Annotated in this window: 48 protein-coding genes and 1 pseudogene; 21 read left to right on the top strand and 28 right to left on the bottom strand. The window is 67.0% G+C overall.

The window, feature by feature from the left end:
- On the top strand, positions 1 to 1,940 hold a 1,940-nt coding region (metE, locus tag A5711_RS20655), incomplete at its 5' end, for a 5-methyltetrahydropteroyltriglutamate--homocysteine S-methyltransferase (protein WP_067949791.1).
- 68 nt (positions 1,941 to 2,008) lie between these two features.
- Here the strand turns inward: metE and A5711_RS20650 are convergent.
- Entirely contained in the window at positions 2,009 to 3,733 is a 1,725-nt protein-coding gene (locus A5711_RS20650) for a DUF3556 domain-containing protein (RefSeq protein ID WP_067949790.1), read from the bottom strand.
- Between the two features lie 123 nt (positions 3,734 to 3,856).
- On the opposite strand from A5711_RS20650, the gene A5711_RS20645 reads away from it, so the two are divergent.
- Positions 3,857 to 4,075: a hypothetical protein gene (locus A5711_RS20645; protein ID WP_067949788.1), complete on the top strand. Its 219-nt coding sequence runs from the start codon at positions 3,857 to 3,859 to the stop codon at positions 4,073 to 4,075.
- Between the two features lie 92 nt (positions 4,076 to 4,167).
- Here the strand turns inward: A5711_RS20645 and prpD are convergent, their stop codons facing one another.
- Positions 4,168 to 5,676 (bottom strand): 2-methylcitrate dehydratase PrpD, encoded by a 1,509-nt coding sequence (prpD, locus tag A5711_RS20640; protein WP_082975792.1) that lies wholly within the window; start codon positions 5,674 to 5,676, stop codon positions 4,168 to 4,170.
- Positions 5,677 to 5,793: 117 nt separating this feature from the next.
- On the opposite strand from prpD, the gene A5711_RS20635 reads away from it, so the two are divergent.
- The 3 genes from A5711_RS20635 (at position 5,794) to A5711_RS20625 (ending at position 8,126) form a co-directional block, all read left to right on the top strand.
- Complete coding sequence (locus A5711_RS20635; protein WP_067949784.1) at positions 5,794 to 7,158, top strand: flavin monoamine oxidase family protein; 1,365 nt, start codon at positions 5,794 to 5,796, stop codon at positions 7,156 to 7,158.
- Between the two features lie 83 nt (positions 7,159 to 7,241).
- On the top strand, positions 7,242 to 7,568 hold the full coding sequence (locus A5711_RS20630; RefSeq protein WP_067949782.1) for a hypothetical protein: 327 nt from the start codon (positions 7,242 to 7,244) through the stop codon (positions 7,566 to 7,568).
- 69 nt (positions 7,569 to 7,637) lie between these two features.
- Complete coding sequence (locus A5711_RS20625; RefSeq protein ID WP_231987512.1) at positions 7,638 to 8,126, top strand: hypothetical protein; 489 nt, start codon at positions 7,638 to 7,640, stop codon at positions 8,124 to 8,126.
- A gap of 208 nt (positions 8,127 to 8,334) precedes the next feature.
- Here the strand turns inward: A5711_RS20625 and A5711_RS20620 are convergent, their stop codons facing one another.
- Positions 8,335 to 8,844 (bottom strand): DoxX family protein, encoded by a 510-nt coding sequence (locus tag A5711_RS20620; RefSeq protein ID WP_067949778.1) that lies wholly within the window; start codon positions 8,842 to 8,844, stop codon positions 8,335 to 8,337.
- 140 nt (positions 8,845 to 8,984) lie between these two features.
- Between A5711_RS20620 and A5711_RS20615 the strand changes: the two genes are divergently transcribed.
- Both A5711_RS20615 and A5711_RS20610 read left to right on the top strand, forming a co-directional pair.
- Positions 8,985 to 10,625, top strand: coding sequence for a pyruvate, phosphate dikinase (locus A5711_RS20615; RefSeq protein ID WP_231987513.1), 1,641 nt, complete (start codon positions 8,985 to 8,987; stop codon positions 10,623 to 10,625).
- Positions 10,622 to 11,236 (top strand): hypothetical protein, encoded by a 615-nt coding sequence (locus A5711_RS20610; protein ID WP_067949775.1) that lies wholly within the window; start codon positions 10,622 to 10,624, stop codon positions 11,234 to 11,236. The genes A5711_RS20615 and A5711_RS20610 overlap by 4 nt, the downstream gene beginning before the upstream one ends.
- On the opposite strand, the gene A5711_RS20605 is transcribed toward A5711_RS20610, so the two are convergent.
- The 3 genes from A5711_RS20605 to A5711_RS20595 all read right to left on the bottom strand — a co-directional run bounded on the left by A5711_RS20605 (position 11,237) and on the right by A5711_RS20595 (position 13,969).
- Entirely contained in the window at positions 11,237 to 12,478 is a 1,242-nt protein-coding gene (locus tag A5711_RS20605; RefSeq protein ID WP_067949773.1) for a DUF1298 domain-containing protein, read from the bottom strand. It lies immediately after the preceding gene.
- A complete protein-coding gene (locus A5711_RS20600) occupies positions 12,479 to 13,384 on the bottom strand; it encodes an alpha/beta fold hydrolase (RefSeq protein WP_067949770.1) in 906 nt (301 codons plus the stop codon).
- Between the two features lie 111 nt (positions 13,385 to 13,495).
- Positions 13,496 to 13,969 carry a VOC family protein gene (locus A5711_RS20595; protein WP_067949768.1) on the bottom strand — a complete coding sequence of 158 codons (474 nt, stop codon included), beginning with the start codon at positions 13,967 to 13,969 and terminating at the stop codon, positions 13,496 to 13,498.
- Positions 13,970 to 14,091: 122 nt separating this feature from the next.
- Between A5711_RS20595 and A5711_RS20590 the strand changes: the two genes are divergently transcribed.
- Positions 14,092 to 14,958, top strand: a complete 867-nt coding sequence (locus A5711_RS20590; RefSeq protein WP_067949766.1) for an alpha/beta fold hydrolase — start codon at positions 14,092 to 14,094, stop codon at positions 14,956 to 14,958.
- Positions 14,959 to 15,026: 68 nt separating this feature from the next.
- On the opposite strand, the gene gnd is transcribed toward A5711_RS20590, so the two are convergent.
- On the bottom strand, positions 15,027 to 16,049 hold the full coding sequence (gene gnd / locus A5711_RS20585; RefSeq protein WP_067949764.1) for a phosphogluconate dehydrogenase (NAD(+)-dependent, decarboxylating): 1,023 nt from the start codon (positions 16,047 to 16,049) through the stop codon (positions 15,027 to 15,029).
- A gap of 15 nt (positions 16,050 to 16,064) precedes the next feature.
- Complete coding sequence (locus tag A5711_RS20580) at positions 16,065 to 17,468, bottom strand: glucose-6-phosphate dehydrogenase (protein WP_067949802.1); 1,404 nt, start codon at positions 17,466 to 17,468, stop codon at positions 16,065 to 16,067.
- Positions 17,469 to 17,592: 124 nt separating this feature from the next.
- Here A5711_RS20580 and A5711_RS20575 point away from each other — a divergent pair, with 124 nt between their 5' ends.
- Positions 17,593 to 18,417, top strand: coding sequence for an adenylate/guanylate cyclase domain-containing protein (locus A5711_RS20575; protein WP_067949762.1), 825 nt, complete (start codon positions 17,593 to 17,595; stop codon positions 18,415 to 18,417).
- On the opposite strand, the gene A5711_RS20570 is transcribed toward A5711_RS20575, so the two are convergent.
- A complete protein-coding gene (locus tag A5711_RS20570; protein ID WP_067949760.1) occupies positions 18,369 to 18,578 on the bottom strand; it encodes a hypothetical protein in 210 nt (69 codons plus the stop codon). The genes A5711_RS20575 and A5711_RS20570 overlap by 49 nt on opposite strands.
- Positions 18,579 to 18,678: 100 nt before the next feature.
- Here A5711_RS20570 and A5711_RS20565 point away from each other — a divergent pair, with 100 nt between their 5' ends.
- The gene (locus A5711_RS20565) at positions 18,679 to 19,368 is read left to right on the top strand and encodes a guanylate cyclase (RefSeq protein ID WP_067949758.1); all 690 of its coding nucleotides are present in this window, start codon (positions 18,679 to 18,681) and stop codon (positions 19,366 to 19,368) included.
- On the opposite strand, the gene A5711_RS20560 is transcribed toward A5711_RS20565, so the two are convergent.
- The 7 genes from A5711_RS20560 to A5711_RS20535 all read right to left on the bottom strand — a co-directional run bounded on the left by A5711_RS20560 (position 19,365) and on the right by A5711_RS20535 (position 23,958).
- Positions 19,365 to 19,688, bottom strand: coding sequence for a putative quinol monooxygenase (locus tag A5711_RS20560; RefSeq protein WP_067949756.1), 324 nt, complete (start codon positions 19,686 to 19,688; stop codon positions 19,365 to 19,367). The genes A5711_RS20565 and A5711_RS20560 overlap by 4 nt on opposite strands.
- A gap of 324 nt (positions 19,689 to 20,012) precedes the next feature.
- The gene (locus tag A5711_RS20555; RefSeq protein WP_082975791.1) at positions 20,013 to 20,567 is read right to left on the bottom strand and encodes a glycoside hydrolase; all 555 of its coding nucleotides are present in this window, start codon (positions 20,565 to 20,567) and stop codon (positions 20,013 to 20,015) included.
- Positions 20,568 to 20,712: 145 nt separating this feature from the next.
- The gene (locus tag A5711_RS20550; RefSeq protein WP_067949754.1) at positions 20,713 to 21,072 is read right to left on the bottom strand and encodes a hypothetical protein; all 360 of its coding nucleotides are present in this window, start codon (positions 21,070 to 21,072) and stop codon (positions 20,713 to 20,715) included.
- A gap of 175 nt (positions 21,073 to 21,247) precedes the next feature.
- Positions 21,248 to 21,904: a DUF998 domain-containing protein gene (locus A5711_RS20545; protein WP_067949753.1), complete on the bottom strand. Its 657-nt coding sequence runs from the start codon at positions 21,902 to 21,904 to the stop codon at positions 21,248 to 21,250.
- Positions 21,905 to 21,989: 85 nt separating this feature from the next.
- Positions 21,990 to 22,388 (bottom strand): VOC family protein, encoded by a 399-nt coding sequence (locus A5711_RS20540; RefSeq protein ID WP_067949800.1) that lies wholly within the window; start codon positions 22,386 to 22,388, stop codon positions 21,990 to 21,992.
- A gap of 107 nt (positions 22,389 to 22,495) precedes the next feature.
- Complete coding sequence (locus tag A5711_RS26510; RefSeq protein ID WP_197500872.1) at positions 22,496 to 22,879, bottom strand: hypothetical protein; 384 nt, start codon at positions 22,877 to 22,879, stop codon at positions 22,496 to 22,498.
- A 62-nt stretch (positions 22,880 to 22,941) separates the two neighbouring features.
- On the bottom strand, positions 22,942 to 23,958 hold the full coding sequence (locus A5711_RS20535; protein WP_067949750.1) for a hypothetical protein: 1,017 nt from the start codon (positions 23,956 to 23,958) through the stop codon (positions 22,942 to 22,944).
- A 152-nt stretch (positions 23,959 to 24,110) separates the two neighbouring features.
- Here A5711_RS20535 and A5711_RS20530 point away from each other — a divergent pair, with 152 nt between their 5' ends.
- Both A5711_RS20530 and A5711_RS20525 read left to right on the top strand, forming a co-directional pair.
- Positions 24,111 to 25,046 (top strand): metal-dependent hydrolase, encoded by a 936-nt coding sequence (locus A5711_RS20530; protein ID WP_067949798.1) that lies wholly within the window; start codon positions 24,111 to 24,113, stop codon positions 25,044 to 25,046.
- 68 nt (positions 25,047 to 25,114) lie between these two features.
- On the top strand, positions 25,115 to 25,768 hold the full coding sequence (locus tag A5711_RS20525) for a TetR/AcrR family transcriptional regulator (protein WP_067949748.1): 654 nt from the start codon (positions 25,115 to 25,117) through the stop codon (positions 25,766 to 25,768).
- 170 nt (positions 25,769 to 25,938) lie between these two features.
- On the opposite strand, the gene A5711_RS20520 is transcribed toward A5711_RS20525, so the two are convergent.
- The 3 genes from A5711_RS20520 to ychF form a co-directional block, all read right to left on the bottom strand.
- A complete protein-coding gene (locus tag A5711_RS20520; RefSeq protein WP_067949746.1) occupies positions 25,939 to 26,493 on the bottom strand; it encodes a VOC family protein in 555 nt (184 codons plus the stop codon).
- A 123-nt stretch (positions 26,494 to 26,616) separates the two neighbouring features.
- Entirely contained in the window at positions 26,617 to 27,192 is a 576-nt protein-coding gene (locus A5711_RS20515; RefSeq protein ID WP_067949743.1) for a dihydrofolate reductase family protein, read from the bottom strand.
- Between the two features lie 39 nt (positions 27,193 to 27,231).
- Positions 27,232 to 28,305: a redox-regulated ATPase YchF gene (gene ychF, locus A5711_RS20510; protein ID WP_067949741.1), complete on the bottom strand. Its 1,074-nt coding sequence runs from the start codon at positions 28,303 to 28,305 to the stop codon at positions 27,232 to 27,234.
- Between the two features lie 131 nt (positions 28,306 to 28,436).
- Between ychF and A5711_RS20505 the strand changes: the two genes are divergently transcribed.
- Complete coding sequence (locus A5711_RS20505; RefSeq protein ID WP_197520838.1) at positions 28,437 to 29,591, top strand: DUF6542 domain-containing protein; 1,155 nt, start codon at positions 28,437 to 28,439, stop codon at positions 29,589 to 29,591.
- 22 nt (positions 29,592 to 29,613) lie between these two features.
- Here A5711_RS20505 and A5711_RS20500 read toward each other — a convergent pair whose 3' ends face one another.
- Complete coding sequence (locus tag A5711_RS20500) at positions 29,614 to 30,612, bottom strand: 4-hydroxy-3-methylbut-2-enyl diphosphate reductase (RefSeq protein ID WP_067210529.1); 999 nt, start codon at positions 30,610 to 30,612, stop codon at positions 29,614 to 29,616.
- A gap of 89 nt (positions 30,613 to 30,701) precedes the next feature.
- Between A5711_RS20500 and A5711_RS20495 the strand changes: the two genes are divergently transcribed.
- The 5 genes from A5711_RS20495 to A5711_RS20475 all read left to right on the top strand — a co-directional run bounded on the left by A5711_RS20495 (position 30,702) and on the right by A5711_RS20475 (position 34,335).
- The gene (locus tag A5711_RS20495; RefSeq protein WP_067949739.1) at positions 30,702 to 31,283 is read left to right on the top strand and encodes a lipid droplet-associated protein; all 582 of its coding nucleotides are present in this window, start codon (positions 30,702 to 30,704) and stop codon (positions 31,281 to 31,283) included.
- The gene (gene xseA / locus A5711_RS20490; protein ID WP_082975788.1) at positions 31,280 to 32,530 is read left to right on the top strand and encodes an exodeoxyribonuclease VII large subunit; all 1,251 of its coding nucleotides are present in this window, start codon (positions 31,280 to 31,282) and stop codon (positions 32,528 to 32,530) included. The genes A5711_RS20495 and xseA overlap by 4 nt, the downstream gene beginning before the upstream one ends.
- Positions 32,520 to 32,756, top strand: a complete 237-nt coding sequence (locus A5711_RS20485; protein WP_067949737.1) for an exodeoxyribonuclease VII small subunit — start codon at positions 32,520 to 32,522, stop codon at positions 32,754 to 32,756. The genes xseA and A5711_RS20485 overlap by 11 nt, the downstream gene beginning before the upstream one ends.
- 61 nt (positions 32,757 to 32,817) lie before the next feature.
- Complete coding sequence (locus tag A5711_RS20480; RefSeq protein WP_067949735.1) at positions 32,818 to 33,918, top strand: NAD-dependent epimerase/dehydratase family protein; 1,101 nt, start codon at positions 32,818 to 32,820, stop codon at positions 33,916 to 33,918.
- A gap of 54 nt (positions 33,919 to 33,972) precedes the next feature.
- Positions 33,973 to 34,335, top strand: a complete 363-nt coding sequence (locus A5711_RS20475; RefSeq protein ID WP_067949733.1) for a VOC family protein — start codon at positions 33,973 to 33,975, stop codon at positions 34,333 to 34,335.
- A 16-nt stretch (positions 34,336 to 34,351) separates the two neighbouring features.
- On the opposite strand, the gene A5711_RS20470 is transcribed toward A5711_RS20475, so the two are convergent.
- The 3 genes from A5711_RS20470 to A5711_RS20460 are packed head-to-tail and all read right to left on the bottom strand — an operon-like array spanning position 34,352 to position 37,430.
- Positions 34,352 to 35,905 (bottom strand): carboxylesterase/lipase family protein, encoded by a 1,554-nt coding sequence (locus tag A5711_RS20470; RefSeq protein WP_067949731.1) that lies wholly within the window; start codon positions 35,903 to 35,905, stop codon positions 34,352 to 34,354.
- Between the two features lie 15 nt (positions 35,906 to 35,920).
- Complete coding sequence (locus A5711_RS20465) at positions 35,921 to 36,718, bottom strand: dienelactone hydrolase family protein (protein ID WP_067949729.1); 798 nt, start codon at positions 36,716 to 36,718, stop codon at positions 35,921 to 35,923.
- A gap of 13 nt (positions 36,719 to 36,731) precedes the next feature.
- Positions 36,732 to 37,430: a DUF4245 domain-containing protein gene (locus A5711_RS20460; protein WP_067949727.1), complete on the bottom strand. Its 699-nt coding sequence runs from the start codon at positions 37,428 to 37,430 to the stop codon at positions 36,732 to 36,734.
- A gap of 55 nt (positions 37,431 to 37,485) precedes the next feature.
- On the opposite strand from A5711_RS20460, the gene glpX reads away from it, so the two are divergent.
- Genes glpX through A5711_RS20445 form a run of 3 tightly spaced genes read left to right on the top strand, consistent with a single transcriptional unit; the run spans position 37,486 to position 40,931 of the window.
- Positions 37,486 to 38,538, top strand: coding sequence for a class II fructose-bisphosphatase (gene glpX / locus A5711_RS20455; RefSeq protein ID WP_067949725.1), 1,053 nt, complete (start codon positions 37,486 to 37,488; stop codon positions 38,536 to 38,538).
- A gap of 38 nt (positions 38,539 to 38,576) precedes the next feature.
- Positions 38,577 to 39,989 (top strand): class II fumarate hydratase, encoded by a 1,413-nt coding sequence (locus A5711_RS20450; RefSeq protein ID WP_067949720.1) that lies wholly within the window; start codon positions 38,577 to 38,579, stop codon positions 39,987 to 39,989.
- Positions 39,990 to 40,004: 15 nt separating this feature from the next.
- Positions 40,005 to 40,931, top strand: coding sequence for a hypothetical protein (locus tag A5711_RS20445; RefSeq protein ID WP_067949718.1), 927 nt, complete (start codon positions 40,005 to 40,007; stop codon positions 40,929 to 40,931).
- A 10-nt stretch (positions 40,932 to 40,941) separates the two neighbouring features.
- On the opposite strand, the gene A5711_RS20440 is transcribed toward A5711_RS20445, so the two are convergent.
- From A5711_RS20440 to A5711_RS20420, 5 genes and pseudogenes are all read right to left on the bottom strand, one after another.
- On the bottom strand, positions 40,942 to 42,396 hold the full coding sequence (locus A5711_RS20440; protein ID WP_067949716.1) for an adenylate/guanylate cyclase domain-containing protein: 1,455 nt from the start codon (positions 42,394 to 42,396) through the stop codon (positions 40,942 to 40,944).
- A gap of 85 nt (positions 42,397 to 42,481) precedes the next feature.
- On the bottom strand, positions 42,482 to 43,357 hold the full coding sequence (locus A5711_RS20435; RefSeq protein WP_067949713.1) for a polysaccharide deacetylase family protein: 876 nt from the start codon (positions 43,355 to 43,357) through the stop codon (positions 42,482 to 42,484).
- Between the two features lie 173 nt (positions 43,358 to 43,530).
- Positions 43,531 to 44,832, bottom strand: a complete 1,302-nt coding sequence (locus A5711_RS20430; protein WP_067949711.1) for a PhoH family protein — start codon at positions 44,830 to 44,832, stop codon at positions 43,531 to 43,533.
- Positions 44,833 to 45,049: 217 nt separating this feature from the next.
- Positions 45,050 to 45,877 carry an acyl-ACP desaturase gene (locus tag A5711_RS20425; protein WP_067949792.1) on the bottom strand — a complete coding sequence of 276 codons (828 nt, stop codon included), beginning with the start codon at positions 45,875 to 45,877 and terminating at the stop codon, positions 45,050 to 45,052.
- Between the two features lie 97 nt (positions 45,878 to 45,974).
- A pseudogene (locus tag A5711_RS20420) lies at positions 45,975 to 46,426 on the bottom strand (serine hydroxymethyltransferase); the annotation flags it as partial.

Below are 46,426 nucleotides of genomic sequence, written 5' to 3'. Positions count from 1 at the left end.
AGATGACCAAGTGGTTCGACACCAATTACCACTACCTGGTTCCCGAGATCGAGCCCGCGACCACGTTCTCGCTCAACCCCGACAAGGTGCTCTCCGAGCTGAAAGAAGCTCTCGGGCAAGGGATTCCCGCCCGCCCGGTCGTCATCGGACCGATCACCTTCCTGCTGTTGAGCAAGGCGGTCAACGGCGGCGGTGCGCCGATCGAGCGGTTGCAGGAGTTGGTGGGAATCTACTCGGAGTTGTTGTCCGTACTCGCGGACAACGGCGCGCGGTGGGTGCAATTCGACGAGCCGGCGCTGGTGACCGACATCTCCCCCGATGCCCCGGCACTGGCCGAGGCCACGTACAGCGCGCTGGGCGAGGCGGGCAACCGCCCCGCCATCTACGTCGCCACCTATTTCGGCGACCCCGGCGCCGCCCTGGCCGGGCTGGCCCGCACCCCGGTCGAGGCGATCGGCGTCGACCTGGTGTACGGCCCCGACACGGCGGTGGCGGGCATCCCGGAATTGGCCGGCAAGACCCTGGTGGCCGGCGTCGTCGACGGGCGCAACGTCTGGCGCACCGACCTGGAGTCGGCGCTCGTCAAATTGGCCACGCTGCGGGATTGCGCTGCGACAGTGGCGGTCTCGACCTCCTGCTCGACGATGCACGTGCCGTACTCGCTCGAACCGGAAACCGATCTGGACGACGCGCTGCGCAGCTGGCTGGCGTTCGGCCAGGAGAAGGTCGCCGAGGTGGTGACGCTCGCGCGCGCACTGCGGGACGGACGCGATGCCGTCGCCGATGCGATCGCGGCGTCCAATGCCGCGGTGGCCTCCCGCACGAGCGATCCGCGGCTGCACAACGACCGGCTACGCGAACGCATCGACTCGATCGTCGCGTCGGGCACCCACCGTGGCGACGCCGCGGGGCGGCGGGCCAGCCAGGACGAGCGGCTGCACCTGCCGCCGCTGCCGACCACGACCATCGGCTCCTACCCGCAGACCTCCGCTATCCGCAAGGCGCGCGCCGCGCTGCGCTCCGGCGAGATCGACCAGGCGGAATACGAGAAGCGGATGAAGAAGGAAATCGCCGACGTCATCAAGCTGCAGGAGGAACTCGGGCTCGACGTGCTGGTGCACGGCGAGCCGGAGCGCAACGACATGGTGCAGTACTTCGCCGAGCAGCTGGAGGGCTTTTTCGCCACGCAGAACGGGTGGGTGCAGTCGTACGGCAGCCGCTGCGTGCGGCCGCCGATCCTGTACGGCGACGTGATTCGCACCCACCCGATGACAGTCGAGTGGATCAAGTACGCGCAGTCGTTGACCGACAAGCCGGTGAAGGGCATGCTGACCGGCCCGGTCACCATCCTCGCGTGGTCGTTCGTCCGCGACGATCAGCCGCTGGCCGACACCGCCAACCAGGTTGCGCTGGCCATCCGGGACGAGACCGTGGACCTGGAGTCGGCGGGCATCGCGGTCATCCAGGTCGACGAGCCGGCGCTGCGCGAGCTGCTGCCGCTGCGCCGCGCCGATCAGGAGGACTACTTGCGTTGGGCCGTAGGGTCTTTCCGGTTGGCCACCTCCGGCGTCGCCGACGCCACGCAGATCCACACGCACCTGTGCTACTCGGAGTTCGGTGAGGTGATCGGGGCGATCGCCGACCTGGACGCCGACGTGACGTCGATCGAGGCGGCACGTTCACACATGGAGGTGCTGGACGACCTCAACTCGATCGGCTTCTCCAACAGCGTCGGCCCCGGCGTCTACGACATCCACTCGCCGCGGGTGCCGAGCACGGCCGAGATGGCGGAGTCCTTGCGCGCGGCGCTGAGAGCCGTTCCGGCGGAACGGCTCTGGGTCAACCCCGACTGCGGGCTGAAGACGCGCAACTCCGACGAGGTCACCGCGTCGCTGAAGAACATGGTCGCCGCCGCGCGGGAGGTGCGTTCGGGGGCTTAGCGTTCCGCGAGCGTAACCGCACCGCGCTTTTCACGCGGTTATTTCGCAGTGCGGTTACGCTCGCGAACCTATCCCGACAGCACCTCGACGGGGACGTCGTCGGCCCACGGTTGCCGGGTCACCATGTCGGCGACCCGGACGATGCCGCGCTCGAACTCGCCCGTCGCCGCGTCCACCAGCCGATAGGCCTGGGTCTGCTTGTGGATGGGCTGCGCGTCGAGCAGGACCACTCGCACCTCGCCCGGCGCGAAGTGGCAGCGCTCCTGCAGGGCGGCGATCAGCTGTTCGTTGTGCATGTGGCCGTCGCCGAAATTCCAGCCGATGGCGGTGCTGCAGATGCGCTCGCCGTCGGTCAGGACGTAGTCGTCCTCGTTCTGGCCCGCCATCGCGCGGTGCGCGAGCGTGAACAAGGCACGGCCGTGAGTGTTGAACCCGCGGAAGGCATATCCCATATAGAGCGGGATTTGCGCGGCCTCCGGGCTGCCGTAGAACCGCTCCAGCTGGGCCTGCGGCATGCTCGCGATCGCCACGATGCCGCGGGTGATCTTGTCGGTGGCCGAGGGCTTGATGCACCACAGCGTGGTGTCCCAGTTGCCGGCGTAATACCGCATCCCCGGCAGGAACGAGATCTTGCGCGGAAACATGTTGCCCAGCAGGACGATTCCTGCGATGACGACGAACAATATCGCCACCACCACCGGGTGCCTCAGGTCGCGCAGTCCGAGGCGGGCGTGCGCGACGAACAACGACAGCACCCCGAAGATCATGAAGACGTTCCACTCCAGCGGGACGCCCATGGGGATCGACACCAGGATGCCCAGGTGGAAACAGACCATGACTATGGCGGCAACCGTGATGGGCCAGCCGCCGTGGCAGAAGAACAGCGGCAGCGGCACCAGCATTTCGATCGCCGTGCTGAGGTGCGCCACCCACCGCGACAGCCGCCCCGGCCGCAGATCGTCCGGGAACTTCTCGAAGAACTGCCGCTTCAGCCACCGGGGCCGCACCAGCGGGTTGTTGGACATCATCGTGGAGATCACGAACGGGAAGTGCTTGTTGAGCTTCGACGTCGCGGCGCCCATCCAGATGACCAGGAACACCACCTTGGACCCGATGATCATGTCGGGCGCACCGAAGAGGAAGGTGACCGCCATCGTCGCGTACACCTCGCCGCGGGCGGCCAGGAAGATCACCTTGTCGCGCAGCCCGAGCACGCCGAGCAGCAGCAGGATGAGGACGATCTTCCAGGCGGGCAGCAGCCCGATCGTGGTGCCCAACTCGGGCATCGGTCCGGTACCGTCGGCGAACAGCGCCGCGAAAGTCACCAGCAGGAACAGCGCGTACAGCGCGACATCGACCGGCTTGCGCTTGGTGCCCGCGGTAAGCGGGACCCGGCCCGGCCAGGGTGGCAGCCGGATGGTGCCGAACCGCATCCAGTACAGGATCGAGCCCATCGGCGGGAAGAACCGGTTGTTCAGCGGCCCGAAGCCGCAACCGAGCCCGATCACTTCGAACAACATCGTGTAGAGCACGACCTTCTCGAACACGATCGGCTCCGACCACCACGACGCGACGTGGGTGAACCCACCGAGCCCCCTGGTGGCCGAGGCGAACAGCCACGCGAAGAGGATGTAGAGCAGGATTTTGACGACGTAGAACAGGTGCAGCGCGACCGGCGTGCCGAAGCCGACCTCGGCCCAGTGCCTGGCCATCGGGCGGATCTTTTCGCTACGGGTGCCCTTGTTCCACTCGGCCATGTCGAGCTGCGGCAGCTCGGGCTTGAGAAATCCCATGGTGGTCAGATTAGAACGTGTTCTAGGCGCGCGTGACCCAAGCCCGGCAAGAAGGCTTTGCCTGCGACGACGCCCCCGGATAGCGTGAAACCGGGTCGGCGCGGCCCCTAGGAGGCGTCCACCATGACCAGGTTTCAAATTCTCATATCGGCCGCAGCGCTGGCGGCGTTCGTCAGTGCCGTGCCCGTCGCCCGGGCCGACGCGCCCGCGCCCGGTGATGCCTGCACGGTCCTGCATGCGACCACCCAGGATGCCAACAACAGGACGATGTGGTGCAACCCCACGATGACGGGCACCCACGACCTGGTGTGGCAGTACGGCGGGCCCGCCCCCAGCCCCTAGCTCACCCGCGCTTTCCGGGTGAGTCGAGGGCGGGAACCACGTGAAATTACCGCGCTGGACGCACACTGAAAACGGTGTGCGCACACGCGATTTCACTCACGAAAGAGTCCCGGCGGAATCACCGGCGCCCGCCCGAGCGCCCGCGGATCAACCGTCACGTTGAGCGCATCGAGATCGCCCGACCGCAGATCGGCGAGCGCGTCCACGGTGGAGAGAAACCGTTCCCGCTCGGCCGGTTCCACCACGTCGCCGGCGAGCTCGGTGAACTTCTGCACGTACTGCGGACGCCGGAAGGGCCGGGCGCCCAGCGGATGGGCGTCGGCGACGGCCAGCTCGTCGACGATCACTTCCCCGCTCTTCAGCGTGACCTCGGCGCGCGCCCCGAACGCCTTCTCGGCGGGATCCGTCGCGTGGTAGCGGCGGGTCCACTCCGGATCCTCCACCGTCGAGATCTTGTGCCACAGCTCGACGGTGTCGGGCCGGTGGGCCCGCTCGGCAGCGTAGGAGCGTTCGTGGTGCCAGCCGCCGTCCTGCAGCGCAACGGCGAAGATGTAGGGCAGCGAGTGGTCGAGCGTCTCCCGCGACGCGTCCGGATCGAACTTCTGCGGATCCCCGGAGCCCGTTCCGATGACGACATGGGTGTGGTGGCTGGTGTGCAGTACGACGGTCGCGATCTCACCGAGGTCGCGGATGCGCTCGCGTAACCGCCGGGCCAGGTCGATCGGCGCCTGGCTCTGGTATTCGGCCGAATGCTCCTTGGTGTAGCTGTCCAGAATCGCTCGCTTCGGCTCGCCGGGAGCGGGCAGGGGCACGCGGTATTCGCGTTCGGGCCCACCTAGCAGCCAGGCGATCACCCCGTCCTCGCCCTCCCAGATGGGCGCCGGAGATCCCTCGCCGCGCATCGCCCGATCGACGGCCTCGATCGCGACCTTGCCGGCGTGCGCCGGGGCGAAGGCCTTCCAACTGGAGATCAGCCCCTTGCGGGATTGTCGGGTGCTGGTGGTCAGATGCAGCGCCTGCCCGACCGCCTGGTAGATCGTCTCGGTGTCCAACCGCAGCATGGTCCCGATGCCGGCCGCCACGGACGGCCCCAGATGCGCGACATGGTCGATCTTGTACTCGTGCAGGCAGATTCCGCGGGCCAGGTCGATCTGGATCTCGTGGGCGGTGGCCAGGCCGCGGATCAGGTCGGCGCCGGGCAGGCCCAGCTGCTGGGCGACCGCGACCAGCGGGGGGATGTTGTCACCCGGGTGGGAGTATTCGGCGGCCAAAAACGTGTCGTGGAAGTCGAGTTCACGTACCGCCACGTTGTTCGCCCAGGCCGCCCACTCGACCGAATAGGTTCCGTCGACGCCGAAAACCCTGGCCCCGCGGCGCGCGGGATGGGCCAGCGCCTGCTGCCGCGCCACGGTGACGGGCCGGCGCAGCACGGCGGCGGCGCTCACCGCCGCGTTGTCGATGATCCGGTTCGCCACCATCTCCGCGGTTTCCGGTTCGACGGCAACCGGGTCGGCGGCGACTTCGGCGATCTTGGCGGCCAGGTGTTCGCGACGGGGAAAGTCGTCGGAGCTGCGCCGTGTCCGAACCGTATGCACCAACACAAATTCGCACCCTATGGGTGGCGATACTGCGTGCGGAAATCTGCGTGAACCTGCTCCTGCCGATGCCGCCGGCGGTGTAATTTGCTGCTGGGTGGGGCATAGGTTGAGGAGCCAGCCATGTCAGAAGTCGACTATTGCGTGGTCGGAGCGGGATTCGCGGGATTGACGGCCGCCCTGCGGTTGAAGCGGGCGGGTCATTCGGTGGCCTTGCTGGAGGCGCGCGACAGGGTCGGCGGCCGCACCTTCACCGAGTACCGCCCCGACGGTACGTGGATCGATCGCGGCGGCGCATGGATCGGACCGGGCCAGGACCGGATCTACGCGCTGATGGACGAGTTCGGCGTCTCCGAGTACAAGCAGCACAACGACGGCGACGCCATGATGATCGTCGACGGCAAGAAGCACCGCTACGGCGGCACCGTCCCCTGGACGATGAGCCCATGGGCGGTCGCCAACCTCGGGGTCGGTTTGCTGTCGATCGAGAAAATGGCCAAATCGCTTCCGTGCGAGGCGCCTTGGGACGCCAAACACGCCGACGAGTGGGACCGCATCAGCCTGGGCGAGTGGATCGAGCAGAACACCATGTCCAAGCAGGCCCGCGAAATGCTGGACATGGCTTTTGCCGGCCTCTACACCTCGGCGGCGTCAGAGACGTCCTTGCTGTGGGGGTTGTTGCAGACGGCGTCCGCGGGCGGGCTGACGTTCGCGATTTCGGGGAAGGGCGGCTCCCAGGACGCCCGCCCGGTCGGGGGAATGGGTGCGATTTACGGTGCCATCGCGGCCGAATTGGGTGACGCGGTGCACCTTTCGCAACCGGTCCGGCAAATCGCCCAGGACTCCGACGGTGTGACGGTGACCGCCGCCGACCTGACGGTGCGCGCCCGGCGCGTCATTGTGGCGATCCCGCTGGCGATCGCCGCCTCGATCGTCTACGAGCCGTTGCTGCCGGTGGATCGGGCGATGCTGCACCAGCGGATGCCGAGCGGCGCGGTGATTAAGACGTCGATCGTCTACGACGAGCCGTTCTGGCGCGCCGACGGGCTGTCGGGTCAATCGGCCGCACCGGGATCCCCGGCCACCCTGACGATCGACGCCTGCACGGACACCGGTGACCCCGGCGTCATGTGCGTCATCACCGAAGGGCCCGCGGCGCGGCGGCTGACCAAGCTCAACGAGGCCGAGCGCAGAGCCGCGCTCGTCGGTGAGCTGGTGGACCGGTTCGGCGAGAAGGCGAGAACGCCGCAGGAGTACCACGAGCAGAACTGGACCGTCGAGCGCTACTCCGGCGGGGGGATGATCAGCCACGCCCCGACCGGCGTGCTGACCGAATTCGGTTACACCCTGCGCGAGCCCTGCGGCCGCATCCACTGGGCGGGGACGGAAAGCTCGGCCGTCATGTGCGGGTGGATCGACGGCGCGATCCGCTCCGGTGAGCGCGCGGCGACCGAAGTGCGCGAGGCCGAGACGGCGGCGGTCGCCTAGCCGGCCACTTCTGGTTCAGGGCCCGCGGTTTGGATGTAACGTCGCACTGGCTGGCCGACCACCGGCAGGGGGGAGGAGACACTGTGGGCTTCTTCAGGAAGAAAAGTCACTCCGCACAAGCCCTCAGTGCGGAAAAGGTCTACTACTCCACCCCTTTTGGCAACACTAAAGACGGCAGACAAAAGGCCTTCTTACTAGGACGCGGCGAAATGCAGTTCTTCCCGGTGTTCCGCAGCAGGGAGTCGCTTATCGACTTCTTTGAGAAAATGAATCGTGCCGGCTACATGATTCTCGAGGGAGACGTACAGAGCGTCCTCGAAACTAATCGCTCGATCGAGCTGATGAAGGACGTCGCCATCGTGATTGAGCCCCTGAGCGAAAATCCCGTTGAGATCATGCCCAACTCATAACAGAAATCAACGGCTGAATGGATCGAGGGGGAACCGTTGCGTACCAGGGTAATTGATGTAGTGGCCGTCGTGGCGGCCATCGCGTCGGCCGCACTGACTCTTCTGCCATGGGTCGATGTGAGCCCGTTGGGCCTGCCCATTCGCTGGAATGGTCTGGGCATCTACATCGGCGAGCACGGCGATCACTATGGTGGCCTGTTCACCGGCCTGGTCAACGGCACGCCGGGGTGGGTCGTACTGATCGCCTCGATTGCCGCCGGCGGCGCGCTGCTTGGCGCGAGCCGAGTGCGGGTGCTCGGATTCGTGGCGTGCGGATGCGCGGTCGTCGCATTCCTCAGCGCCGTCTTGTGTCTGGCGTATCCGGCCGTACTCGCCGGCGACGCCAAGAACGAATTAGGCATATCCGTAGTCCCCGACCGGCAAGTGCTGAACTCCTGGGCGTTGATCGCCGAAGCCGCCTCCACCGGCGTACTGGTGGTATGCGCCACGCTTACCGTTGCCAAAGGGAAGAGGGCTGTCAGCGAACCATCCACTCCCGAGGTGGACCGGCAAAGCTGACCTTGGCCGCGGTATCAAGGTCGAGACACATCGCTACGGATAGCGCGACTTCAAGTGCGCTCGGCGTCCGCGATCCCGGTGAGCCGCTCATCCCGCAGGACTCACACCGCTATCCATCGGAACACCCGGATCGCTGGCATCAGTCAGTCGCGCCAGCGGATAGAAGTACTCGCCGCGGCCATCGCACGTCGGCGCGGTCGGTCGCCAGCTAACCGGCCTGCTTAGCGGGAGGACGGTAGAAGATGACCAGTTGGCCGAGCGCTCCGGCCAGGCCGAGCACGACAGAGATGAGTAAGCCGCGCCAGCCGTCCATCCAGTTGTGCCCGAACACGACGTAGTCCAGGCTCAGCTTTCCGGCGCCCAGGGTGGCGACGACCACGGCGCTGACCGCCAGGACCAGGTTGTACTCCCAGCCCTCCTTGACGATGAAGAAGCCGTTAGCGCGGTGCACCGTCCAGGCCGCGACCAGCATCAACGACACGAAGCCGGCGGCGGGGATCGGGGTGAGCAGGCCGGCGGCCAGGCCCAACCCGGCGGCCATCTCGGTCGTGGCAGCCACGGTGGCGTGGAACTTGCCCGGCTTCATGCCGATGCTTTCGAACCACCGCGCGGTGCCCGGGATGCGGCCGCCACCGAAGAACTTGTTGTAGCCATGCGCGGCCAACGTCACGCCCAACACCAGCCGCAAGATCAGTAACCCGACGTCGTAGGGAGTCATACCTGCAAACCTAGATCATCGGGCGGACCGGATAACAGGACCGCCGAGCAGCTAACTCCCGCGGCGCGTGTGGGAACATTGCGGACGTTCCGACATTGGCCGATCGGCAGCCGACCAGAAGGGGGTGCACCACGGCTCGTATCGCACGAGGCAGCGGCGCTCCCTGTGGCGCGTCTAGCGCCTCGCCTGACGGGCATTCCGTGGTGTTACTGGACGGCACGGCCAGTCATCCGCGGGCGCTGCTGGGCAACAAGGGCCACGGCATCGAGGTGATGCACCGCCACGGTCTGCCGGTGCCGCCCGCCTTCTGCATCACCACCGAGGTGGGGCTGCGGTACCTCGCCGACCCCGGGGCCACCATCGACGCGATCTGGGCCGACGTGCTGGACCGGATGAGCTGGCTGGAGGCGCAGACCTCGCGCACGTTCGGTCGGGGCCCGCGTCCGCTGCTGGTCAGCGTGCGCTCGGGGGCCACCCAGTCGATGCCGGGCATGATGGACACGATCTTGGACCTCGGCATGAACGATGACGTCGAGCATGCGCTCGCCGCCGCCGGCGCCGCCGCGTTCGCCCGCGACACGCGCCGGCGGTTCGACCGCATGTACCGGCGCATCGTCGGATTGGACGAACAAGAATCGGCGCCCGCCGACCCCTATGCGCAGCTACGCGCCGGCATCGAGGCGGTGTTCGCCTCGTGGAACTCGCCCCGGGCCCTCGCCTACCGCGCCCATTCCGGCGGCGACGATCAGAGCGGCACGGCCGTCGTCGTGCAGGCGATGGTGTTCGGCAACCACGGCCCCGATTCCGGTGCGGGCGTTCTCGTTTCACGCAATCCCGTCACCGGCGACCGCGCACCGTTCGGCGAATGGCTACCCGGCGGACAGGGTGACGACGTGGTGTCCGGGTCGGTCGACGTCGAGCCGGTCACCGCCCTGCGCGAAGAGCAGCCGGCCGTCTACGACGAGTTGATGGACGCCGCCCGCAGATTGGAGCGACTCGGGTCCGACGTTCAAGAGATCGAGTTCACCGTCGAAGACGGCAAACTCTGGCTGCTGCAGACACGGGGCGCGGAGCGGTCGGCGCAGGCAGCGGTGCGCCTCGCATTACAGCTGCGGCACGAGGGGCTCATCGACGACGCGCAGACGCTGAGACGGGTGAGCCCGGCGCACGTACAAACTCTGCTGCTACCGGCATTACAGCCGGAAATACGTTTGTCGGCAAGACTTCTGGCCAAGGGATTGCCGGCCTGCCCGGGCGTCGCATCGGGCAGGGCGTACACCGACGTCGACGAGGCGCTCGATGCCGCCGAGCGAGGTGAGCCGGTGATCCTGGTGCGCGACCACACCCGGCCGGAAGACGTCTCCGGCATGCTCGCCGCGCAAGGCATCGTCACCGAGGTCGGCGGGGCGGCCAGCCACGCGGCGGTGGTCAGCCGCGAACTCGGCCGGGTGGCTGTGGTGGGTTGTGGCCCCGGGGTCGCCGCATCCCTGGCCGGCAAGCTGATCACCGTCGACGGCGCGAAAGGCGAAGTGCGCGAGGGCAACCTGAGCCTGTCCGCCTGGTCCGAAAGCGATACACCCGAACTGCGGGAGTTGGCCGACATCGCCCGACGGCTCAGCCCGCTGCGCGCCCACACCTCCGGCGGCCACATGCGGCTGGATGACGCCACGGACGACGCGGTCTCGGAGGCGATGAAACGCGGACACACCGACGTCGTTTCGGCCACCCCGCTGATCGTCATGCTGACCGCGCTGCGCCTCGCGGGCGAGACCACGCCATGACCGAATTGGCGGTGTTGCAAGCGGTTCGGCTGAAGGGCCGGCTGCGTCCCGCCGAGCTTGCCGCGACACTCAACGAAGACCTCGCCGACGTGACGACCATCGTCGAACAGCTGACCGCGGCAGGCCTACTGGTCAACGAGGCGACCGTGCGGATCACCCCCGCCGGGCGCGACCGGCTCGCGACCCTGCTGGCCGAGGAGCGCAGCGGCGCCGACCGGGCGGTGCTGGCCGCCGCCTACGACGACTTTCGGCCCGTCAACGCCGATTTCAAATCCTTGGTCACCGACTGGCAGCTCAAGGGCGGTCCCGACGGCACCCCGAACGCGCACGACGACGCGGAATACGACGCGGCGGTGCTGGCCCGCCTCGACGATGTGCATGCGCGGGTGCTGCCCATCATCGAGTCGGTCGCGGCGCAGCTGCCGCGACTGAACGCATACCCGGCGAAACTGGTTGCGGCGCTGGGCAAAGTGCGGGCAGGCGAGACGGCATGGCTGACCAGGCCGCTCATCGACTCTTACCACACCGTGTGGTTCGAGCTGCACGAGGAGCTGATCTCCGCCGTCGGCCTCACGCGGGAGGAAGCCGCCCGATCCGGTGACGCGCAGTAGCTACAACACCGCGTCGAGAAGCCGCACGTAGGCATCGATGTCGGGGACGGCCGACTCGGCGGCGTGCACGCTGACCGCGATGGTGTCGCCGATCCCGTGCACGCCATGCGTCAGCCCCATCACCGGCGACAGCGCCGGGTAGCCGGCCGTCAGGACCGCCCGGGTTCCGCCGAAGGTCAGATCGGCCGGCCCGCGGTACACGCTGGACAACACGGTGTTGCCGGATACCTGCTCGGGGCGGACATCGAAATCGAATTGGGCTACGCCCCAACGTAAGAGGACTGCGGGTACCGCCGCGAAGGCTCGGTCGGCGTAACGCGTGGCCGGATGCGCGAAGCGGCGCCGGCCGTTGGCCAGCTCCGCCGCGATCCGCTCGGCGCGGGCTTCCCACCCCAGCTTCGGATACAGACCCACCGTGACGTTACCGAAGTGGTTATACGCATGCGCGACACCGGGTTTGGCCATCGGAACCTCGGCGCCCAGCGTATCGGCGGCGTCGCCCAGCAACTCGTAGAGCGCCGCGGATATCGCCGTCAGCGCGCCCACCGTGACAGTAGGGCCGCGCAACTGCGAGCGGTGTCGCACCAGCGTGCGCACCGACCGGGCCGCGCCAGGCCGCGCATTCGTCGGCAGCAGTGGCCGGGGATCTGCCTTGGCGGTCAGCAGACCCGCGCGAGTGTCGCGCTCCAACTGCCGATGGGCGCGAGCCGCCTGCGCGGCTCGCCACGGCAAGAATCCGGCCCGCAGCCGCCGCACCCCGGGCACGTGGTCCGGCCGGCCGAAGAGCCAACCCGCCATCGCGGAGGCTCGGGCCCCGTCGGCCAACGCGTGCGCGACCTGCATTACGGCCACGCTCCCCGGTCCGGTCACGTTCGGGATGCCCAGCACCGCGCTGAAGACGTGCAGCCGCCAGGGCATCCGGCGCACGTCCAGCTGGTCGCCGGCAAGGGCGACGACGGCGGCCAGGCAGCCGGCCCAGCTGCGGTCCTCGAGGTCGTGGCGGACGACCTGGTCGGGCGTGACGGCCGCGGGAACCCACTGCGGATACACGAGCGGGCCGCGATCCCGCAGCCGCAGCGCCAGCTCCGGATCCTCGCTGGCCCGCCGGCGGAGTTGCTCAATGACGTGGGCGTAGTCGACGGGCTCGCCGTCGAACGCGTAGAGCAAGAACTCGTCGTTGGGAATCTTGGCCGACATCCAGTAGAACTGCGCATCGACAGCGGCCAACCGCTGCGGCGCCATTCAGCCGGGTGAGCCGATGAACCCGAGGATCAGGTCGGCGACCTTGTCGGGCTGCTCGAGCTGCAGGAAGTGCCCAGCGTGATCCACGATCGCCATCTCGCTGCCCGGCGGCAACACCTTCTCCGCCCAGCGGGCGAAAGCCGATGTCATGCAGCCGTCGTCGCGGCCATGCAGGTACAGGCACGGCCACACCGGCTCGGCTGTCCACAGCTCGTTCAGTTCGGCATACTGCGCCGGCGGCCGGGTGTTGCGGATCGTGGCGCGGTACGGTCCGAGCGCCGCACGCCAGCTCTCCGGCGTCCCGATCGCCGCGTCGACGTGGCGCAGATCCTCGTCGGCACGATAGCCCGGTGACCACCGCCGCCACAGCAGCGGCAGTACCCAGGACGCGGAATGCTCTGGCAACAAGGGCAATTGGAAGTACATGATGTACCAGCTGCGCAGCAGTTGACGCGCCAGTTGGCCGGCCAGCCGTCCGCGCTCCGCCGCGCCTGCCTTGCGGCGGAAGGCCGCGGACGGCGGCACCGACATGATCACGGCCTTGGTGAACGGGCTGTCGGGCATGGCGGCCAGACCGGTGGTGGCGATCGCACCCCAGTCGTGGCCGATCACCACGTCACCGTCGGTGCCGCCGGCCGCCGAGCGCACCCGCAAGGCGTCGTCCATCATCGCGCCGACGTGATAGCTGCCGTCGGCCGGGATCGACGACGGCGCGTATCCGCGCATGAACGGGGCCACCACCCGCCAGCCGGACTCGACGAGCCGGGGAGCGATCTTGCGGAACCCGTAGGGCGTGTCGGGGAAGCCGTGCAGGCACAAGGCGATGGGGCCACCGCGTGGCCCCCAGGTGAGTGCCTTCAGGTCCCCCGCAGGGCTGGGCACGTCGATCCAGCCTGGTTCACCCATATTGACTCCCTGCTCGGCGCGTCCGCACGGACCAACCTAACGCGTGCGGGCCCGCGACGCACCGACCGCATGCCCCAAGCGGTCAAAGCGGTGCTGCCACAGGGAGTTTCGCTAAACCTGCGCGGCGGCCCGATCCAAATCGGCGATGACGATCTTTCGCATGCCATACATCGCTTGAGTGGCGGCCGCCGCGCGTGCCCGGTCGGGGTCGCTGATCAGCTCGTAGAGCCGGTCCGGGACGATCTGCCAGCTCAGGCCGAAGCGGTCCTTGCACCAACCGCACTGCGATTCCTCGCCGCCGTCGGTCAACCGCTCCCAGTAGTAGTCGACCTCGTCCTGGTCCTTGCAGTGGATGGTGAACGACACCGCTTCGGTGAAGTGGAAGTGCGGGCCGCCGTTGATGCCGATGAACCGGGTGCCGTCCAGCACGAAGCTGCCGGACAGGACGGTGCCCGGCTCGCCCGGTCCGGCCTCCGTGGTTCGGTTGAAGCCCTCGATGTGAGAGTTCGGGAAAATCGAGGTGTAGAACCTGGCCGCCTCCTCCAGGTCATGGTCGAACCACAGCGACGGGGTGATCGATGGCATAGGCCGGGGTCTCCTCTTTGATCGTTGGTGTTGTCACTGGATAGACCCCGGCCAGCGGGAAAACTCATCGCGGCGCCGACCCGCGAGACGGTGCTTAAGCCCCCTATGTAACGTCAGGTCGCATGAGCACCGTCAGCAGCCTCCCTCAGACGGTCGAGTTTTCCGGTGTCGGCGGCATCACCCTGGTCGCCGACGAATGGAATGGCGGGACCGACGGCGCGGGGCGCCCGAGCGTCCTCATGCTGCACGGTGGCGGCCAGAACCGGCATTCCTGGAAAAACACCGGCCAAACGCTCGCCGACGAGGGCTTGCACGTCGTCGCAGTCGACAGCCGGGGACACGGTGACAGCGATCGCGCACCCAATGCCGACTACGACGTCGAGACCCTGACCGCCGATGTCTTGAAGGTAATCGAGGCGATCGGCCGGCCGGTGATGATCATCGGCGCGAGCATGGGCGGGCTGACCGGCATCCTCGCCGCCCACCGGGCGGGGCCCGCGGTGGTGACCCGACTGGTCCTCGTCGACGTGGTGCCCCGATTCGAGAAGGGCGGCAGCGCCCGCATTCGCGACTTCATGATCAGCGGCCTCGACGGTTTCGACTCCCTGGAGGAGGCCGCCGACGCCGTCGCCGCCTACCTCCCATACCGGGACAAGCCGCGCAGCCCCGAGGGCCTGAAGAAGAACCTGCGCCTGCGCGAGAACGGCCGCTGGTACTGGCACTGGGACCCGGCGTTCATGACCAAGCCCGGCGACGATCCCGAGCTGCGCACCGAGAAGTTCGAGCAGGCGGCGAAGAGCCTCTCGATTCCCGTCCTACTGATCCGCGGGAAGCTGTCCGACGTGGTGAGCCCCGAGGGCGTCCGGCATTTCCTGGCCAGCGTGCCCCGCGCGGAGTTCGTCGAGCTGTCCAACGCCGGGCACACCGCGGCCGGCGACGACAACGACGCGTTCAGCGACGCCGTGGTGAAGTTCGTCAAGCGGCACTGATTGGCCGCGATCCGCGTCCCGATGGCGGCGACCCGCATCGCCCGGCTCCGCCGCGCTCGCGATCGCCGCTAGTTCGCCGGCTTCTCGGCGTGCCCGCCGAACTGCTTGCGCATCGCCGACAGCGCCTTATTCGCGAAGTCATCGAGTGAGCGCGAGGCGAAGCGGGACTGCAGCGCGGTCGTCAGTACCGGCGAAGGGACGCCCTCGTCGATCGCCGCGATGGCGGTCCACCGGCCTTCCCCGGAATCGGAGACTCGCCCGGAGAACTCCTTGAGGTCGGGCGAATCGTGCAGCGCGATCGCGGTCAGGTCCAGCAGCCAGGAGCCGATGACGCTGCCGCGGCGCCATACCTCGGCGACCTCGGGAATGTCGAAGTCGTACTGGTAGAACTCCGGATTCGACAGCGGCGCCGTTTCCGCGTCGCCCTCTTGCACCTGCTTGCCAATGTCGGCACCGCGCAATATGTTCAGCCCCTCGGCGAGGGAGGCCATCATCCCGTACTCGATGCCGTTGTGCACCATCTTGACGAAGTGCCCGGCGCCGGACGGACCGCAGTGCAGGTATCCCCTTTCCGACCGCGCGACCTCGCCGTCACGCCCCGGCGTACGCGGCGCCGCTTCCACTCCGGGAGCGACCGAGGCGAAGATGGGTTCGGCGTGCAGGAAAGCCTCGTCGTCGCCGCCGATCATCAGGCAGTAGCCGCGTTCCCGGCCCCACACGCCACCGCTGGTGCCGCAGTCCAGTAGGTGAATACCCTTCTCCGACAGCGTCTTCGCGTGGCTGATGTCGTCGCGGTAGTACGAGTTGCCGCCGTCGATGACGATGTCGCCGGAGTCCAGGGTGTTGGCCAGCTCCTCGATGACCCCGGTCGTGATGGTCCCCGCCGGCACCATCACCCAGACCACCCGCGGAGCGGTCATCTTCTCGGCGAGCTCCTGCAGGGACGCCACCCCGGTGGTCCTCTCCTCCCCCGCCATCGCCTTGACCGCGTCCGGGTTGTGGTCGTAGACCACGCATTCGTGTCCGTCCTTGGCGACGCGGCGGACGATGTTCGCGCCCATCCGGCCGAGGCCGATCATCCCGAGCTGCATCTCTTCCTGTTCTCCTTACTGTGACGTCTGCTTGGGCAGCCACGGCTCTTGCCAGCTGCGGTGGCCGTGCAGCAGCGACTGCGCGGCCTCGGGTCCCCAGGAGCCCTGGTCGTAGTGATGGATCCGGCCTGGTTTGTCCAGCACGGGTTGCACGATCCGCCATGTCTCCTCGATGGCGTCCTCCCGGGCGAACAGCTGGCGGTCCCCGGTGAGCGCGGCGTACAGGAGCCGTTCGTAGGGGCGCACAGCTTCCCCGAGGTCCTCCGCGAACGACGAGTCCAGGTGTACGTCGTGCCATTCGTCGCCCACTTGGGCGGACAACTGCAGCCGCATCCCCGGATCGGGATCGATGCGCAGCACGATCTGGTTGGGCGCGGGCGGCCGACGGTTGGGCAGGAACGAGAATCCGGGAACGTGGTGGAGGAACATCCGCACCTCGGTGACCTTCTCCGGCAACGCTTTTCCCGCGCGCAAGAAGATCGGCACGCCCGCCCAGCGCCAGTTATCGATCTCGGTCCGCAGCGCGATATAGGTCTCGGTTTGGGAATCCTTGGTTACCCCGTCCACGTCGGTGTAGCCGCGGTATTGGCCACGCACGCAACGCTCGGGATCCAGCGCCGGCATCGCGCGGAACACCTCGGCCTTCTTGTCGTTCAGGTCATCGGCGCTGGGGCCGACCGGGGGCTCCATCGCGACCAGCGCGAGCACCTGAAGCAGATGGTTCTGCACGACGTCACGCAGGGCACCCACCGCGTCGTAGAACTTGCCGCGGTCCTCGATGCCGAAATCCTCGGCCATGGTGATGTGAATTTCGGAAATGCTGTCCCGGTCCCACAGCTTGGCCAGCGCGTTGTTGGCGAAGCGCAGGTACTGCAGCTCTTCGACGGGTTGCTTGCCCAGGAAGTGATCCACCCGCAGGATCTGGTCCTCGTCGAGCACCGCGCGCAGCCGGGCGTTCAGGTCACGCGCAGAGGCCAGGTCGTGGCCGAACGGCTTCTCCACCGCGACGCGTGCGCACTCCAACAGGTCGGCCTTGGCGAGGTTTTCCACGATCGGCGCGAACAGGGACGGCGGCATTTCCAGGTAGTACAGCGGCCGGCAGTCCTTGCCGATCTTCTCGGCGAGCTGGCCGTAGAGCTTGTCGTCGGTGACGTCACCGTGCAGATAAGACAGCCGGCCCGCGAGCCGGTCGAACACCGCGTCGTCGAACTTCTCACCCGACGCCTTGATGGCGTCGCGGGCGCGCCCGACCAGCTTCTCGAGGGGGATGTCGTCACTGGCCACGCCGACGATCGGGATGTCCAACATGCCGCGCGCCTCGAGCCGGTACAAGGCCCGGTACGTCATCTTGCGCGCCAGGTCCCCGGTGATGCCGAATATCACCAGCTTGTTCGAAGAGTTGTCACCGCCGTCAGCCAAGCCCGCACCTCCGAAAGTCATCGGCTCTTCCAGACTCACTACCCGCGGCGGTCGGACCTAACACTAGACACCGCACACAGACCCGACAACCTCAAGCCACCGCGGCCTTTGGCAGGATGCTTGCGTGGGCGACGCGCTGCATATCACGGTCTACGTGCTGGCCGGCGCTGCCGCGATCGAGGCTATCGCGCTCGCCGTGGTGTCGCGGCTACTGGTCCGCAGCCGCCAGGAGATCGACGAGTTGCGGCACCGCACCGACGCCCGCAATTGGTTGCTGTCGGGCGGCCGCGAGGCTCTCAAAACGGTGTGGAACACCGCGAACGTAGTGCGCAAAGAAGGCTTCGGCGCCGCCGTGCGCAGTTCGATCGAAGACCTCGCCGACTGGGCGGAGGTGGAGCGCCCCGACCTGGCGCGGGTCACACCGGATGGCCGGGTGGTGATCCTGTTCTCCGACATCGAGGAATCCACCGCGCTCAACGAACGGATCGGTGATCGCGCCTGGGTCAAGCTGATTGGGGCGCACGACAAGCTGGTGTCGGAGCTGGTGCAGCGACGGTCTGGTCACGTGGTGAAGAGCCAGGGCGACGGGTTCATGGTGGCATTCGCCCGCGCCGACCAGGCGGTGCGGTGCGGCATCGACCTACAGCGTGCGCTACGCAAGGATGCAAAGCGCAAGCGGCACGAGGAGATTCGCGTCCGGATCGGCATCCACATGGGCCGCTCGGTGCGTCGCGGCGACGATCTGTTCGGCCGGAACGTCGCAATGGCGGCAAGGGTGGCGGCGCAGGCGGCCGGTGGTGAGATCTTGGTGAGTCAGCCGGTGCGAGATGCCCTTTCCGACAGTGACGACATCCGCTTCGACGCAGGCCGCGACGTCGAACTCAAGGGATTTTCGGGCAACTATCGGTTGTTCGCCGTCGACGTCCCGGCCGATCCCGATTCGGCCTGAAAGCCCTCGCCGTCGTATTCGGCCAGCCGCTGGTGCAGGCGGGACCGGACCTCGTCGGCCGTGTAGGCGCGTCGTTTGCGTTGGTCGCGAACCACCAGCGCGCCCCCGGCGACGACACCGGCGACGCCGGCCAGCCCAAGCCATTTCCACACATTGCGCATGAACCCAGGGTATTCGCGCTGTGTTCAACTTGTGCGCTCTTGCAACTCCGAAGCCTGAGGGCGGACGTGTTCACGACGGACGCGAAGTACTCTCCTCATAATGCTCACCCTCGATCAAGCGCTGAACGAGACTCGCACGGGCGACCTCTGGTTGTTTCGCGGCCGCTCCCGGCCCGACCGCGCGATTCAGACGTTGACGAACGCACCGGTCAATCACGTCGGCATGACGGTGGCCATCGACGACCTGCCACCATTGATTTGGCATGCCGAACTGGGCGACAAGCTCGAGGACATGTGGACGGGAACCAACCACCGCGGCGTGCAGCTCAACGACCTGCACCAGGCGGTCTTGCAGTGGACGCAGCGTTACGACCAGCGGTGCTGGCTACGTCAGCTGACACCCCACCCCACCCGCGAACAGGAAAACAAGCTCCTGCGGGTGATCGCCCGGATGGACGGCACCGCGTTTCCCACCACTGCCCGGCTGACCGGTCGCTGGTTCCGCGGCCGGCTCCCGACCATCAATGACTGGGTGCGCGGAATCCCCGTGGTGGACAGCAAGGTTCGCGAGCAGACCCGGCGCCGCCGGGAAGAGCGCAAGATGAGCCTTTCCACTGCCTATTGCGCGGAGACGGTGGCGATCACGTACGAGGAAATGGGATTGCTGAACACGGACAAGGACGCCAATTGGTTTGACCCCGGCAAGTTCTGGAGCGGTGACACGCTTCCGCTGGCTCCGGGCTTTCAGCTGGGCGACGAAATTGCCGTAACGGTAACGGGAGCCGGCTAGTCGACCGACATCTCACCCAGTTCGGACCATCCGGAAGCATCGATGGTCTGGTTGATGATTTTCGGGGTAGACGTCAGTGCCTGCGGGAGTTCTTGCATCGCCCGCTTGAAGTGGTCGCTGTTGACGTGGATGCCGCCCGCCTCACCGTCACGGAACGCCTCCACCAAAACGTACTCCGCCGGGTTGTCCAGGCTTCGCGACCACTCGAACCAGAGATTGCCTTCCTCGGCACGAGTGGCGGAGGTGAAGGATGCGACGAGTTCTGGCCAGCGGTCCGCCCACTCGGGCTTGGTCTCGAACTTCACGACGATGAAGATCATTGCGGTGCCCACCTAGCTCGCTCCTGGATACTGCGCCTCGCCCGGTCGCGCCGGGCAGCGCCAGCATATCCGCCCGTCGGCGCCGCCGGCCGTGATCGGGCTCCAGCAAAGTGCGCCCCGGGCGTTGCAATTGAACACCCGGGGCGCACTTTCGCATTGATTCCGTGCGAATCGCGGACCGCTTAGCAGCTGCGCAAGTGGCCTGCCTCACAGACCGTGCGCAAGCCGAGCTATTTCACTGTGCACTGGCTCCTGTTCTGCTTGCGTGTCCTATATGCGTCAAATAGTGGCACGAAAGATTGAGACTTTCGCGAATTGCTTTCGTTAAGGATTCGCAATTCCCGGTTCGCCGGGCGGCGGCATTTCGGGCGCCGGCGGGGCCGGTGGTGCGGGCGGTGCGGGAGCCATGGCGTCGACCAGGACGGGCGGCGCCTCCGGCGGTGGCGGCGGCGCGTCCGGCGGCGGTGGCGGCGCGTCCGGCGGCGGCGGAAGGGCGCCTTCGCCATCCGGCGGCATCGGCAGGAACATGTGATGCGTGAACCCGGCCTGGTAGGCGCCGGCGCCACCGATGTGCACTCCACCGTGCTCACCGCTGGACACCGGGGTCCCGTCCGGCAGGGTCGCGGCCGTGTGGCCGCCGTTCCACCCGATCACGAGGGCGTTAGGGGCGGTTCCGTATTGAAAGCCGCGCGCCAACAAAGCCGCTTCTTCATTGCCGGTGTTGAACCGGTTTCCGAAGACGGGCCTGTCGGATGCCGCGTTGGCAACCCAGGAAACGAGTCCCGAGCAATCCGTCCCGGACGGAGAATCCCCACCCGCAATATAAGGCGTTCCGGATACCTGATTGATCAATGACAGCAATGTTGCAAGTACTACCATGGCCGGGGACGCTAGCAATGCCAGTTATTATCCGCCAAAATTTGTGGCGCACGTCATTCGCAAACCGGACAATGGCCTTCGCCGCACTTTCAGCAAATCGGACGCCCCGGCAGATGCGCCTACCAGCAAACGTCTGCGCGGACGATCAGCGGCTTTCGGACCCGCGCTCGGTGTCCGCTATCTCGCGGTCGATGTCCGCCTGCTCGCGTCGAGCCGTCGCTTCGGTGCGCTTCGATTGTTCGCCCACGCGCCGGATCCGGTCGCGCTCACGCTGTTCGGACGTGCCCTCGCGTTCGTCCGCGCGGCGCTCCCGTTCGTCCGCTAATTCTTCGCGCTCGTCAGCGATTTGGTCCCGCCGGTCGGCGAGCCGATCTCGTCTGCCGGCCATCCACTCGCGCCGTCCGACCTCGGCCTCGCGGTCCGCGAGTTCCCGCTCGCGCTCGTCGAGCGCCTCGGCCCGGCGTTCCAACTCCTCAGGAGTCTCAGGGCAGTCCTCACCGACCACGACGAGATCTTAACGCCGCGCCGCCCACCACGCATGAGTGCCTGGATACCCGTGGGCGCCGACCCCGCCGTGCATGTCTCCGACTAATTCGTACCAAGTAGCCGAGATTTCGCAGCCGGCAACGAGCCAATCCATCGGCCCGCCGCCAAATCGGTGGACGCCCGGCGGAGGTTCGTCATTCACCAAGGCCGCGGAGCGACACGGAGCTCAGCCATCCGAGCCCGACAATGATCGAGATACGTTGGAAGATACCGCTTTTGCCGCTGAGGCCGAATCGACCCTTGATAGCGGCACCCAACAGGAGCAGGGTCCCCGCCATCACCGTGCTCGATCCTGCCGAGTAGCAGGCCCAACGGTAGTCCCCGGTACGCACGGCGGTGGCCGCGCTGGCCAGGCCGGCAACCGGGATGCCCGCAAAGACCGGGATCCCGCAGAGGTCGTGCATCCGCCCCGCACGAGTGCGCCGGGCCGGGGCGGAGAGCTCGCCGAGACGATCACCAACATAATCGGTGACGAAGACTCCCGAGCCGATCAACCCAATGCCCGCTCCAGCGACGACCGCCGGAACGGCACGCGGTCCAATGCGCCGCCGATCGCAACGTGCGAGACCCGCAGCCGCACATGAATATAGAAGTCCGGCAAGGATGAAATTGATGCGCTGATCCCAGCCTTGACGACCGACCGCAAGCGAACTGACCGGGTAGCGCCGCCAGTCGTAGCCCCGACGCGCGGCTCCGATCGCGGTGAAAGCAGTCACGAAGAGCGGCCCGGCGAGGGCGCCACAGAGGAGCTGAACAGAACGCGCGCGTGGTAAGCGGCCGCCAACTGACACCAGTCCAGCCTACTTAACCGTTGAGTTAGACCGCGCCTCTACAGCTCCACCGAGACGCAGCCAGCCGAAGTTCGTTGCACACCAGTCATATTCCGAACTTGGCACGGGCCTCGTCCGTAATCGGGGTGAACAGGTTGACAAGATTCCCGTCGGGATCGCGCAGAAGCAGCGCGCGGTTACCCCACGGCATCGTGGTTGGCGTTGTCACCACCTCCCCGACGCGCTCATGGAGCCGCTCATATTCCGCGTCGACGTCGTCGACCATGAACTCCACGATCGCGCTGCGGTTGGCGGCCGGCTCGGCCGATCCAGCCGCAAACAGCGGAACGGTCTTGTCGCTGCCGATCGCCAGCGTGCCAACCGGCGTCGGGATTTCGGCGAAAAGCTCGTTGCCCCACACGGCGGGGCTCTCGGTGACCGTCTCGTAGAAATCGACGAGACGCTTGACGTCGGCGGTGATGATGCGGGTGGAAACGAACTTCATGGAGCCCTCCTGGCGGCCGTGGCGGTGCACGTTAGTGCGACGAGGGCATGCTAAGGAGCCATACCGACAAGATGCCCGCCTCAAAGGGCGAACTACAGCGCGTTCCCTCAGGCGGGCGTCCAGATTCCGTTGTTCCAGAACCCCCAATTGCCCGGGCCAGTCGGATTCCACATCAGCTGAGCCCCCGGTGCCGATGCCGGTTGGGGTGGCGCCGGGGGCGCCCACACCGGCGGTGGACCCCAGGGGCCCGCACCGGCCGGGAAACTCTGGCCCGCCGGACCTTGCCAGTCGTGGCAGTGGTTCCAGTCCCAGTCGTAGACCTTGCCCCAGCTCGGGTCCCACGGATTGCCCGGGCACCAATGCGAGGTCGGGGCCGGGACGGCCTGGGCCACGCCACCCGCCAGCCCTAAAGCCGACAGCACCAACGCACAACCCGCCACGATCCTCGTAGACCGCCGGACCAACGGTTCCGCCCGCTCGACATTCGCCATCTGTCAAGCATGGTCGACTTAAGACCCGTCCGCTAGACGGCGAGGTCAAGGTTTTTGACGCATCAGGCCACGGCTTGAACTGCCTGCCCGGCCAGTTCACGGGAGCCTCCGCGGGTGGCAATCCAAGGGAACGATGCAAGACCGCTCACCACGATCAGGCCCACGGCCTGAACCAGGATGTACTGGGTAAGACCGCGTTCGTAGACCACGTTGGCGATCACCATCGCCCCAAGGCTTGCCACGTATAGGACGACCAGACCGAGGGTGAACGGTTCGAATGACGGATTAGCTTTGGCAGAGCGCAGTGCGGTCACAGTGACCGCGCAGTAGCCGACCACGAGCATCACGACCACAGGCCACTGACGTCCGCCGAGCGCGGTGACGACGGTGACCGGTGACATCAGGATGGGCCCGGTCACCAGGACCATCAGGGCTGCGAGCGGTGGAAAAGCGCCCATTGCCTTCGCATTCGACCATCGTGCGATACCGCTACCGGCCAAGCCGTCGATTCGGGGTGCGGCCCAAAGCATGATGTAAATGAAGACGGCGTCCCAGATGCCCTGCCAACAGAGATCGAGCAGGGGCCAGCCGACCCAGAACTGGAAGTACTCAAAGTTTGGATTCCAGGTCCACCACACGACGTGGCGCAGGTTGCCCTCAATGATGTAGGGGGCGTCAAGCGCGATCATGAATAGCCCACCGGTGACGGCTCCCTGCCAACGCTTTTCGGTCCCGATCGCCTCGACGACCTTGAAACCGGTGAACAGAAAGACCGGGTAAAAGATCACAACGTACGCGGGCATCATCGTGGTGCCGTGCCACAACGGGAAGGCAGGCCAGTTGATCATCAACATGAAGTCGCCCTGCTTGTACATGTTGAGTGTGGCCATCCCGACCAGTTCCAGCACGAGCCCGTAGATTGCCGCTGCCGCCAGCAATGCGCAGTAGACGCGCCTTCCGCGGCGGAACTGGACGACGCTGTACGCCACTGCCGCCAGGAACATGGTCAGCAGCATGATGTCGCACAGATTCGTCTGCCAGGGAAGACCGGCGGGGCTGTTGAACACGATCAGGTTCATCTGGACACCTGCCATCTGACTAGACGTTTTGTGTATAACGTATGGTTCTAGGGCCTGGCCGTCAAGGCTGACCGGCGTCGCCCCAGCATAACGCCATACATCTATGCATCATTGTCTTGTCACTGGCGATCTTGGCCGCTAACGTCGACGCCATGACGGAGCTACAGGTGAGGCGCGTTCGCTTCGACTTCGCGAGCGCCGATGTCCCGTTCAACTGGCAGCCGGAGCGCCCCGCGTTTGCAATGCAGTGCAATGCCATTTCGTTCTTCGCGCCCGGCTTCGAGAAACTCATCGTCGACGCGACGCGGGAAGCCATACCGCTGATGCGGGACCCGGCCACGGCGGAGGAGGCAGAGTCTTACTTGCGTCAGGAGGCACAGCACTCAGCCGCTCACCAAAGCCATATCCGTGCGCTGATCCGACGTTGGCCCGGCTTGCAGGAAACGATGGCCGACGTCGTGGCCTCCTACGACCGCCTCACCGCCACCAAGCCGCTCGCCTGGCGTCTCGCTTATCCCGCAGTTGTCGAAGCCACGTTCACGCCCTACTTCAAAGTCTTCCTCGACCACGAGGACAAGCTGTTTCGGGCCGGGGACGAGCGAGTAGCGTCGCTGTTCCTCTGGCACTTTGTCGAAGAAATCGAGCATCGCAGTTCCGCGCTCATCGTCTACAACGCCGTGCACGACAGCTATCTGTATCGCGCAAAGACGATAGTCGGCGTGCTCAGGCATATGAATGAGATCCTGGGGATCATCTCCAGCGGCTTTCAGAAGCATGTGCCGAAGGAGGACGGCGGCGATCTGGGCCAACTATTACCAAATGGGCTCTCCGCGAAGGCAGTTCGGGCCGCACTGGGGGCCGCGCATGCGCTTACTCGACCGGGCCAGTCGACCTACGCGGGTGTGCCCAAAAGGGAAGTCCTCGCCATGATCGCCGGTCTGATCCGCTCACAGGGTCCGCGCCACACTCCTGAACACGAGATCATTCCCGAATTCGCCACCAGATGGATCCAGCGGTACGCGGAGGAACCGAAGAGCGCGGCGCGTTGGTACTCCGTCGGGGCCGTAACTGGCTTGGACGGTCGATGATCGTTAACACATTTCGCCCCAACGCATCCAGCGCTCGCGCGGCCACCACGCTGCCCTAGAGTTCAACCATGCGTAGCCACGGATGGGCGGGCAACGCCCCAGCGAGTGACGAAGAGGCCATCGACAGGATCCTCGACGTGGCCGACGAGATCATCGCCGAACAAGGATCCTCGATGCGGCTCACCGACGTGGCGCGCACCTTGGGCGTCACCCGGCAGACGGTCTATCGCTATTTCCCGGGAACCGAGGCTCTCATGATCGCCAGCGCGATGCGCTCGGCCCACGGTTTCCTCGACCAGCTCGCCGAGCATATCAGCGGACTCACCGAACCCGCCGCGGCGCTCGTCGAAGGTGTCGCATTCGCTGTCGAAAGCCTTGCCGGAGAACGCCAAATCGAACGCCTGTTGAGAAGCGGAGCGCCAGAAGGTCATACGGTGTCCCTGACCTCCGACACAGCTCGGGCGTTCTCCCGCTCGATGCTGCATCGTCTCGACGTTGACTGGGACATGCACGGATTCGACGAAGCCGCGCTCGACGAGCTCGCCGAAATGGGCCTACGCACTTTGCATTCGATCCTTGTCGACCCAGGCCAGCCGCATCGAGACGGTATCGAGTTGCGCAGGTTCATTGCCCGCTGGCTCGGCCCCGCGATCATCTATCCGCGCCTGGCTCAAGTAGTGGATGCACTGACGTATGGCGCCGCTCCGACTCGGCAGCCGTGACATCCTGGCGGCACCCCATTCGCCTTATTTGTCCTAGACGGAACGCAAGACACGCGTTACACGACTGTCGCATCGCAACTGCGGAGTGACAACGCCACGGTCGTTTCGGTGCCATCAAGCTGTTCTGACACGTTGACGCCACCTGGGTTGGTAAGCGGATCTGCACCGCGTCACCGCCGGCTGGGCAGGGTTCTCCGCGCCTGGGAGACAACGCCCGGCACGGTGTTGGCCAAGTCTGGCCGACTTCCCGCGAAGGCACGAATTGCGCGATAGAACGACCAAATTTGGCGCGGTGTAGGGACTTTCGGCATCCAAGCCAATTCCCAGTGGATGCCGTTTATCGGGTCGTCGAAAAACACGGCATAGTAGCCGGGCCAGTATTGTGGGTACTCCTTCGGCTCGTCCGTGACCGGGACATCTCGACCGATCAGGAATTCCCGATGAAAACGGTCGACCTCTGCCCTACTGCGTGCCCACAACGCAATGTGGTTGATCCCGACCGCCTGATCCCGGTGCGTCAGCTTCCCGCCGGTACGGGCAGGCTGAATGCCGATGTAGCTGTGCGGGTGGGCATTACGCGTCATGTAATAGATCGACTGGTACTCCATGTTCAGCGATGAGAAGCTGCTGTATCCAAGCCAGCCGAACAATGCGTCATAGAACGCGACCGAGTCGTCGTAGTCCAGCACCGCGAACTCGACATGACACACACCCCGCCACCGCATCGCGCCCCCTCAACACCGCTTTACTGCGCAATCTAGTGCGCCGCCACCCTCACAATGAAGCCCCTTCTAATCTGCCGGCGCGCCACCACGTCCGATGTTGAAGCCGAACTCCGCCGCATTCAGTCACCGAGCAACGTCGCGGCCAGACAGGTAGCGCAGGTGAGCGGTGCCGTCGTCGAAAAGGCGGTGCCCGGCGAGACTCAGATCCTGGCGCATGCCGTCAGGTAGGGCACGTAGACCTGCGCCCACCATCTTCGGCACTACGAAGAACTGGAACTCATCGATCAGGCCAGCTCGGATCGCGGCGGCCGCGGTGGTGGGCCCGAAGATCTCGACTACGCCCTCGGCCTGCGCGACGATCTGCTTCAATTCGTCCAAGCGCAGGTCGGGTACCAAACGGACACGGTCCGATTCGATCTCGTGCGTCAGCGTCGACGAAACCACCACTTTGTGGATGCCTCGCCAGCGCTGGGCGAACTCCCGCTCCGCCGAGGCCCATTCTTCGTCCTCGGGATCGGTCTCCCAGTACTGCATCAGCGCGAAAGTCTTCCGCCCTAGCACTTCGGTCGACACCTCAGCCATGCGGTCGACATGCGCGGTGAACACCGGATCGCTTGGGGCCGACCACTGGAAGTCGCCGCTGCCGTCGGCAACGTAGCCGTCGAGAGACATGGTCGCGGTGTAACAGAGGGTTCCCATGGTATGTAGACCTCCGCGATCGGCAGAATTCATCGAGCCCTAGACGTTGAAGCGGAACTCCACCACGTCGCCGTCGGCCATCACGTAGTCCTTGCCTTCCATCCGGACCTTGCCCGCCGCCTTGGCCGCGGCCATCGAACCGGCGGCGATCAGGTCGTCATAGGACACGATCTCGGCCTTGATGAAGCCCTTTTCGAAATCGGTGTGGATCACCCCGGCGGCCTTCGGTGCGGTGTCGCCTTGGTGAATCACCCACGCGCGCGCCTCTTTTGGGCCGGCCGTCAAAAATGTCTGCAGCTTGAGGGTGTGGAAACCGGCGCGGGCCAGCGCGTCGAGACCGCGTTCGCTCTGCCCGATCGACTCCAGCAGTTCGGCGGCCGACTCGTCGTCAAGCTCGTTCAGCTCCGCTTCGATAGCCGCGTCCAGGAACACCGCGTCGGCGGGCGCGACCAGCTCACGCAGCTCGGCGATCCGCGCCGCGTCGGTCAGCACCGCCTCGTCGGCGTTGAAGACATACAGAAACGGCTTGGTGGTCAATAGGTTCAGCTCCCGCAGCAAGGACACGTCCACCCCCGCACCAAACAGCGTCTTCCCGCCGTTGAGCGTCTCCTGTGCCGCGGCCGCCGCCTCGTACACCGGCCTGCGCTCCTTATTGGTGCGGGCCTCCTTCTCCAAGCGCGGCAGAGCACGTTCCAGCGTCTGCAGGTCGGCCAGGATCAACTCCGTCTCGACCACCTCGATGTCCGATCGGGGATCCACCTCACCGGCCACATGGGTCACATCGTCATCGGAGAACACCCGCACCACCTGGCAGATGGCGTCGCATTCGCGGATGTGAGCCAGGAACTTGTTGCCGAGCCCGGCACCCTCGGACGCGCCCTTCACCAGGCCGGCGATGTCGACGAACGTCACCGGCGCCGGCACGGTGCGCTGGGATGCGAACAGCTCGGCCAGATTGTCCAGGCGCGGATCCGGCAGCGGAACGACGCCTTCGTTCGGTTCGATCGTCGCGAACGGATAGTTGGCCGCCAGTACGTCGTTGCGGGTCAGCGCGTTGAACAGGGTCGACTTGCCGACGTTGGGCAGACCCACGATTCCCAGGCTCAGGCTCACAGGGACCCAAGTCTAGGGGTCGGCTGCGGCACCGGCCGCTGTGGACCGTTCGTGCACGATCGTCATGGCACGCCCGGGATCCCTACGAGGTATTTACGGGGCTTTCCGCCCTTTCCCGGTACGGTCTACATGTGTCAGGACAGCGGGCAAAGTCGACGGTGGAGACCTCCCACCGCTCGATCCACCCAGATATCCCAGGTGTGCCGTGGTACGCCGCCCTGCTCCTCGCCGTTACCGCCACCGCGATCGGCTACGGAATCGACGCCGGCCACAAGGAGCTGACGCACGTCTTCGCCGGCTTCTATATAGCCGGCTGTCTGGCGGCGGTGCTGGCGGTGCGCCAGGACGGGCTTTTCACCGCGATGATCCAGCCCCCGTTGATACTTTTCTGCGCGGTGCCCGGCGCTTATTGGTTGTTCCACGACGCCAAGGTCGGCCATCTCAAAGATCTGTTGATCAATTGCGGCTATCCGCTCATCGAGCGCTTCCCGCTGATGCTGGGAACCGCCGGCGTGGTGCTGCTGATCGGGTTAGCCAGGTGGTACTTCGGGATGTCGCACGGGGCGACCGCGACGACGAAGAGCTCCGACGACGCGGAGTCCACCGACGTGAAGTCCGTCGTCGGCGGGATTGTCGCCAAACTCCGCGCGATCGTGCGCCCGGAATCCGACGAGGACGATGCCGACGAGGCGGCCCCGGCCAAGGCGCGGCGCACCCGCGGGGCCAGCTCGGCCGCGCAGGCCCGCCGCACGGCGCGCAATGATCGGACCGCCACTCGCTCCGCCCGGAACCGGTCGCGGCGTCCGCGGGAACCGCTGGACGACACGGGCGATCCGAGCGAGCGGCGCTCGACTCGGAGAGGCTCAACGAGCGCCCGGGACTACGGCGCCGCGGAACCGCCCCGCCGGTCACGGCGCCGCCCCAGGCCGGATGCCGATCCGGACGCGCGCGGCCAATCGCCTCGGGAAGGCCGTCGGGAGCCGCGCGGCCGCCGTAGCCCCTACGAACGGCCCTACGACCCGCCGAGGTCGCGTTTCGAAGGCTCGGATCGGTACGGGGACGCGTTTGACCCGCCCGGGGAGCGTTTCGGCCGCTACGACAGCTACGACTCCGCCTACGAGCCGAGGCGACGCCGCCCCGCGCCGAACGGCAACGGGACGCATCACCCCATCTCGCAGGTGCGCTACCGGGGGGCCGGCGCACCAGAGGAGGCCGAGCGGCGGAACCGCTCACGGGCATACGGCCGGCCTCAGCGACCCCCGACGGAATGGGAATACGACGGCTGAGCGCCAACCGGCGCCCGACGTGTCAGAGCAGTGACCGGATCTCGCGCGGCAGCGCGAACACCAGGGTTTCCTGTGCCGTGGTGACCGGTTGCACCACGTCGTAGCCGTAATCGGCGAGCCGCTCCAGCACACCTCGCACCAAGACCTCGGGGACGGACGCACCGGAGGTCACGCCGACGGTGGTCACCCCTTCCAGCCATGCGGGCTGGATATCGTCGGCCCAGTCGACCAGGTGGGCGGCCGCGGCGCCGCCGCCCAGCGCCACCTCGACGAGCCGCACCGAGTTCGAGGAGTTCCGTGAACCGACGACGATCACCAGCTGGCACTCCGGGGCCATCGCCTTGACGGCGACCTGCCGGTTCTGCGTCGCGTAACAGATGTCGTCGCTGGGCGGATCCTGCAACTTCGGGAACCGCTGGCGCAGCCGGTCGACGATCTCCATGGTCTCGTCGACCGACAGCGTGGTCTGCGACAGCCAGACCAGCTTGTTCTCGTCCCGGACTGTCACGTTGTCCACGGCGGCGACCCCGTCGACGAGCTGGACATGGTCGGGCGCCTCGCCGGCGGTCCCGATGACCTCCTCGTGGCCCTCGTGGCCGATCAGCAGGATGTCGTAGTCGTTGCGGGCGAACCGCCTGGCCTCGTTGTGCACCTTTGTCACCAGCGGGCAGGTGGCGTCGATGGTGTGCAAGTTGCGTGCGGCGGCCGCGGCGTGCACCGTGGGCGCGACGCCGTGCGCGGAGAACACGACGATGGAACCCTCGGGGACCTCGTCGGTCTCCTCGACGAACACCGCACCGGCCTTTTCCAGGGTGGTGACCACGTGCCGGTTGTGCACGATCTCGTGACGCACGTACACCGGCGCGCCGTGCTTTTCCAGCGCGCGCTCGACCGTCTCGACGGCTCTATCCACGCCCGCGCAGTAACCACGCGGCTCGGCCAGAAGCACTCGCTTACGGGCTGGATCGCTGGCTACCGAGCTGGACGCGCCGGGAATTCCCATGTCGACAGTCGGCGGCATGACACCCAGGGTACGTTCTGCGGACACGGGCTTGCCAGCTCGCGCCGGCGGGCTTGGAGTTAGCCGTCGCTTAAGGCAATCTTGGACCCATGGCTACTGCACCGTATGGAGTTCGGCTATTGGTCGGCGCGGCGACAGTCGCCGTCGAGGAGACCATGAAGCTGCCGAAAACCATCCTGATGTACCCCATGACATTAGCCAGTCAGGCGGCGCACCTTGTGATGCGATTTCAGCAGAACCTCGCCGAGCTGGCGATCAAGGGTGACAGCACCCTGGAGAACATCTTCCCGCCAAAAGACGAGCAGCCCGAATGGGCAACCTTCGATGAGGACCTGCCCGAAGCGTTCGAAGCACCTGCCGAGGAGGGTATCGGCGAGGGGGACCGCCGAACCGAGGGGCGGTTCGCGTTGTACTCGCTCGCCGACGCCGCGTCCGATGCCGCCCCCTTGAAGCAGGGCAGGAAATCTTCGGACGCGCCGGCGGTTGCGCAACCGTCGGTGGTGACCGAGTTGGACTACGCGGCACTGACGCTGGCGCAACTGCGTGCCCGCCTGCAATCGCTGAGCGTCGACGAACTCGAAGCCCTGCTGGCATACGAGCAGGCCACCAAGGCCCGCGCGCCTTTCCAGACGCTGCTCGCCAACAGGATCACCCGCGCGAACGCGAAGTGACCCCGCCCGCACAATCCGAACCGAACTCCGCCGAGAACCCATTTCCGGTGCGCGCGGTGGCAATTCGGGTCGCCGGCTGGATCGACAAGCTCGGCACGGTATGGGTCGAAGGCCAGCTCGCCCAGATCAGCGCGCGGCCCGACTCCAAGACGGTGTTCATGGTGTTGCGCGATCCGGCCGCCGACATGTCGCTGACCGTGACCTGTTCACGCGACCTGGTGGCCAACGCGCCGGTGAAACTGACCGAGGGCACGCAGGTGGTGGTGTGCGGCAAGCCGTCGTTCTACACCGGTCGGGGAACGTTCTCCTTGCGGCTCAGCGAGATTCGCGCCGTCGGTGTGGGTGAGCTGCTGGCGCGGATCGATCGGCTGCGCCGGCTGCTGGACGCCGAAGGACTCTTCGACCCCCGGCTCAAGCGACCAATCCCCTTCCTGCCCAACATGATCGGCCTGATCACCGGCCGGGCCAGCGCCGCCGAACGCGACGTGACGACGGTGGCCACCGGCCGCTGGCCCGGGGCGCGTTTCGCCGTGCGCAACACCGCAGTCCAGGGACCCAACGCGGTGGCCCAGATCGTCGAGGCGCTATACGAACTCGACCGCCACGTCGAGGTCGACGTCATCGTGGTGGCCCGCGGCGGCGGTAGCGTCGAGGACCTGTTGCCGTTCTCCGACGAGACACTGTGCCGCGCCATCGCGGCCTGCCGCACCCCGGTCATCAGCGCGGTCGGTCACGAACCCGACAATCCGCTGTGCGACCTGGTCGCCGACCTGCGCGCCGCCACCCCGACCGACGCGGCGAAGAAGGTCGTACCCGACACCGCCGCCGAGCAGCGCCTGATCGATGATCTGCGCCGGCGCAGCGCGCAGGCGCTGCGCAACTGGGTGGCTCGCGAACAGCGGGCGCTGGCCCAGGTCCGCAGCCGACCGGTGCTCGCCGAACCGCTGACGGTCCTGACGGCGCGCGCCGACGAGATTCATCGCGCACGGTCGGCGATCCGCCGCGACGTCACCCGCCTGGCCGCCGCGGAGGCGGAGCGCATCGGCCATCTGAGCGCGCGGCTGGCGACTCTGGGCCCGGCGGCCACGCTGGCCCGCGGCTATGCCGTGGTACAGGCGGTGCCGGACTCCGGGCCCCCAGTGGTGCTGCGGTCGACCGCCGACGCGCCCGCCGGCAGCCGGCTGCGGGTGCGGGTGGCCGACGGCGCGATAGCCGCGGTGAGCGAAGGGCAGACCGATGGCCGGTGAAGGCGAACAGTCAATTACGCCTATTAGTAATCTCGGCTATGAAGCGTGCCGGGATGAACTGATCGAAGTCGTCCGCCTGTTGGAGCAGGGAGGCCTGGACCTCGACGCGTCGCTGAAATTGTGGGAAAGGGGCGAGGAACTCGCAAAACGGTGTGAAGAACACTTAGCTGGCGCTCGCAAGCGGATCGAGGATGCGCTCGCGGCCGGCCAGGCGGATGACGCCTGATTTCGGCCCTTTTGCGGTACACAAACTATGACCACTTTCGAAATTGGAACACGTTTCAGTTATGCTGCGGCCCATGGCTGATGCATCACTGACCACCGAACTCGGCCGCGTCCTCGTCACCGGCGGCTCCGGGTTCGTCGGGGCCAACCTGGTCACCACGCTGCTGGAGCGCGGCCACCAAGTGCGCTCGTTCGACCGGGCGCCGTCGCCGCTTGCGCAGCACCCGCAACTGGAAGTGCTCGAGGGCGACATCACCGACACAGCGATCTGCGCCCAAGCGGTGGACGGCATCGACACCGTCTTTCACACCGCGGCGATCATCGATTTGATGGGTGGCGCGTCGGTGACCGACGCATACCGGCAGCGCAGCTTCGGGGTCAACGTCGGCGGCACCGAGAACCTGGTGCACGCCGGGCAGGCGGCCGGGGTGAAGCGATTCGTCTACACGTCGTCCAACAGCGTCGTGATGGGTGGCCAGAACATCCCCGGCGGGGACGAGACGCTGCCCTACACCAACCGGTTCAACGATCTGTATACCGAGACGAAGGTCGTCGCCGAGCGGTTCGTGCTGTCGCAGAACGGCATTGGCGACATGCTGACCTGTGCAATTCGGCCCAGCGGGATCTGGGGCCGCGGTGATCAGACGATGTTCCGCAGGCTGTTCGAAAGCGTGATCGCCGGCCACGTCAAAGTGCTGATCGGCCGCAAGTCCGCTCGACTGGATAACTCGTACGTGCACAACCTGATTCACGGGTTCATCCTGGCCGCCCAGCACCTCGTCCCCGGGGGCACGGCACCGGGTCAGGCGTACTTCATCAACGACGACGAACCGATCAACATGTTCGAGTTCGCGCGGCCGGTGGTCGAGGCCTGCGGCGTGAACTGGCCCCGGATGCGGGTCAACGGCCCGATGGTCCGCGTGGCGATGACCGGTTGGCAGCGGCTGCATTTCCGCTTCGGCATACCGGCGCCGCTGCTCGAGCCGCTGGCCGTCGAGCGGCTTTATCTGGACAACTACTTTTCGATCGCCAAGGCGCGCCGCGATTTGGGCTATGAACCTCTGTTCACCACCGAACAGGCGATGGCGGAATGCCTGCCCTATTACGTCGAGATGTTCAATCGGATGAAAAGCCAGGCGCAGCAGGCTAAGACGGCTGGGTAGCACCGCGATTCCCATTGTGTCAGCACCGGCAAACCAATGCGACAGACTGGAACCATGACGCTCCTCTGCGCCGATCCCGTCCTCGCGGTGCACGACCTTGACCGCGCGGCGGGGTGGTTCACCCGAATCCTGGATTGCACGGTGACGGAGCCCGACCCGGGCAACTGGGCGTTCTGCTCGGCCGGGTCGGTGACGTTTCGGCTCGGCCGCTGTCCTGAGTCGTTGCCGGCGTGCGACCTCGGGGACCACAGCTACATCGCGTATTTGACCGTTTCCGGAATCGACGAGTACTACAGGCGCGCTCTCGCCGAAGGAGCCGACATTCTCAAGCCCCCGACGATCGAACCGTGGGGCCGGCGCGAGATGGGTCTGCGATCGCCCGACGGGCACCGGTTCATGCTCTCGGAGCCGCTGTAACGAGGTCTTGGCGAGGCTAGCGGAAACCCACCATCTCGCTGCCCCAGGCGGCGCGGATCTTCGCATCGACATCGTCAGCGACTATGTCACGCTTGTCGATGATCAGGCAGGCGCGATCGGCCTCCCCGTAGGGCCGCCAGTCCGGCTCGCCGGCCGGGCCCGCCGGCTTTGACTGCGCAGCGAAGTTGGTCCACCGGGTGCGTATTCGCTTGGAGACCGCCTTGGCCGTCTTTCTGCCACCCAGTTTCAGCGTGGGATCCTTCGGCGCCCCGAGATTGCCCCAAACGTAAGGCAATTCGGTGGCGTGGGCGGCATTGACCAACAGCAGCTTCAGCAGTGGGGTCGCATAATCGAACCGGTACAGGTACACCGGCGCCACCCTGCTATGGCCCTCGGCCAGCCAGACCGAGGGCATCCGGAACCCGACGTCGGTTGCGATGCTCAAACTCCTTGCCCTGCGCCGCAATCGCGAATACGTCAATCCGATCTGCTCGTCGGTCGGCAATTGCAGGTCCGGTTGTTCGGCGGCGATCTGGTCGAACATCGACGTGATCGCGCGAGGCGTGATCGGCATCAGCCGCGAACGCATCAACCGGAAGAGCGCCGCCTCGTGCTTGTTGGTCCCGATGATCAAGGGGACCGGAAGCGAGCGGCCCTCCTGCACACGCTTGACGGGGTAGTCGTCCAGCAGCTCGCCATCGATGATCGGGACGAACGCCAGGAGGCCCGGATTACGCACCGGCACTTCGTCGAAGACCTCTTGGGACGCGGCGAGCAGCACCGCGGTGGGCACGTCGGGCAACCGGTGCGCGTCGACGTCGAGCCTGTCGAGGACGGTCTCGGCGACGCGCTCAGCCCTGCGCCGGTCGTATACCGATGTGGCCGGTGAACTCTGGGCGATCGCCCGGGCGAACAGCCCCTCGGCCGACGGGCTGGCGAGCAGGGTCGTCACGATCCCCGCGCCGGCGGATTCGCCGAACAGCGTGACGTTGCCGGGATCGCCGCCGAACGCCGCGATGTTGTCACGCACCCAGCCCAGTGCGGCCAGCACGTCACGCAGCCCGACGTTGGAGTCGAACTGCCGCCGCGTACTGCTGAACGACGACAGGTCCATGAAGCCGAGGGCTCCCACCCGGTAGTTGACCGTGACCACCATGACTTCGCCGTCGCCGGCCAGCCGCCGCCCGTCGTACAGCGCCTGACTGCCCGATCCCAGGACGTAGGCGCCCCCGTGCAGCCACACCATCACGGGCTTCCCGTCGCCCGGCTGCGTGCCGGACGGCGCCCAGACGTTAAGCCGCAGGCAGTCTTCGCCCTGCGGTGCGCCCAGGTCGAGCGGCATGTTGGGGAAGACCGGCTGCGGGCAGGCCGGCCCGTAGCGGGTGGCGTCGGCGACCTCGGTCCACCGCTCGGGCGGCTGCGGCGCCCGGAAGCGCAGGGCGCCGACGGGCGGGGCGGCGTACCGGATGCCCTTCCAGGTGCTGACGCGGCCTCGCGGCGAGGACGAGTCGGCGCCGCGGACGGGGCCGAAGGTGGTCTCGACCACCCGGTCACTGGTCGTAGTCGTCATGCGTGCGGCGCTTTCCTAACCGAGGCGCTGGGTGAGGAACTCGACTACCCGCTTGCGGGCCTCGTACGCCGGCTGGCCGTCGACTTCGCGGACCTCGTCGGTCAACACGGAGTGTGCCAGCTTGCTGAAACCGCCCACATTCCCCGGCCCCGAGTCGATCTCGATGACCTCGAACGCGTCACCGAGCCGCTCCTTGAGCACCGCGAACCGTTCGCGCGGCACGGCGCTGTCCTCGCTGAACCGCAGACCCATCGCGCACAGGCCGTCGTTGGCGCAGCGATCGGCCACGGCGGCCAGTTCTGATTCGCTCAGGCCGGGATCGCGCCGCCGCGCGCGCCCCAGCGGCAGCGGCACCGACGGCTGCGAAAGCACCGGGGCCAGGACGGCGTCGTCGACCGCGGCGGCCAGCGCGAAACCGCCGGTGAAGCATTGGCCGATCACGCCGACCCCCTTGCCCGGGGTCGACGCGTTGAGGTCACGGGCCAGCGCGCGCAGGAACATCGACACCGGCCGCTGCTTGTTCGTCGCGAAGGCCGCGAATTCTTTTGCCACACAAGCCCGGCTGATCGAGGAGGCGATGTAGCCGACCGTCTTGGGTTTGCCCGGCTCACCGAACAGCGACGGCATGACGACGGTGAAGCCGTTGTCCACCAGGTGATTGCCCAGGGCCAGCACACCGGGATGGATCCCGGGTATCTCGGGAATCAGCACCACCCCCGGGCCGCTGCCCTTGCGGTAGACGTCATGGGTGTAGCCGCCTGCGCTGAACGGCGCCACCGACCATCCGGACAGATCTGCTTGGGGTGCGGTCACGCTCGGCCTTCCTTCAGCGCGCGGGTAACGGCGGCTGCGATTGCGTTGCCGAGGCCAGCGTACGGAATTGATCGGTGTTGCCGGCACCGGTTATCGCGATTTGACTGGCCCCGGTCGGGCCGGTGAGCCGGGTGGTCCACACCGGCTCGGCGTCCGCCCCGCTCTGGCCGGAGCCGTTGTAGACCACCCAGTTGGTCCCGGCGACGTCGACCGTTCCGGCCGGATACGCCGACGAATGGATCGAGCCCACCAGCTTGTCCTCGTCGGCGTTGCTCTGGGTGAGGTTCAGATACATCCCAGTCGGGCTGATATAGCCGACGACCGAGGTCGCCGCGTTCAGCCGTTGACCGGTCGAGGGATCGGTGCGGCCGCCCTGGATGCCGCCGCGGCTGCCGGAGTTGGCCTGCCAGCCGGTGGGCAACTTGGGCAGCCGAATGGGAAAGCCGAGCGTCGCGGCGTCGGCCCGCAACGCCGCCGGCGCGTCGTAGGACGGGACCGCGCCCTGGTGGCTGCCGGGCTGAAACGAGCACATGCCCACCAGACCGGCCAGCAGGATGCACCCGATGACCAGCGGCATCAGTGACCAGAACATGTCACGGCCGTCCTGCAGCAACCGCGGTTTGGCCGGCCTGGCAGCCGGTCCGGCCGCCGGGGCCGGCTCGCCGGCCACCTGGGCCTCCGAGCTGGCATTCAGCGGCGGCTCTTCGGTCATCCCCCGAGTATCCCAGTTCCAGCAGACCGATCCGCTTCTGGGACAATCTCCAACCATGACAGTTAAGGGCGACCGCCCATCTGGACGGCCACGTGGTGAGGCGCCGGACCGCAACCTGGCCCTGGAACTGGTCCGGGTGACCGAGGCCGGCGCCATGGCCGCCGGACGCTGGGTGGGCCGCGGCGACAAGGAGGGCGGCGACGGCGCGGCCGTCGACGCGATGCGCGAGCTGGTCAACTCGGTGTCGATGCGCGGCGTGGTGGTCATCGGCGAGGGCGAGAAGGACAACGCGCCGATGCTCTACAACGGCGAGGAGGTCGGCAACGGCGACGGCCCGGAGTGCGACTTCGCCGTCGACCCGATCGACGGCACCACGCTGATGAGCAAGGGCATGCCCAACGCCATCTCGGTCCTGGCGGTGGCCGAACGTGGGGCGATGTTCGACCCGTCGGCGGTGTTCTACATGAACAAGATCGCCGTCGGGCCCGAGGCCGCCCACGTGCTGGACATCACCGCGCCGATCTCCGAGAACATCAAGGCCGTCGCGAAGGCGAAGAGCCTGTCGGTGCGCGACATGACGGTCTGCATCCTGGACCGGCCCCGGCACGCCCAGCTGATCGAGGACGTCCGCGCGACCGGTGCCCGCATCCGGCTGATCACCGACGGCGACGTCGCCGGCGCGATCTCGGCCTGCCGGTACCTGTCGGGCACCGACATGCTGGCCGGGATCGGCGGCACCCCGGAGGGCATCATCGCCGCCGCCGCCATCCGCTGCATGGGCGGGGCGATCCAGGCGCAGCTGGCGCCCAAGGACGACGAGGAACGCCAGAAGGCGATCGACGCCGGCCACGACGTCGACCGTGTGCTGACCACCGAGGACCTGGTGTCCGGCGAGAACGTGTTCTTCTGCGCCACCGGGGTCACCAACGGCGACCTGCTCAAGGGCGTGCAGTACTACCCCGGCGGCTGCACCACCCAGTCGATCGTGATGCGTTCGAAGTCGGGAACTGTCCGCATGATCGAGGCCTATCACCGGCTTTCGAAGCTCAACGAATACTCCGCGATCGACTTCACCGGCGACAGCACTGCCGCCTATCCCCTGCCCTAGACCCGGAACCACGCCCTTAAAGACAAGGACTGCTACCTATGGCCGACAGTGCCACCGATACCGAATACCGCATCGAACACGACACCATGGGCGAGGTGCGGGTACCCGCAAAGGCGTTGTGGCGCGCGCAAACCCAGCGCGCCGTGGAGAACTTTCCCATCTCGGGCCGGGGCCTGGAGCGCACCCAGATCCGCGCCCTGGGCCTGCTGAAGGGCGCCTGCGCGCAGGTCAACAAGGACCTCGGGTTGCTGGCACCGGAGAAGGCGGACGCCATCATCGCCGCGGCCGCCGAAATCGCCGACGGCCAACACGACGACCAGTTCCCCATCGACGTCTTCCAGACCGGGTCGGGCACCAGCTCCAACATGAACACCAACGAGGTGATCGCAAGCATCGCCGCCAAGGCCGGTGTCACGGTGCACCCCAACGACGACGTGAACATGTCGCAGTCGTCGAACGACACCTTCCCGACCGCCACCCACATCGCGGCGACCGAGGCGGCGGTGCGCCACCTGATCCCGGCGCTCGAGGTGTTGCACGAAGCGCTGCAGAGCAAGGCCCGCGAGTGGCAAACGGTGGTCAAGTCGGGCCGCACTCACCTGATGGACGCCGTTCCGGTGACCCTCGGCCAGGAATTCAGCGGGTACGCCCGTCAGATCGAGGCCGGGATCGAGCGGGTGCGCGCGACGCTGCCGCGGCTGGGCGAGCTGGCGATCGGCGGCACCGCGGTGGGGACCGGGCTCAACGCTCCCGACGGCTTCGGCGCGAGGGTGGTCGAGACGCTGATCGCCTCCACCGGCCTGAACGAACTCCGCACGGCCGCCAACTCTTTCGAGGCTCAAGCGGCGCGCGACGGTCTGGTCGAGGCCTCCGGCGCGCTGCGCACCATCGCGGTGTCGCTGACCAAGATCGCCAACGATATCCGCTGGATGGGATCGGGCCCGCTGACCGGCCTGGCCGAAATCCAGCTGCCGGACCTGCAGCCGGGCAGCTCGATCATGCCGGGCAAGGTCAATCCCGTTCTGCCGGAAGCGGTTACGCAGGTGGCTGCGCAGGTGATCGGCAATGACGCCGCGGTGGCCGTCGGCGGCTTGTCCGGTGCCTTCGAGCTCAACGTCTACATCCCGATGATGGCCCGCAACATCCTCGAGTCGTTCAAGCTGCTGACCAACGTGTCGAGGCTATTCGCCGACCGGTGCATCACCGGCCTGGTCGCCAACGTCGATCACCTGCGGGAGCTCGCCGAGTCGTCGCCGTCGATCGTGACGCCGTTGAACTCGGCGATCGGCTACGAGGAGGCCGCCGCGGTGGCCAAGCAGGCCCTCAAGGAGCGCAAGACGATTCGCCAGACCGTGATCGACCGCGGCCTGATCGGCGAGAAGCTCTCCGAAGAAGAACTGGACCGCCGCCTGGATGTCTTGGCGATGGCCAAAGTCAAGCCGGCGAAGTAGGCGGGTGCTGCAGCGATGACGGCTCCTCCCGGCGGCCCCTACGGCCAGGGCCCTTACGGAAATCCGTATGGACAGCAACCCTATTGGGGCGGCCAGCCCCAGGGCGGCCCGCCCCAGGGCGGCCCACCACCGTACCCGCCCACCGGCCCGTACCAGTATCCGCCCCAGGCGTATCCGCAAGCGGGACAGCAGTTCCCGCCCGGGCCGTACCCGCCCGGGCCCCCGCCGGGCGGCCCCGGCTCGAAGCTGCCCTGGCTGATCGTCGGTGGCCTCGTCATCCTGGCCGTCATCGCGCTCGTGGCGACCCTGGTTGTGATGCGCGGCGGCAGCCACGGCCGGTCCCCGGCCGCCGGGCCGTCGTCGACCACCAGCACCACCAGCCAACCCAAGGGTCAGCAGACCGCCACCGATTGCACCCCGAACGTGTCCGGAGGCGAGGTACCGCGAACCGACTCGATCGCCGCCGGCAAGCTCTCGTTCCCCGCCAGCTCGGTGCCGCCCAACTGGACGGTGTTCTCCGACGACCAGAACCCGAACCTGATCGGCGCCGTGGGCGTCGCCCAGGAAGTGCCCGGGGCCAGCCAGTGGATGATGACGGCGGAGGTCGGTGTCAGCAACTTCGTCTCCAGCATGGACGTCACCGCCCAGGCGTCGAAGTTGTTGCAGTGCATCGCCAACGGGCCCGGCTATGCGAACGCGCAGCCCACGCTCGGTCCGGTGAAGTCGTCGTCGATCACCGTCGACGGGACCAAGGCCGCCCGCGCCGACGCCGACGTCACGATCGCGGACCGCACCCGCAACGTCAAAGGCGACTCCGTCACCGTCATCGCCGTCGACACCAAGCCGGTCACCATGTTCGTCGGCAGCACACCCATCGGTGACAGTGCTTCCGCGGACATCATCGGCCGGATCATCGCGGCGCTGAAGGTCGCGAAGTCCTGACGCGGCCCGCCTAGGCCGGCGCCGAGACGTGGGTGGCTTCGGATCGCCCCCGCAGAACGGTGGAATAGCACTCGGCCCAATGCGCCGCCTCGGTTTCGTCCGCCCGCTCGATGGCCGCCGCGGCACACAGGATCCGCCGGTCGGCGGTCTTGGCGAGGTCCGCCAGCCGCGCGGCCTCGTTGACCGCGTCGCCGATCACCGTGTATTCGTACCGGTTTTCGGCGCCGATGTTGCCGGCGAAGACGCGGCCCGCCGAGACGCCGATGCCGAAATCGACCGGTAGCCGGCGCAGTTGGGTGCCCAGGGCGCGGGCGGTCGCCAGGGCGGCCGACGCCGGCTCGCCGGTCGGCAACGGCGCACCGAAGACGGCTAGGGCAGCATCCCCGGCGAATTTGTTGATCAGTCCGTTGTGGTCATCGACGGCGTTGACGACGATGCGGAAGAAATTGTTGAGGATCTCGGCAACCACTTGCGGGGGACGGCTTTCCGCCAGTTGCGTCGAGCCCACCAGGTCGATGTAGAGGACCGCCGCCTCGACCACGTCCCCGGACAGCGATGCGCCCTCGTCGATGGCGCGTTGGGCGACGTCCGCTCCGACGTGGCGCCCGAACAGGTCGCGCAACCGGTCGCGCTCGGCCAGCCCGGCCACCATGCGATTGAAACCCGTTTGCAGACGCCCGATTTGCGAGCGCTCATACGCACCGACGTAGGTCCCGATACGGCCGTGTTCGACCTCCGCCATCGCGTCGACCACCTCGCCGAGTGGATCGGAAATGGATCGCGACGTCAAGATCATGGTCGGAAATCCGAGCACCAGCGCCGCCAGGGACACCACCAGGATCGGCACATCCAGCGATGCGGACTTCTCGATGAGCCACCCATAAGAGCGAAGGACGACCAGGGTTGCGATCACCCCGATGGGGAAGGCGCTGCACAGAAACCACAGCAGGACCAGTCGCGCGTACACGCCTGGCACGGCCATCCGCGGCTCGCAGCCCAGCGTGGCGGCGCGCATGATGGGGCGCAGGACGCGCTGCGCCAGCAGCATCGCCGTGCCGGCGGCGGCCGGTCCGCCGAGCAGCACACCGAGCGCGATGGGCAGCAGCAGCTGCGCCCCGCCGCCCAGGTTGAGCAACATGAAGATTCCGCCGCTGACGCCCCAGGCCCCGAACAGGATCACCGACTGGCGGCCGGGCAGCTTCATCGCGGCCTCGCGCTGCTCCTGATTGGGTTCGGCGCCGGCCGCGTACCAGCGCAGCGTCGGGGCCGCGCTCAGGATCGCGGCGGCCGCGACGCCGACGATGCCCAACAGAACGAGCACGACCACCGCCGCCGTGTTGGCCCGCGCGAAATCGATGTTGGCCCCGACCGAGGTGTGGCCCCGCAATGGGATCAAGATGGCGGCCGCTTCGATGACGGCCAGGAAGTAGGACAGGGCGAGGTCGGCCCCGTATTCAATCGCCAACCGGCGGGCGGACTTTGGTTGCCCCGCCGACCCGTGCGGCCGGCGATTACGGAGCCGGGCGGCCGCGCGGGCCCACCGGCTGGTGCTAGGCACCGTTGTTCGGGCCGCCCGAGTTCTGGCCCGGGATGTCGGTGATCGGGAAGTTGGGCATCGGCTTGGGCGAGGACGTGCTCGGCAGCGGCGGGATGTCACCGGGCGGGATGTCGTGGAGTTCGTTCGCCGGCGGCCCGTTCTCACGGCCGCCGTAGCTGCTCCCCGGCGCCCGCGGGCCCAGCAGTTCGCTGACCGTCACCATCCGGTAGCCGTTGGCCTTGAGCACCGGAATGAATTGGTACACCAGGTCGACGGTGCTCGAGTAGGTGTCATGGAACAACACCACCGAACCCGGCTTGATATACGTCATCAGCATGTACCGCGTCGCCGCGGTGTTCGAGTCGTTCGCCCAGTCGAAAGGAATGACGTCCCAGAGGATTTCGGCCAGCCCGAGACGGCCCGCCGTCTGGCGCACGGCGTCGTTGGACAGCCCGCCGGCCGGTCGATACAGGTTGGGGGTCCGACCGGTGGCGGCGGCGATCGCGTCGTTGGCCTTGGAGAACTGGGAGGCGATGTCTTCGGGTGGGATCGTCACCATGTTGGGGTGTTCCCAGGTGTGGTTGCCGATCTCCATCCCGGCGTCGGCGACCTGCTTGGCCCCCGCAGGGTTCGCGGCCACCTTGTTGCCGATCTCGAAGAACGTGGCCTTTGCGCCGTTGTCCTTCAGGATCTGCAGCAGGCGGCCATCGAATGGGCTGGGTCCGTCGTCGAACGTCAGCGCGACACACTTGACCACCGAGCAACTGAGGTTGTCGGCGCGCGTCACGTGACCGGTCAGCCCCCCGATCACCAGCACCGCAACCGCTGCGACGACACCGACAACCGTGCGCCAGTAGCGCCAGGCCTGGCTGTCGGGTCTTTTCGGCACCGTCGAAGTTTACCTGCCGGTGGATCGGCGATCGGGGCGTCAACCAGGCATGCAGGGCCTTCAGTGTGCACTGGCGGCTTCGAGCTCGCCCTCAGGGCGGGTTCGGCGCGATTTCCCCACCCTGGGCGCACACCGAAAGCCCTGGACACCCACTCAATTCACATCGGGCGCCGTCACTGCGGCCCGGCGATCTCCTCGAGCATCTCGGTGACCAGCGCGGCAATCGGCGATCGCTCGCTGCGCAACAGCGTGATGTGGGCGAACAGGGGGTGGCCTTTGAGCTTCTCGATCACCGCAGCGACCCCGTCGTGCCGGCCGACCCGCAGGTTGTCGCGTTGGGCGATATCGTGCGTCAGCACCACCCGCGACCCGGCTCCCAGCCTGGACAGCACCGTCAGCAAGACGTTGCGTTCCAGCGACTGGGCCTCGTCGACGATGACGAACGAGTCGTGCAGCGACCGGCCGCGAATGTGGGTCAGCGGCAGCACCTCGAGCATGCCCCGGGAGAGCACCTCTTCCAGCACGGCCGGGCTCGCCAGTCCCTCGAGGGTGTCGAAGACCGCCTGCGCCCAGGGGCCCATCTTCTCGCTCTCGCTGCCGGGCAGGTAGCCCAGCTCCTGGCCGCCCACGGCGTACAGCGGGCGGAACACCACCACCTTGCGCTGGGTGCGCCGTTCCAGCACGGCCTCCAGGCCCGCGCACAGCGCCAGCGCCGACTTACCGGTGCCGGCTTTGCCGCCCAGCGAGACGATGCCCACCGACTCGTCGAGCAGCAGGTCGAGTGCCACCCGCTGTTCGGCGGACCGGCCGCGCAGGCCGAACGCCTCGCGGTCGCCGCGAACCAGTTGCACGCGTTTGTCCGCGTTGACCCGGCCCAGCGCGTGCGAGCTGCCGCCGAGCAGCCGAATGCCGGTGTGGCAGGGGAGGTCTCGCGCCTCGGTCAGATCGATCTCACCCTCGGCGAACAGCGCGTCAATGTCTTCGGTTGCGGTCTCGATCTCGCGCATCCCCGACCATCCGGAGGCCACCACGTCTTGCGCGTGGTACTCGTCGGCGGCCAGCCCCACGGCGGCGGCCTTGACGCGAAGCGGAATGTCTTTGCTGACCAACGTCACTCGCTTGCCTTCGGCGGCAAGGTTGGCGGCGCAGCTCAAAATACGGCAGTCGTTGTTGTCGCTGCGGAAACCGGCGGGCAGCACCGCGGGGTCGGTGTGGTTGAGCTCCACGTGAAGCGTACCGCCTTGTGTCCCAACGGGAATGGGCTGATCGAGCCGGCCGTGCAGGAGCCGGAGGTCGTCGAACAGGCGCAACGCCTGACGGGCAAACCAACCCAGCTCGTGGTGATGCCGTTTGGCCTCGAGTTCACTGATCACCACCAGTGGGACCACCACCTCGTGCTCGGCGAACCGGCTGCACGCCCAGGGGTCGGACAGCAGCACGGAGGTGTCGATCACGTAGGTCCGGATTTCGGTCACGTAGCGCTCCTCGAGCGGGATGAGCCCGCGCGGACCCGCACAGGCATGTCGGCGGGAACTGCGACACCAGGACCGGGGCCGGTCCTTCCGTTGTGGTGACGGGAGGTGCCGCCCTGGCAGCTGAGCATGACGCTGACCATCGAGATCGACGCTACTCTCGTCGCCGCTTTGCAGCAGCGCAGGCGCGCCGACGACGGGCGCCGCGCGCGAAGATCGGCTAGGCGATGACGAATTGCTTGAGGGCGGGCTCGTCGGCCACACCCCATGCGGTGATGCGATCCGAGATCGCCTGCCGCAGCTGGTGTTGGTCGAAGATGCCCGCGGCGGCAACGTTGCGCAGCTTGTCCCGATAGGAGTCGATGTCCGCGCCGGGCACCTGCAGATCGGCCGCTCGGGCCGCGATGGCCGCGATGGTCTCGTCGCGGGTGTAGGAGAGGCAGTGCTCGATCAGGTTGGAGAAGAAGAGTTCGTGTCGCCGCTCATCGCGCGCGATGCGGTCGATGAGCCCGGCCAGGATGGGCTCCTCGAGCTTGGCCGCCAGGTTCTCGCAGAAGACGGCGTGGGTGCGCTCGGTGAGCGCCATGTACACCAGGGTCTCGACCTGCGTGTAGGTGTCGGCGCGGTAGCCCTTCATCACGTACTGGACCCGCGCCTCCTCGTTGGCGGTCGGGTCGACCTCGCGGGTGACCACCAGGTACTCGCGCAGCGCGATGGCGTGCAGGTGCTCCTCCGCGGTCCACCGGCCCAACCAGCGGCCCCACCAGTCTTCGAGGATGAAGTGCTCGACGAGCTCGCGGTGGTGACCGGCCAGGTTGTCCTTGAGCAGCAGCAGGATTTCGCACGCGTCCGTGAACTCCCGGGGCAGCGTCGCATCGGACGGCTCCCAGTCACGTCCGCCGAGGAACGCGAAGTTCTCGCCCCGGTCGAACGGCACGTAGTCGTGAGCGAACCAGAGTTCCTCGGTGTTCAGGTGGCGGTCCATGTTGGCTTCGCACACCGGCTCGAGTTCCAGGGTCAGCGCGTTAGCGACAGGTTTCTGTGCCATGCGGTTACTGTAACTCGCGTACACAGGTTCGTGAAATCACCCGGCCCGTGTCGCGACAACTGGTGACTTTGGTCCTTCGCCGGCCCTTACGCCGCGTCTAGCGGTCGACCAGCGTCCAGTCCTCGAGGCCGTCGTACAGCGGGAAATCCCTGGCCAGGCGCGTCACGCGCTGCCGCAGCGTGGACAGATCCGCCCCGCTGCCCGCCGCAAGCGCGGTGGCGATGACGTCGGCAACCTCGGTGAACTCCGCATCCCCGAAGCCGCGGGTCGCCAACGCCGGCGTGCCCACCCGAAGGCCCGACGTCACCATCGGCGGCCGCGGGTCGTTGGGGACCGCGTTGCGGTTGACCGTGATGCCGATCTCGTGGAGCAGGTCCTCGGCGGCCTGGCCGTCCAGCGGTGAGTTGCGCAGGTCCACCAGCACCAGGTGGACGTCGGTGCCACCGCTCACCACCGACACGCCGGCTTTGGCGACGTCGGGAGCCGTCAGCCGGTCGGCGAGGATGCGGGCGCCGGACAGGGTGCGCTGCTGCCGGTCGGCGAACTCGG

The sequence above is a fragment of the Mycobacterium sp. E2238 genome (assembly GCF_001672665.1).
GTDB lineage: Bacteria > Actinomycetota > Actinomycetes > Mycobacteriales > Mycobacteriaceae > Mycobacterium.
Note: the sequence above shows the minus strand (reverse complement) of the source record. Positions and strands in the feature narration are given on the sequence as shown.

Bases quoted from the DNA above. Each gene is read 5' to 3' on its own strand.
- A5711_RS20610 (WP_067949775.1), top strand. From the start codon at position 10,622: ATGACCGAATTGGCGGTGTTGCAAGCGGTTCGGCTGAAGGGCCGGCTG.
- A5711_RS20540 (WP_067949800.1), bottom strand. From the start codon at position 22,388: ATGAAGTTCGTTTCCACCCGCATCATCACCGCCGACGTCAAGCGTCTC.
- A5711_RS20520 (WP_067949746.1), bottom strand. From the start codon at position 26,493: ATGCGGTGGCGGGGTGTGTGTCATGTCGAGTTCGCGGTGCTGGACTAC.
- A5711_RS20620 (WP_067949778.1), bottom strand. From the start codon at position 8,844: ATGACTCCCTACGACGTCGGGTTACTGATCTTGCGGCTGGTGTTGGGC.
- A5711_RS20425 (WP_067949792.1), bottom strand. From the start codon at position 45,877: ATGGCACAGAAACCTGTCGCTAACGCGCTGACCCTGGAACTCGAGCCG.
- A5711_RS20650 (WP_067949790.1), bottom strand. From the start codon at position 3,733: ATGGGATTTCTCAAGCCCGAGCTGCCGCAGCTCGACATGGCCGAGTGG.
- A5711_RS20495 (WP_067949739.1), top strand. From the start codon at position 30,702: ATGGCTACTGCACCGTATGGAGTTCGGCTATTGGTCGGCGCGGCGACA.
- glpX (WP_067949725.1), top strand. From the start codon at position 37,486: ATGACAGTTAAGGGCGACCGCCCATCTGGACGGCCACGTGGTGAGGCG.
- A5711_RS20605 (WP_067949773.1), bottom strand. From the start codon at position 12,478: ATGGCGCCGCAGCGGTTGGCCGCTGTCGATGCGCAGTTCTACTGGATG.
- A5711_RS20560 (WP_067949756.1), bottom strand. From the start codon at position 19,688: ATGATCTTCATCGTCGTGAAGTTCGAGACCAAGCCCGAGTGGGCGGAC.
- A5711_RS20460 (WP_067949727.1), bottom strand. From the start codon at position 37,430: ATGACCGAAGAGCCGCCGCTGAATGCCAGCTCGGAGGCCCAGGTGGCC.
- A5711_RS20475 (WP_067949733.1), top strand. From the start codon at position 33,973: ATGACGCTCCTCTGCGCCGATCCCGTCCTCGCGGTGCACGACCTTGAC.
- A5711_RS20595 (WP_067949768.1), bottom strand. From the start codon at position 13,969: ATGCCATCGATCACCCCGTCGCTGTGGTTCGACCATGACCTGGAGGAG.
- A5711_RS20515 (WP_067949743.1), bottom strand. From the start codon at position 27,192: ATGGGAACCCTCTGTTACACCGCGACCATGTCTCTCGACGGCTACGTT.
- A5711_RS20445 (WP_067949718.1), top strand. From the start codon at position 40,005: ATGACGGCTCCTCCCGGCGGCCCCTACGGCCAGGGCCCTTACGGAAAT.
- A5711_RS20535 (WP_067949750.1), bottom strand. From the start codon at position 23,958: ATGAACCTGATCGTGTTCAACAGCCCCGCCGGTCTTCCCTGGCAGACG.
- A5711_RS20565 (WP_067949758.1), top strand. From the start codon at position 18,679: ATGCTCACCCTCGATCAAGCGCTGAACGAGACTCGCACGGGCGACCTC.
- A5711_RS26510 (WP_197500872.1), bottom strand. From the start codon at position 22,879: ATGGCGAATGTCGAGCGGGCGGAACCGTTGGTCCGGCGGTCTACGAGG.
- A5711_RS20635 (WP_067949784.1), top strand. From the start codon at position 5,794: ATGTCAGAAGTCGACTATTGCGTGGTCGGAGCGGGATTCGCGGGATTG.
- A5711_RS20530 (WP_067949798.1), top strand. From the start codon at position 24,111: ATGACGGAGCTACAGGTGAGGCGCGTTCGCTTCGACTTCGCGAGCGCC.
- A5711_RS20485 (WP_067949737.1), top strand. From the start codon at position 32,520: ATGGCCGGTGAAGGCGAACAGTCAATTACGCCTATTAGTAATCTCGGC.
- A5711_RS20600 (WP_067949770.1), bottom strand. From the start codon at position 13,384: ATGGGTGAACCAGGCTGGATCGACGTGCCCAGCCCTGCGGGGGACCTG.
- A5711_RS20470 (WP_067949731.1), bottom strand. From the start codon at position 35,905: ATGACGACTACGACCAGTGACCGGGTGGTCGAGACCACCTTCGGCCCC.
- A5711_RS20555 (WP_082975791.1), bottom strand. From the start codon at position 20,567: ATGGTAGTACTTGCAACATTGCTGTCATTGATCAATCAGGTATCCGGA.
- A5711_RS20590 (WP_067949766.1), top strand. From the start codon at position 14,092: ATGAGCACCGTCAGCAGCCTCCCTCAGACGGTCGAGTTTTCCGGTGTC.
- A5711_RS20645 (WP_067949788.1), top strand. From the start codon at position 3,857: ATGACCAGGTTTCAAATTCTCATATCGGCCGCAGCGCTGGCGGCGTTC.
- A5711_RS20525 (WP_067949748.1), top strand. From the start codon at position 25,115: ATGCGTAGCCACGGATGGGCGGGCAACGCCCCAGCGAGTGACGAAGAG.
- A5711_RS20480 (WP_067949735.1), top strand. From the start codon at position 32,818: ATGCTGCGGCCCATGGCTGATGCATCACTGACCACCGAACTCGGCCGC.
- A5711_RS20570 (WP_067949760.1), bottom strand. From the start codon at position 18,578: ATGCGCAATGTGTGGAAATGGCTTGGGCTGGCCGGCGTCGCCGGTGTC.
- gnd (WP_067949764.1), bottom strand. From the start codon at position 16,049: ATGCAGCTCGGGATGATCGGCCTCGGCCGGATGGGCGCGAACATCGTC.
- A5711_RS20500 (WP_067210529.1), bottom strand. From the start codon at position 30,612: ATGCCGCCGACTGTCGACATGGGAATTCCCGGCGCGTCCAGCTCGGTA.
- A5711_RS20450 (WP_067949720.1), top strand. From the start codon at position 38,577: ATGGCCGACAGTGCCACCGATACCGAATACCGCATCGAACACGACACC.